Source organism: Kineosporia rhizophila (assembly GCF_021277265.1).
GTDB classification, from domain to species: domain Bacteria; phylum Actinomycetota; class Actinomycetes; order Actinomycetales; family Kineosporiaceae; genus Kineosporia; species Kineosporia rhizophila.
This window is the reverse complement of the sequence record NZ_JAJSOH010000005.1, coordinates 113,367-171,037: the sequence shown is the minus strand read 5'-3', so window position 1 is coordinate 171,037 and position 57,671 is coordinate 113,367. Positions and strand designations below refer to the sequence as shown.

The following is a 57,671-nucleotide window of genomic DNA, read 5'->3' as shown; positions in this document are numbered from 1 at the left end:
GATCCTGGAAGAGCCTTTCCGGCTGCGAGGACTCGGTGTGGGCGGCAGTGGGGGTGATGGACGGCGACCGGTTCTCGCTGGCCCTGCTCCCGGTGTCGGACCTGAAGATCGAGCACACTTGGGACGTCGCGGGTATGCGGGGTACGGGCAGCCACACCGCGGTGGCCGAAGGGGTTGTGGTGCCGGACGAATGGGTCTTCCCGGTTTCCCTGCCCGGCCCCCAGGCCGACTTCACGTTCTACGGGCTCACCGCCCTCGCACCGGTCGTGGGGGCCACCCGTGGGGCTCTCGACCTGATCGACGGAATGTTCGCCTCGGACCGCAAGCCCTACATGTCGACGTATACCCGGATGGCCGAGTCACCCGGCGCCCGTCACTGGCTGGGGGAGGCCACCCGGACGACCCTGCGCGCCGAGCGTGCTCTGCTCGCCCTGGCCGCCGAGGTCGACTCGGGTGATCTGACGCCGGCGGACGGACCCCGGATCAGCGCCGAGATGTCGGCTGCCGGCCGGGACTGCCGCCAGGCCCTGGAACTGATGCTCGACCTGCACGGGACCAGCGGCTTCGCCACCAGCAACGCCCTTCAGCGGTTCTGGCGCGACGTGGCCGTGGGCAGCCGTCACCCGCACCTCAACCCCTACCTGGCGGCCGAGCGCTTCGGGGAGGATCGGGCGGCTTCGTAGACTTATGGCATGGATCAGGTCAGCGCGGCAATGGCCGGGGCCCGGGTGGGTGAGGCCGGCGCCCGCTGGTTCGGCGGCTCCGGGGCCGGCTGGGGCGCCCGGTTCGATAGCTTCGAGGGCCTCGGCTTCCATGCCGTGGTCTCCGGCTCCGCGTGGCTGCTGACGGCGAACGGCGGCTGCGTGCTCCTGGAACGCGGCGACGTCGTGCTGGTCCCGAGCGGCGTCGAGCACGCGGTCAGCCGGGAACGCCGCCCCCTGCGCGAGGTGCCCCTGCTCGAGATGGGCCCGCAGGCCCCGCCCGGAGGCCGCTTCGACGTCGAATTCGTCTGCGGCGCCTATCGTCTGGGGCGAGGGCAGGTGCACCACTTCCTGCGCGACCTGCCCGACGTGATCGTCGCCGCGTCGTCCCGGGCCCCGGAACTGTCCGCCCTGATCTCGGTTCTGCTGCAGGACCTTTCCGATGAGCAGGCCGGCACCAGCGTGACCCGCACCGCCCTGATCGACCTGATCGCGGTGCACACCCTGCGGGCCTGGCGTTCACAGAGCGCCGAACCGGCCGACTTCGAGGTGGCCGACGCTCAGGTGGGCCAGGTGCTGAGGGCCATCCACGAGAATCCCCAGTCCCCGTGGACGGTGCAGCAACTCAGCGACCGGGCCGGCCTGTCCCGCACCGCCTTCAGCCGCCGCTTCGCCGCCGAGACCGGCCGCTCGCCTATGGCCTACCTGACCGCGCAGCGCCTGACCAGGGGCGCCCGGCTGCTCTGCGACACCCCGGCGCCCCTGGCCACAATCGCATCACAGGTGGGTTACTCGTCGGAGTTCGCCTTCGCCAATGCTTTCCGGCGGGAGTTCGGGGTGTCGCCGGGGCGGTATCGGCAGGAGCATCAGCGGGTGCTGGGGTTGCCTGCGGTGGCGGCCCCGGACGCGATTTGAACGCGTAACCACCCGCAAGCAGCTAGGAGCTCTACCTGATTGAGCTACCGGGGCCGAAGGGATCGTAAGGGATCTTCCGCTGTGGACACGACGACGCCCTCATCCGGTGGTGCTGGATGAGGGCGCTGTGGTGTGTTCTGGACCGGAGCCACCTGTCGGACTCGAACCGACGACCTGCTCATTACGAAACCACGCCTGATAATGCGTCTGACCTGTGAGGATGCCCAGGAATTGGTAGATGGGGGCAAACCTGGGGCAAAGGGTGCTTGGCATACCGGACCCGGTAGGTGCATTGATCCATCAAGCTTAGGACCGGGCAGCCATCCCCCAGTGCCGAGCTGACGCCAGGAAGACTCTGACAGGCTCAGGGTATCGGTCCGACGGTTTTGCCATGATTAACGTCCTTTGGAACGTGCAAGTAATAGAGGACGGTGCAAGAGCCACGGGTCGGTCCGTGATATTTCCCAAGGTAATTCGTATCCTTCGGATGTTGATCGACCAGGCATCAGGGGAGGGGCGGGCGGGCTATGTCCATCGCGTTCGTCTTATTCTTTGTATATGGCATACCTGTCCTGACCGTGCTTCCCGCCATCGTAGCTAACACCACCGAAGTGGGGAAGAATCGCCTAATTTATTCTTTTGAACGGGTACGAAGACGAATCGATCTAACAAGGACGTGGCTATGGTTGCCGTTGGCCGCCTACTTGGTAGGTGTCATCGGAAATATAGGTGTCTCATTATTGGTCGAAGATATCAGGAAAAAAGACTATTTGGGGCCGGGGGCAAACGTGCTGCTGGCGGGGATCTTGGCGCTCCAAGTGACCGCACTCATCGCTGTTTTCGCCCTTGATTCCATTGATTCCAGGGGTAGGGCAAATACGGTTGCTGGCCTATATGCGGAGTTGCGTCATTTAAGCGATTCAGGCCAAGAGGATCGAATCCGAAGCAACCGCCAGGCCTATGAGTCTGCCTTGGATTCACTGTGCCGGAAACCCAGCAGGTCGGCGCGACGTGAGAAGGCAGCGTTAAAGCGAGTTTCGAAGACAGATGACTGGGACTGGACAGTCCCCCCAGTGTTTGGATTTCTTTCGTGGAATCCGCCTGGACTGGGTCGACCAGTATCTACTCGCCAGGTCGCCTTATCAGCGGTCAGGCGACTCCTCAATTGGCTCGTGATTGCTTATGCATCGATGATCTTGTTTACTTGTCTGGTCGCAGCATCTGACGTTGATGATGTTCGCAAGAAAGCAGTTCTATCAGTGATTGGCGTTTCTCTATTCGTTTGGTCCGTGGCCTGCATCTGGGTCAGCGGACGGGCATGGCTGATTTGCGAGGCAAGGCTTGCGCGGGAAAGACAGTGGGTAGAGTCAGAGGTCCGATCGCTCCTTCTTATACCTGAGAGGAAGGATGTGGGTGGCCGTCCACTGCAAAGCAGCCTGGAGTTTCATTTCCGTGGAAAGCGGGTTTTGCTCTCATGGGGCCCTTAGTGATCCATATCTTCAGACTCAATCACCCGCCGCATGTGATGGCGACGGGTTTGGACTGAACCATATTTGAATGCAGCACGGTCGGCTACTCCTTTGATCGAACCCACCTAGGGCGGCTACGCCGTCGGGTACTGACTTCGATCTTATGGACCCTTGCGGATGGTTTGCGAGTCAAGTGATCAAACTTAGTGGGCACAGGGACTCCCCCGGGATGCGGATTTCCTAGTGTCGGAACTCGTCCGCTTCTTTCTATGTACCAATCATCCGACCATCTCCTATAGTCGTCATCTTTGGCATGCACGGTGAGGTGCCCCCCGCGAGTCCATTTATCAAAGTTCTTGCGGATCCGTTCTACTTCTTTAAACATGTGGTGTACGGACTTCTCGTTGAATCGCTCAAGCCCGAAAAACATCTCCATGTCGAGGTCGTAAACGTCCTCTTCGGGCCGCCCTTTAAGACCCTCAAATGAGACGGTAACCTTGTATCGGAGCGGTAACTTCTCCTCGCGTCGAGATATGGCTGAGTCGAGTAGAAACTCAACGATCATGCCCGGTGGCATTGTGCTAAGACCATGCTTGAATATGTACTTATCGTCAATGTTGCGGAATTGTTTTGAGCGCTCTAGCGGCGGATCGAAGCTGATGCGGACGTTTTTGGCAATGGTGCTACCATAGTTTTGTATTCTTATGTTGAAAAAATGGTGGATTACCGGGCTTGGTTCGATGCTTACGGCGACGAAGGGTCGAGCTTGATCTTCCCGTAGGTCTCGGGCGTGTATTACTTGTCTATAGGCAATTATTGCGGCGACGACTGCAATCACCATCGTGCTCATCGTGCCAAAAGCTTCCCACTGGTCGGGTGACCAGTGTCCGTTTATATCGCCAATAATGCCCAATGTGCTTCCTTTGTCGCTGCCCTGATGTTTGGGCGCAGCCTATCCATTAATCGTCTGAATCGCCGCCCTTCGCGTATGTGCGGCTTTAGTCGAGGAACTAACATAAAGCTCCGGCCGCGCCCGGCGCTGGTAAGCCATCAGCGCTGTGGACGCGGCCGGAGCCTTTTGCCGTGACGCGACTCGACGGAGGGAGGTCGGCGCGTCACGATGGTTGCCCCCACGGTGCCGGGACCCCGTGTTCACCGGCACGGTGGGGGCGGTTGGTCGGGCAGTCCGGTTGGTTGCGAGCCGGTGCGGGCTGCCCTGCTTGCTGGCCGCCGTCCGGAGCCAGGTAGGCGCCTGGTTCCGGACGACGGCGTTTCCCCTGCGCGCCTCGCCGGCCTACCCCCGTTGGAGGACGGCGACCAGGGGAGTCTGTGGGTTATTCGAGCGGGGAGACGTACGCGTAGGCCGGGGTGCTCTGGCCGTCTCCGAAGGTGTGTTCGACCTCGGCGATGCGTTCCCATCCGAGTTTTTCGTAGGTGCGGATCGCGGCTTTGTCCTTGGCCATGACGTCTAGGACGGCGCGCCGTCCGAGCTTGCGGGCGATCTCGGTAGCCGAGTCGGTGAGCCGCGCGCCGAGGGCTTCGCCGCGTGCCTCGGGCGAGATGAAGAGGCGGCCGAGGACGGCGATCGCGTCCATCGGCTGATCCTCGCGGCGTGACCACTCGGTGGCTGCGGCGTCGGCCTCGGTGGGGTAGCTGAGCATGACGTGCCCGACGACCTGGCCGTCCTTCTCGGCGGTCAGCGCGGCCAGTTCGTTGTCGGACTTGAGCCAGGCGATCGGGTCGGCGACGCCTTCGACGGGGTAGCCGTCCAGCTCGTGGACGCGGACTAGGAGGTCGCCGAGGCCGGGAAGGTCGTCGGCGGTGCGGGGGCGGATGCGGGAGGTGGTCTGGGTGTCTGCCATGTCGCGTGATCAGTCCTCTACAGCCATCGAGTAGTCGAGCCCGGTCAGGTCGGATCGCATGATGAAGTTAGTTACCTCGAAAGGCTTTCCGTCCTGGTCGATGCCGGTGTGAACGACATCCAGGACGGGAACGCCGGGGGGAGTGCGCAGGATCGCGGCTTCGTCGGGTCTGGGCATCCGGGCAGAGATTTCCTCGCGGACGCGGGTGATCTGGTGGCCGAGCTCGGCGAAGCGGGCGTAGATGCTTCCGGTACCGGTCTTGGCGTCGGTGGCCAGGACTGAGCCTTCGGCGATCGACCAGGGGATGTAGGTGATCCCGATCTGAACGGGCACGTCATCGGCGTAGTAGTGGTTGACCCGCTGCACCACGGACTCGGTGTGCGGATCGACGGCCAGGCGCTCGGCCACGATGGCCGGCGGAACGGTGCGGCTGATGTCGGGCACGTCCACCCGGACGGTCTTGCCCTGCTTGAGTGCCTCGGCCCGGAACGGTGAGAGCCCCGTCTCCCGACGCGTCCGTTCGCTGTACCGCTCTGCGCCGAGCCGGATCATCCGGACCTGCTTGCGCACGTAGGCGCCCGAGCCGTGCCGAACGTCGACCAGGCCCTCGGTGGCCAGGATGTTGATCGCCTCGCGGGCGGTGTTGCGGGCCGCGCCGTAGGTGGAGGCCAGCACACGTTCGGAGGGCAGCTTGGCGCCCTCTTCGTAGGTGCCATCCGCGATGGCCCGGCGCAGAGTCTCGGCGATGCGACGACTCGGGGGCTGTTCGCGCTGCGTGCTCATGGGTCTCTGACCTCTCCGTTCGGTCCCGTGATCGGGAGTCTAGGCGATCTGGCTCAAGCCACTTGTTGACGTGCGGGCGCACGTGTCGCTATAACTGGCTCAAGCCAGTTAGTGGCTTAAGCCAGTTGCAACGGAAGGGGAACGTGATGCATTCCTGGCGATCACTGAACGGGCCGAGCCGGGCCGAGCTGCGCCAGATCGAGGCCGAGTGGCCTCTGATCGCAGCGGAAATCGCCGTGGTCGATGCCGAAATCGCGTTGGCCATGACCGATGACGCCGACTCGGAGCTGGGTCGCCGTCGTCTGGACCAGGCCGTAACTGGTGCAACCGAGCTGCGGCACCTGATGGCGGGTGAGCCGGGGGAGTGGCTCAACGGTGGACCACTTGGCGGTGCGGCGTGAGTTCAGTCAGTGCGCATATCCGCAGTTCAACGCCCCGACACGCCTCACCGGTCCTACGCCGGATTGGCGCTGGTCTTCTCGCGGCGGTGATCACGGCCATCCCGACCACGCTCACGCTGCGGGCCGTGACCGGCGACCAGCCGGAGCGGACGGATCGGCCGGTCTACCGGGTGGTCGAGTCGCGGTGCTTCAACGGGGCGGTTCATCAGGGCATCGACACCGGCCGGCCGGATGGGCTGCTTCTGGCCAAGAACACGGGGGTGAGCTGCTGATGGGCACCCGCAAGAAGCGTCCGGATGAGTACGCCTATCAGGCCGCCGAGGCGATCTGGAGCCTGAATCACTCGACGCGTGAGGCCAACGGATACCGCGAGGCGTACGAGGTGGACGCCGTGATCGGCCACCTCTCGACGGCGGTTGACGGCATGACGCAGTCGCTTTCGCAGATTCAGCGATGGCTATACGCACAGGAGAAGGCGGGACGCCTCGGCCACGACGAGGACGGCGACACGGCCGCCGCAGTCGAGGCCCTGTCCGGAGCGATCCTGCGGGCTGCCGCCCGGATCGAGGCACTGGACAACGGACTGAGCGACATGCGCCGGGTGTCGGCGCACCTCAAGACCATCACGCCGGACCAGGGAACGGAGCCCCGAGCATGAGCATCACCACTGAGGTTCAGGAGGACAAGTCGCGCCGGGCCTGGCCGGTTCTGTTGCTGGCGCTTCCGGCGTTCGTGGCGATCTGGTCCGGGTGGGTCGAGCTGGGACGGCTGACCGGGTTCGGTCCGGTGTCCCCGCTGCCGGGCATCTGGGATGAGGCCACGATCGATACGGCGATCACGCTCCCCATCGGCGTTGAGACCTACGCCGCGTATGCCATGTACGTCTGGCTCGCGCTCGACGTGACCGAGCGGGCGCGTCGGTTCGCGTGCGTCTCGTCCATCGGTTCCCTGGTCCTCGGCGCCGCTGGTCAGGTGGCTTACCACCTGATGGCTGCCGCAGGGATCGAACGGGCGCCTTGGCCGATCACTGCCCTGGTCGCCTGCCTGCCTGTTGCCGTGCTCGGGATGGGCGCGGCCCTGGCACACCTGGTCGCCGAGGTTCCTGTGACTGCCTTTGCCGACCAGGCCGCGGACCAGGTCGAGGACGGAGAGCACTACCAGGACGACGCCGAGGCCAGGACTGAGCGGGCCGTGGTGGTCAACGCGCTACGGGAGCGCCATCCCGACTGGTCCGCCGAGGTGATCGCCGGGACCGCCGAGGCGATGGCATCGGCCGAGGCACTGCCGGCCCCTGCACCGCGTATCGCTCTGGTCGAGACCGCCCAAGGTGAGCCGACCAGCGTTGCCGAGGCGAGCGTCCCCAATCGGCCGGCTAAGCGGAACCGACCCCGCACCGGTGCGCGAACCAACGCCGAGAAGGCGATCGCACTGCGGGAGCGGCACCCGGACTGGACTGTCGCCCGGATCGCCCAGCGCGTCGGCGTCACCGAGCGGACCGCGCGCCGCTACTTCACCGCTCCCGCTGCAGAGGAACAGACCGACCTGGCCGCCTGAGCCAAACGCACTGCGGCCCGCCCTGCCCTGAATCGGGCGGACCGCCACCCCGGGAACCGCTGAACACCCTCGGAAGGGGAATCCACGGATGAGCGCCACCCCCGAGTACGGCACACCTCCCAACAACGACCGTGACAATCACAACGACCGAGGCCAGGAGGCCGAGGTCGTGGACCTGGCCGCCGCCCGAGCGCGCAACGCCGCACCGGACACCCGACCGGACAACCAGGCGGACACGCGACCGGACAACAGCCCGGACACCGAGGCGGACATCGACCCGGACACCGATGAGGCAATCGAGGGGACGATCGTCCCGGCCGGAACTGGTCCTGGCACTGAGTTGGTGGACAGTCCCGAGGCGCAGAAACGTCCCGGGTGGTCGCTGGCTGGAATGAGGGACGCGGAGCGTCGCCCGATCGTCCCCTCTTGGGTTCGGTCGCGGGCTGAGTTCGGATCGAACGCGGCTTGGGCTGCTGGTCTGGCCGGTCACACGGTCGCCTATCACGGTGTCCGGGTACCGAAGTACGGCGCGCGGATTGCGGTGCGGGCACCGCGCGGGGCGGCCCGCCTGGTCGGCGTCTACTCGCGTTGGTGGTTCGACATGGAGGGCGAACCCGTCCGTCAGTCCATCGTCCGGGCCGCCGTCTCTCGACCAGACGAAGCACGCACCTACGAACGCCTGTCCGCCCAACGCGACCGGCGCGTTCGTTGGCGCTCGATGGTCTCGGCGATGGTGGCCGGCCTCTGCCTGGCCGTCCTGATCGCGGCCCTCATCCTCCCGGCCTGGATCGTCTGGACCACCCTGGCCCTGGCCGTGCTGGCTCTCGGGATCTACGGCGCACCGGCTGACCGGCCGCTGCTGGACACCGCCGTTGTCCGGACCACGGTGACGCCGTTGACCTCGGATCAGGTGGTCGAGGCCCTGGGCCGCCTGCGGATCGTCGGGATCGACAAGGCGCTCCGGGAAGGGGACACCGGGCGGGGTTGGTTCGCTGCGCCGATCGTGCGGGAGAACGGCACCGGATGGCGGGCCGACATAACGCTCCCGCCCGGTGTCCTGGCGTCCGAGGTCGTGGCCAAGCGGGAAGAGTTGGCCGCTGCCTTGGCCCGTCCGCTCGGGTGCGTCTGGCCCGAGGTCAACGCCGACATCCACCCCGGACGGCTGGTGCTGTTCGTCGCCGACCGGGACATGTCCAAGTCTCGGCAGGCTGCCTGGCCGCTGCTCAAGTCCGGGCGCGTGGACCTGTTCAAGCCCGTGGTCATCGGGACCGACCCGCGCGGCCAGGTCGTGAGCCTGACCCTGATGTTCGCCTCAATGATCATCGGTTCGATTCCTCGGATGGGTAAGACGTTCACGCTGCGCCTGGTCCTGCTGGCTGCGTGCCTGGACCCCCGGGCAAAGGTGCTGGCGTTCGATCTCAAGGGCACGGGCGACCTGTCCACCACCGAGCCGGTGGCCCACCGCTACCGGGCGGGAGATGAGGACGAAGACATCGCCTACGGCTTGGCCGCCATGCGCGAGCTGCGAACCGAGCTGCGGCGCCGGACCAAAGTGATCCGGGACCTTCCCCGGGACATCTGCCCCGAGAACAAGGTGACGCCCGACCTGGCCGACCGGAAGTCGCTCGGGCTGGAACCGATCGTCTGCGGTGTAGATGAGTGCCAGGTCTGGTTTGAACACGCCCAGTACGGGGCGGAGTTCGAGGAAATCTGCACCGACCTGGTGAAGCGGGGACCAGCGGCCGGCATCACCCTGATCCTGGCCACGCAGCGGCCCGATGCCAAGAGCATCCCGACCGGTATCTCGGCGAACGCCGTGCTGCGGTTCTGTCTCAAGGTCATGGGATGGCGCGAAAACGACATGGTGCTCGGTGATTCCATGCACGCCGCCGGTATCGCCGCGACGATGTTCTCTCGCCGGGACCGGGGCATCGGTTACCTGGCCGGTGAGGGCGACGACCCGACCATTACCCGTACCCACTACATCGACGGCCCGGCCGCCGAGCAGATCATCACCAGAGCCCGGGCCATGCGAGAAAAGGCCGGCACTCTCACCGGCTACGCCCTGGGCCAGAACCTCAACACGGAGGCAATCCGCCGAGACACCTTGCTTGACGACATCGCCGCCGTACTGCCCGAGTCCGCCCCGAACGCCTGGTCCGAGGTTGTGGCCGAGCGCCTGGTCGAACTGCGGCCCGACGTTTACCCCCAACTCACCAAGGAACAGCTCACCGCAGCGCTCAAGCCCTACGGCGTCGTCACCCGCCAGGTCTGGGGCACCGATACCGAGACCGGAGAGGGGGCGAACCGTCGCGGTCTGAAGCGCCCCGACATCCTTAGGGCGATCACCAAGCGTGACGCCAGCAAGTAGTAACCCGGCCCTGAAACGGGCTGCGGAAGGCCGCTAGGTCTAGCACTACCGCCCGCTAGACCTAGCGGCACCGCTAGCACCTCATCCCACACCTGATCTGCGCCCTAGTTCCTAGCGGCGCCTACCCCGTCACGCCCAAAACCAGCTTGTGGAGGCCGAAAGTGCACAGCCCCATCGCGCTAGCCATCCTCGCCGCCCTCGGTTACGGAACGTACTACCTGTTGGCCTGCTCGGCGTTCCCGTTCGCCAGTTGCCGCCGCTGCCACGGCTCGGGCAAGCACCGCAACCCGTTCGGGGCCGGCCACCGACTCTGCCGCCATTGCGCCGGAACCGGACGCCGAGTGCGGCTCGGCCGGCGCGTGTACGAGTACCTGGCCCGGGAGCACCGGCGATCCCTGCCCGGCGACCCGAGGCCGCGCCGATGAGCCGCCGCATCCGCCCCGGCATGAGCCCGAGCGAACTCGTGGTGCTCGGCGTCGCCCTGGCCCACCCGCGCCGAGCCGGAACCGCACTCGACGACCTGGAGCCCGCCGACTTCTACAGCCCGCAGCACGGCGCAGTGCTGACCGCCATTCACACCCTGGTCGCTCACGGCCAGGTCCCGGAACCCGCTCTGGTGATCGCGACCCTGGAACGTCAGCACGGCACCCGACCCCTGGCCGCCGAGCCTTGGGGAATCGTCGTCCACAACTGCCTGAGCGCCATGGCCACGATGCCCGAGGGATGCCGACCTCACCGAATCGCGGTGCTGGAAACCCGCCTGCGCCGCGAAACCTACGACCAGGCTCGGTTACTGGCTCACCTGGCTACTGGTCCTCTCGGTGAGCTTCACGACGCGCTCAACGCCGTCGTCGCCGAGCTCGGCCGCACTCTCGCCCGTATCGCCGAGCAAACCCACCCTGCCGAATCCCGAAAGATCCGCGCCATCAACCGCAACCAGGAGGCTGCGTGAACGCCCGACCGAACGCCAACCCCGGCGCCGAGCTGCTGGACCGCCTGCGGGCGATCCTGGCCCGCTATGTCGTCCTCCCGTCCGACCAGGCCGCCGATGCCGTCGTCCTTTGGATCGCTGCCACTCACGCCCAACCGAGCTGGGCACATGCTGCTCGGCTGGTGATCCGCGCACCGGAGAAGCGCTGCGGGAAGTCGCGGCTACTGGACATCGTGGAAGCCACCTGTTGGAACCCGCTGATCACCGTGAACGCCTCACCCCCAGCGGTTTACCGTTCGATCGGCTCGGACGAACCGCCGACGATCCTGCTGGACGAGGCGGACACAATCTTCGGCCCGGCCGCCCAAGGCGCGAACGAGGACCTGCGCGGCCTGCTGAACGCTGGACATCAGCGCAACCGCCCTACGATCCGGTACGACGCCGCAAAGGGCCAGGTCGAGAAGATCCCTACCTTCGCAATGGCTGCGTTGGCCGGCATCGGAGCCATGCCCGACACGATCGAGGACCGGGCTGCCGTGATCCGTATGCGTCGGCGCGCACCGGGGGAGACGGTCGCCCCGTACCGGGAGCGTCGGGACGGCCCGAACCTGCGCCGGATCGCCGGTGAGCTGCACACCTGGATCCGTTCCCACGCGGCCGAGTTGGAGGCGGCCGAGCCCGACATGCCAGTAGAGGACCGGGCCGCTGACACCTGGGAACCCCTGGTGGCGATCGCCGACCTGGCCGGTGGGCACTGGCCCGAGCGTGCCCGAGCCGCTTGCGTGATGCTCACCGGCGAACGGGACGCCGTGAGTGAGGAACCGCTGTCTGTCCGGCTACTGCGCGACTGCCAGGCCGCGTTCGGCAACGCTCCGGCCCTGCCGACCGGCGTCCTGATCCAACGCCTGTGCGCCGACCCCGAGGCCCCTTGGGCAACCCTCGGCCCGCGCGGCGACGGGGTGACCGCGATGAAGCTCGGCAAGCTCCTTGCCGAGTACGACATCCGGCCCGGCACGTACCGCTTCACCGAAGGCCAGGCCAAGGGTTACCGCCGCGATGACTTCACCGATGCCTGGTCGCGGTACTGCCCGCCTACCCCGGAAACGACCTCGGATGAGGGGCACCCAGAGAAGCCGTCCCAGCCGTCCCAGCCTCAAAACCCCAGTTCAGAGCGGGTACGCCTGCACTCGGTGGTACGGCTTCACCCCGATCACGGGCAGTCGCCCGGTACGGCTCAAGCCGTACCGCCCCAAGAAGCCGTACCCGGTCTGACCAGCCAAAACGACGTTGGGACGGCTGGTACGGCTTCCCCTCCCAAAACTGGTCCGACCTGCATCCGATGCCGCCAACCCCTGAGCTACGACGACGGATCGCACACGCACCCGAGCTGCGCCTGAGCCCACGGATGGGAGAGCCAATGACGCCGAAGCCAACCGACCTCTTGACCGTCCCCGAAGTCCTGGCCGAGCTGCGTGTCCCGCGTCGCACCTGGCAACGCTGGCGCGAACTCGGCACCGGCCCGCAATGCGTCCGACTGCCCAACCGAGAGCTGCGTGTCCGCCGCTCCGTCCTGGCTACCTGGCTCAAAACGCTTGAGGAGGCTGCGTGATCACCTACCGCGTAGACATCTATCCCTTGGATATCCGAAAGGACCGGGGCAAGCCGTACTCGGTGCGCTGGCGATTGGCCGGCCGATTCAAGCGGCGGTCGTTCAAGACTCGCGGCCTGGCCGAGAGTTTCCGGTCCGACCTGATCCAAGCCACCCGCAGGGGAGAGGGATTCGACGTCGAATCCGGGCTACCCGCTTCGATGATGGAGACGCGGGAGACGGTCAGCGTTTACGACCTGGCGCTCGCCTATACCACGCTCAAGTGGCCCACCGCTGCGGCCAAGACTCGGCGGGGCACCGCTCAAGCCCTGGCGACTGTGCTCCCCGTCCTGGTGAAGCCCGGCGCGTCCAACCCTCCCGATACGGACCTACTCCGGAAGGCTCTGATTAACGCTGCTTTTAACCCGCCCAAGCGCGACCAGGACCAGCCCGAAGACATTGCTGAGGCTCTGGCCTGGATGGAGCGAAACGCGCTGCCGATCGACGTGCTCGACGACGTGAGTCAGCGGCCGGCACTCGTCCGGGCTGCGCTTGACGCCTGCGCGTCAAAGACCGACGGGAGTCCGGCCGCAGCCGCGACGATGCGTCGGAAGCGGGCTGTGCTGCATAACTTCTTCGGCCACGCGGTCGAGCTGGGGCACCTCTCAGTGAACCCGGTAGGCACGGTGCAATGGAAGGTTGCAAAGGTCGCGGACGAGGTAGACCGACGCGTTGTCCTGTCTCCTGCGCAGTTCGCCGAATGCCTTGCGGCGGTCTCCTATGTTGGCCGTGAGCGTGGCCCAAGGCTGGTCGCCTTCTTCGGCCTGCTGTACTACGCGGCTACCCGACCGGGTGAGGCTCTTGCTGTCATCCAGAATGACTTCACATTGCCCGATAAGGGATGGGGTTTGGTGACGCTGGCCCGTTCCGAACCCGAGGCCGGGACCGCTTGGACAGATGACGGCGCTCCGAATGAGGTACGGGGATTGAAGTGGCGCGCGCGTAAGGACGTGCGTGCCGTACCTATTCCACCGGTTCTCGTGCGGCTCGTTAGTCTTCACATCAAGCGCTACGGTCTCGGTCCGGATGGGAGGCTGTTCCGTACTGCAACCGGTGGACGTTACACCCAGACCGCATACAACAAGGTCTGGGCTGAAGCGCGGAGGTATGCGCTGCCTCCAACATCGAGTGCCAGCAGTTTAGGGCGGCGACCGTACGACTTAAGGCACGGGGGAGTCACGCTTTGGTTGAACGCGGGCGTCCCGATCCCGGAAGTGGCCCGTCGTGCGGGGCATAGCGCGGACGTCCTACTGAGGATCTACGCGGGTTGCATGGATAGCCAAACTGATGCTGCAAACGGAAAGATCCTGGCGTCCCTGGGCGACTAACGGATGGGCAGGTGTCGGCGGTGCATGCCGTCGGCACTTGCCAAGTGCCGAAGCTGGGTAATTGGTGCATTGAGCGCAAATGGCGAAATGCAAGTTTCGCGGCCGCCAGCCTGGTAGTTTCAACCGCCTCATTCATCTTGGTCAGGGGGGATAGTGTCCGGGGCTGTTGATTTCTCCGAGCAGACGCCAATACGTCTTTTTGTCAGCTATGCGCATGAGGATGACAGGCAACTGCACTTCATTGATCCGTTTGTTGGTAAGCTGAAGTACTTTGTGAAAGCAAAGTCGGGTCGATATCTTGATGTTTTCTTGGATCGTGAGGGAATTGGCTGGGGGGTCGACTGGAGAGATGAGATCGCATCGTCGATCGAAAGCGCCCTGGTGTTCATTCCAATGGTCTCGGCAGCATACCTGGAGAGTCCGGCGTGTCGCGAGGAATTCCTGGCTTTCGAGGCGAGTGCGGCTGCTCGAAAGGTGGAGGAGCTCCTACTGCCTGTACTTCCGCTCAATACGCCACTGGTGACGTCATCTAGCCCGGACCCAATTGCCAAAACTGTCGAGCGGCTGCAATACCGGTCTCTCGAGGCGGGCATACTGGAAGGAGGGTTTGACTCGCCGAAGTGGGCAGCTCTGCTTTCAGGAATCTCTGACGACCTCTTGGCGGTTCTGGGTAGAGCAGAGTCTCGTCTCTTCAGTCAGGAAGTAGCCTCGTCGGGTAGCTCACGTTCGGTTCCTGGCCCTCAGGTCCCTTCGGGTGGGGTTGGAATCTTTCGGCCGGATCACCAAAACAGTGAGGGGAATGCGGATGGCGAAGATTCGGATGAGCTAGGGATTCTTGACCAAGTGGTAAGTCTTGAGCAGGACCTATCGGGACTGACTAACTCCGTAGAAGCGATGAAGCCTGCAATCGAAGCGCTCGGTGCAGCGGTGCAGTTGGCGCCAGGAATGGAGACTCTTCACACGGCGAAAGACTGGCAGGTATGGAGTCTGAACTTGGCTCGAAAGCTTGCGGAGCCCGCCGTCGAGATACAGACTCAGGGGCTCAAGCTTCTTGATCATGCGAAGCGACTAGACAAATCATTCAGTAGTTTGCGGAGTCTTTCGAATGGCCAGTCCGACGTCGCGTCGGTAGCGGAGCTAGGTCCGGTCCTCGATTCGCTATTGAGCGAGTTTGCTGGCATAGACGATATGTCAGGTGATATGCGCGGGTTGCTAGACAGTTTCAAGGAGGCAGAGGTGCTTTCCGCTGCGCTGCGGAAATCGCTTCGGCCGGCCCGTGCTGGCCTGAGGGCGGTTCAAGATGCCTTACGCATCATCAACGGGTGGAACCCGCCAGCCGGGCGTGAGCCGATTGGCGAAACCTGACCTTGTGAAGATCTCGCTTCATGCTCGCAAGCTGGGGCAAGCATGGGGCAAGACCCTTGGCATCCACCCGCCCAAAGCAGCAATCGGTGGCACACGACTCGTGTGCCACCGATCAACCTTCCTGCTGGTCAGGCCCAGTTTCGGGCTTCCGACCTCGGAGCCACCTGTCGGACTCGAACCGACGACCTGCTCATTACGAATGAGCTGCTCTACCAACTGAGCTAAGGTGGCGCGCCGCAGGCCCAGCAAGGTTCTGCCGGAGCGACGATGCACGAGTATACGGGCTCCGGGGAGTGCTGCCGAACGCAGGCTGCCCGTGCGCGTGGCGGGGGCTACTTGCAGGTGGTTCCTTCGGCCGGCAGGGCGCCGGTGAGCAGGTAGTCCTCGACCTTCTCGTCCACGCAGGTGCTGCCCTGGCGGTAGGCCGTGTGAACGGTGCCCTCCCAGGTGAGCAGGCGGCCGGAGTCGAGCTGGGAGGCCAGGGCCTCGGACCACTCGTACGGGGTGGCGGGGTCGTCGATCGTGCCCAGCACCAGGATGGGGGCGGCGCCGGTGGCGTGGAGCTCCTTGCGCTCCATCACGGCCTTGTAGGGCCACTGCGAGCAGCCGAGGCCGCCCCAGCCGATGGAGCCGCCGAGCGGGGGGAACTGCTTGTTGAGCGCGGCGGCGCCCTCGGCGATCTGCTCCGGGGTACGGGTCTCCGGGACGTCCAGGCAGAAGATCGCGGGGTTGGCGGCGAGGGTCTGGCCGTAGTGGCCGTCCTCGGTGCGCTCGAGGTAGGCGTCGGCGAGGGTGAGCAGGCCCGTGCCGTCGCCCGAGGTGGCCTGGGAGATGCCGGTGGTGAGCATCGGCCACAGCTGCTGGGCGTAAAGGCCCTGGGCGATGCCGGTGAACATCAACGACTGGGTCAGAGGACGCTCGGGGTCACCGGTGTCGAGCGGGTTCTCATCGGTGCGGTCCACCAGGGTGGCGAGCTGGGCCACACCTTCTTCCACCGAGCCGCGCAGGGGGCAGTCGCCGGTTTCCTGGCAGTCGGTGACGAAGGCGCGCAGGGCGCGGGAGAAGCCTTCGGCCTGGCCGGCGGTGTACTCCTCGGCGGTGGTGGAGGGGTCGATGGCGCCGTCGAGGGTCATCCGGCCGACCCGCCAGGGGAACGCCTCGGCGTACCAGGCGCCGAGGTAGGTGCCGTAGGAAGCGCCGTGGTACGAGAGGACGTCGTCGCCGAGAAGGGCGCGCAGCACGTCCATGTCCTTGATCGTGCTGAGCGTGTCGACGTTCTCCAGCAGTGCGGTGTCGGTGTTCTGCTGGCAGGCCTGGGCGAAGTCCTTGGAGTCGGCCACCGCCTCGGCGATCTCGGCCTGGTCGTCCGGCGTTCCCTCGGCCGAGGTGGACTCGTCGTACTGCTCGTCGCTGTAGCACTCGATCGGTGCCGACTCGCCGACCCCGCGGGGGTCGAAGCCGACCACGCTGTAGGCGTTCAGGATGCTCTGGCCGAAGGCCTGCTGGGCGACCGCGGCGTAGTCCAGACCGGAGACGCCGGGCCCGCCGGGGTTGACCACCAGCGAACCGATCGGGTCGTCACCGGCGGCCGGGAGCTTGTTGACCGAGATCTCGATGGTCGCGCCCGCGGGCTCGTCCCAGTCGACCGGCACCTGGTACTTCGTGCACTGCAGGCCTTCGCCGCAGTCGGTCCACTTCACCTGCTGGCCGTAGAACTTCTGGTAGGCCGCATCCTCGGCCGGGTCGGTGACCCCGGAGGGCACGCTCCCGGCCGAGGGCAGCGCGGTCGGGTCGGCGTTCGAGCCGCCGTCGGACCCGGAGTCGGGGAACGAGCAGGAGCTCACCCCGAGGGCTACTGCAGCAAGGAGGGTCAGGGACCGGACGGCGGGTCGGTGCTCCCGCCGGTCGCTGCGGAACATCGTTCTCCTCGGCGTATCTGGTGAGCGGGGCGCGGCCGTTCGAGAACGCTATACGAACCGGCCGTGCTCACGCGGCCGGGCGCAGCTGCACCATCAGCGATTCGAGGGCCAGCAGCGGGGAGACGTTGGCCTCGATCCGCTCGCGGGCCTGGCCGATCGCCTCCATCCGGCGCAGTGTGGAGGTCGCGGTGGTGTTGCGGGCCTCGGCCTCGATGAGATCGGCCATCTCGGCATTGACCAGCTCCACCTCGCCCGCGCGGCCCTCGCCGAGCTGCAGCACGAGCACGTCGCGGTAGAGCGAGAGCAGGTCGATCAGGGAACGATCGAGGACGTCGCGGGTGGCCCGGGTGGCCCGGCGCTTCTGGTTCTCCTCGAGTTGCTTGACCTGACTGCGCACGGCCGGGGGCAACGTGGACAGGCCTTCGGCGCCGAGGGAACGCAGCAGTGCGGCCTTCTCGGTGGCGTCGCGCTCGGTGGTACTGGCCTTGGACTCCTCGTTGCAGACCTCGATCAGCTCGCCCGCGGCCAGCACGGCGGCGCCGACACTGCGCAGTTTCAGCGGCAGCTTGAGCACGTCACGCCGGCGGATCCGGGCGTCCTCGTCGAGGGCGAGGCGGCGGGCCAGACCGATGTGGCTCTGGGCCGAGCGCGCGGCGAAGGCGGCGATCGCCGGGTCGGCCCCGTCGCGCCGCACCAGCAACTCGGCGACGGCGGCGACCGGCGGAGTACGCAGACCGACCCGGCGGCAGCGGGAGCGGATGGTGGTGAGCACGTCGTCCGAGCTGGGTGCGCACAGCAACCAGACGGTGCGGGGCGGCGGCTCCTCGATGGCCTTCAGCAGCATGTTGCCGGAGGAGTCGTTGAGGCGGTCGGCATCCTCGATCACGATCACCCGCCAGCGCCCCTCGGCCGGGCTGCGCTGAGCGAGTTCGATCAGGGGTTTGACGTCGAGCACGCGCAGGATGACGTGCTCGGTGGCGACCAGCCGGACGTCACCGTGGGCACCGGACAGAGCGGTCTGGCAGGCGTGGCAGACACCGCAGCCGCCCTGAGGGCACTGCAGCGCGGCAGCGAACGCCCGGGCGGCGGTGGAGCGGCCCGAACCGGGCGGGCCGGTGATCAGCCAGGCGTGGGTCATGCCGCCGGAGATGGCGGCCGCCTCGCCGGAGTCCGGTGCCGCATCCACTCCCAGCCCCACGCCGGCCGCCACCATCTCGCCGGCGGCCTTGACGGCCTGCTTCAGGATCGCGATCGCGGCTTCCTGCCCGACCACGTCGTCCCAGACGCTCACGCCTGCCGCCGTCCTCGCCGCCGGACGGGGTTGCCGCCGGTGTCGGTGGTGGTCTCGCCGTCGGACAGGTTGATCGTGCGGTCCTGGTCGAACTCGAGTGCGGTCACGTCGGCGACCTCAGGCATCTGGGCGGTGGGCGGGGGAGTGGCTCGCGCCGGGGTAGGGGCCGGGGTGGGCGGTAGCTCCTGCTCCCGACGCTCGGTCTCGGGCAGTTGCGGGCGCAAGGGCCGATTGGGGACGGGTGTGGTGGCGCCCTCGTAGGGCGGTTCGGCTGGGTGCGGGGCCGGGTATGCGGTGGGCTGGTGCGCAGGTGGAACCTGGGCGGCCGGGGGAACGGGCGGCACCGGCCGGGTGGGCTCGGCCGCCTCTGGAGCTGCCCATGGGTCGTGCTCGGCCTGCTCTGGGGCGGCCCATTCAGCCGAGCGAGACCGCTGCGGGGCGGTCAACTCGTCGGGCTGCTCGAACTGCTGGGACGGCTGCTGGCTCCGAGCCGGCGGGGGAGCGGCCGACTGCTGCCCCTGGCCGGCCTGCCGGAACTGGCCGGGGTGGGGCTGGCCATGCTGCGGAACCTGACCAGGTTGAACATGGCCGGGCTGAGGGGCCCCACCAGGCTGCCGGAAGTCATTGGGCCGGGCCTGGTCGGGCCCGGCCTGACCAGGCTGCTGGAACTGGCCCGGTTGACCCGGGCTCGCCTGCTGGGAGGGGCCGGGCTGCTGGAACGGGCCGGACTCCGGCTGAACGACGGGCTGCGCGTCGGCACCCTGCTCCACCTGGCCGGGCTCGCCGCTGTGGGCCGTGCGCCGACTGGGCATCTGCACCGGCTCGGTGACCGGGCCGAGTGCCGCTGCGGCCGCCGCCGCAGCGGCACGGCGGTCGACCTCTTCGCGGTTGCGCTGCATCTCCTGGGCCCGCAGCTCCCGCTCGGCCTCCTGCTGCAGCTGCCGCTCGGCCTCGTCACGGGCCCGGCGACGCGACTCCTCGCGTTCCCGGGCCTCCTCGACCCGGCGGCGGCGCAGGTCCGCGTCCATCCGCAGCACCTCGGCCTCGGCCCGGGCCCGGCGCTCGCGGGTCTGGTCCTCCTCGGCCAGCCGCTCGTCCAGCTCGGCCCGGCGCCGGGCCGAGACCGGGAGCACCTGGCGCACCCCTTCGCGGATCAGCTGCTGCACTTCTTCTGCACTCAGCCCGGCGTCGATCACCAGGTAACGGTGCGGGGCGCTGCGCGCCTGGGCGAGGAACTGGGCGCGGACCCGCTCGTGGAAGGTGTCCGACTCGGACTCCAGACGGTCTTCGCCACCCCGGGTCAGATCGTGCGCGCGGCGGGCCTTGCTGACCATCGGATCCACGTCGAGCAGCACGGTCAGGGCCGGCTCCAGACCCTCGGTGGCCCACTCGGAGATCCGCCGCACCTCGTCGCCGTCCAGGTCCCGGCCGGCGCCCTGGTAGGCCACGGAGGAGTCGATGTAGCGATCGGTGACCACCACGGCCCCCCGCGCCAGGGCGGGCCGGACCACCGCCTCGACGTGGTGCGCCCGGTCGGCGGCGAACAACAGCGCCTCGGGGCGGCTGCCCAGCTGGGCGCCGGTGCCGAGCAGCACCTCGCGCAGCCGGACCCCGAGCGGAGTGGCGCCCGGCTCGCGGGTGAGCACCACGTCGTGGCCCTGGTCGGAGCGCAGCCATTCGGCCAGCAGCCGGGCCTGGGTGGACTTGCCCGAACCGTCGCCCCCCTCGAGCGCCACGAACACACCCGGGTATCCGGCGTGCGGACGGCTGACAGCAGCCGGACGGCGGCCGGCCCAGCGGGCGCGCAGTTCGTGCCGCAGGCTGGTGCCGGCCTGGTCGTCGAGCTGCCGGTAGGTGGTGATGCCCAGTGCCAGCGTGAGCAGGGCGGCGATCAGGAAGACGAACGCGGCGCCGTTGTAGCTGAGCGCGCGGGTGTCGGTGAAGTTGACGGTGTGCCGGCCGATCATCGCGGCCAGCGCGGGCCCGGCGGCCAGGACCACCAGCAGGACGATCTGGGTGGCCGAGGTGAGGTAGGCGGAGGTGCGTCGGCGCGTACCGCCGTCGGCGGCCAGGTCGAGCAGCGCCTGCCCGCCCGCCCACGCCGTACCCCCGCAGACGCCCAGGACTCCGGCCAGCAGAACGGCCATCACCATGTTCGGGATCAGGGCGAGCGCGGCCAGGGAGATCCCGGCCGCGATCAGGCTGAGGCCGAACAGCCGGAAGCGGGAAAGGCCGTCGAGCAGTTGCGGCCCGATCCGCAGCCCCAGGGCCAGGCCGATGAACACCGCGGCGAACAGCACACCGAAGCCCGGCTGACCAGCGCCCAGATCGCGGGCGTAGGTCTGGGCCAGGCCGAGCACGGCACCGGCCGCGGCGAAGGCCCCGAGCATGCCGGTGACCAGACCCCGCAGCGCCGGGGTGGAGGTGACGGACCCCCGGCCGGCGGCGATCGCCCCGATCACCGAGGTACGGGCCGGGAGGTCGCCGGTCTCGGGACGGGGGATCGCGACCCGGGCGGCCGCCAGGGCGGAGAAGACGAAGGTGAGTGCGGTGACGTAGAGCATCAGGTCGATCGGCCGGTCACCGAACCGGTCGGCCGCAGTGGCGAGCACACCGTTGATCAGGCTCAGCAGTGCGAATGCGAGCGCCGCGACCGGGGCCGCGCCGTAGATGACGCCCCGCCCGGCCCGAAGGGCCTCTTGGGTGCGGTGCCCGGGCACCAGCGCGGGGATCGACGTCTGCTTCGCCCGCGCTGAGGCGAGCGCCAGCCCCTCGATCAGCAGGGCCGCGACGTAGAGCCAGGTCAGCTTGCCGATGACGGGGATGCTGACGAAGAGCAGGGCGCGCAGCAGGTCGGCCGAGACCAGCACCAGCCGGCCGTTCAGCCGGTCGGTCACCGCGGCGACGGCCGGGCCGAGCAGCACGGCCGGGACCAGCCGCAGGGCCAGCACACCGGCGACGGCCAGATTGATCTGGGTGTACGACCCGTCGGTGAGGGTGGCGGCCAGGGCGACGAGGGCCAGCAGACCGAGCCACTCACCCAGCGACGACCCAACCAGGGCCGGCCGGAAGCGGCGCAGCGCGGGTACCTGGAAGACCGGTGCGACGTCGTCCGGCCCGTTCGGGTGCTCTCCACTGGCTGTCACTCGGTCAGGGTAACCGCCGCCACGGACACTCTCCGGAATCAGCGGGCGGGTCCCGAGGGGCCGGGACGACCGTTCCCGGCGCGCCCCGTTCGGCAACGGTCGTTCCGTGTCCCCAGAAGAGGTTTCCGTTCAAGGACGTCCGTGGGCACCGCCTGTGGGCCGGTTTCAGGGCGATTCGGGACCGGTTCGGGCCGAGTCCGCCCGAACCGGGCGTACGGGCGTCCGTACTACCGCCGGTTCGTCCGGCGGTAGTACGGAGCCGGTTACTCGGCGGCCGCCGTCTTCTTGGTGGTGGCCTTTTTTGCAGGGGCCTTCTTGGCGGCGGTCGTCTTCTTGGCCGTGGTCTTCTTCGCGGCCGTCTTCTTGGCCGCCGTCGACGTGGTCTTCTTCGCCGTCGTCTTGGTGGTCTTCTTGGCCGTCTTCTTCGTGGTCTTGCGCGGCGCCGCCGCCCGCTTCTCGGCGAGCAGTTCGGCAGCCCGCTCCAGCGTGACCGACTCGACCTCGTCCCCCTTGCGCAGGGTGGCGTTGGTCGTGCCGTCGGTGACGTAGGCGCCGAACCGGCCGTCCTTGATCACGATCGGGGCCTCGGTCACCGGGTCCGGCCCGAGCTCGCGCAGCGGCGGCGCCGCGGCCCGGCGGCCACGCTGCTTGGGCTGGGCGTAGATGGCCTGGGCCTGCTCCATCGTGACCGTGAAGATCTGGTCCTCGGTCTCCAGCGACCGGGAGTCGGTGCCCCGCTTCAGGTACGGGCCGTAGCGGCCGTTCTGGGCGGTGACCTCCTCGTTCGTCTCCGGGTCGACCCCGACCAGGCGAGGCAGGGACAGCAGTCGCAACGCCTCGTCCAAAGTCACCGACTGCACGTCCATGCTCTTGAACAGGCTGCCGGTGCGCGGCTTGGCCGACTTCGGCGCGTCGTCCGGGAGGATCTCGGTGACGTAGGGGCCGAACCGGCCGTTGCGGGCCACGATCTGACGTCCGGTGTCCGGGTCGGTGCCCAGCTCACGGTCGCCGTCGGCCTGGGTCTCGAGCAGTTCGCGGGCCTTCTCCACGGTCAGCTCGTCCGGCGCCACGTCGTCCGGCACGCTGGCCCGCCGGGCCTCGCCGTCCTCGCCGGGCACCTCGAGGTAGGGGCCGTAGCGGCCGACCCGCAACACGATGCCCTCGCCCAGCGGCACCGAGTTGATGTCCCGGGCGTCGATGTCGCCCAGGTCGTCGACCAGCGGCTTGAGCCCGTGCATGGCGTCCGGTCCGGCCGGGCGCGGCTGCTGGCTGCTGCCGTCGCCTTCGGGTGCCGAGCCGTCACCGAAGTAGAACCGGGCCAGCCACTGCCGGCGGTCCTGCTCACCGGCGGCGATCTGGTCGAGGTCGGCCTCCATCGAGGCGGTGAACTCGTAGTCGACCAGCCCGCCGAAGTGTTCCTCCAGCAGCCGGGTGACCGCGAACGCCAGCCAGGTCGGCACCAGCGCGTTGCCCTTGTGCCCGACGTAGCCCCGGTTGACGATCACGTCGATCGTGGCGGCGTAGGTGGAGGGCCGGCCGATCCCCCGCTCCTCCAGCGCCTTGACCAGGCTGGCCTGGGTGTAGCGCGGCGGCGGGGAGGTGGTGTGACCGTCGGCGGTCAGGTCCCGGGTGTCGAGCGCGTCACCGACCGCCAGTTCCGGCAGCCGTCGTTCGTCGTCGTCGCCACCGTGACGCTCCTCGTCCCGGCCCTCCTCGTAGGCGGCCAGGAAGCCACGGAAGGTGATCACCGTGCCGGAAGCGCCGAAGACCGCGTCGCGGCCGTCGGAGGTGCGCGCCCCGAGCCGGATCGTCGCGGTGGAGCCGCGGGCGTCCTCCATCTGCGAGGCCACCGTGCGCTTCCAGATCAGCTCGTAGAGCCGGAACTCGTCGCCGCTGAGCTCGCTCGAGACCTGGGCCGGGGTCCGGAAGTGGTCTCCGGCCGGGCGGATCGCCTCGTGCGCCTCCTGGGCGTTCTTCGACTTGCTGGCGTAGACCCGGGGCTGCGCCGGGACGTACTCGGCGCCGTACAGGTCCGCGGCCTGCTGCCGGGCGGCGTTGACCGCCTGGTCCGACAGCGTCGTGGAGTCGGTACGCATGTAGGTGATGTAGCCGTTCTCGTACAACGACTGGGCGGTGCGCATCGCCTGCTTGGCCGACAGCCGCAGCTTGCGCCCGGCCTCCTGCTGCAGGGTCGAGGTGGTGAACGGGGCGGCCGGCCGCCGCCGGTAGGGCTTCTCCTCGACACTACGGACGCTCGTGCTCGCCCCTTCGAGGGCTCGCACCAGGGCGTTCGCGGCGGCTTCGTCCAGGTGGACGACGTCCGGCGAGGTCAGCCGGCCGGTGTCGTCGAAGTCGCGGCCGGTGGCCACACGGCGCTCGTCCAGGGCGACCAGGCGGGCACCGAACCAGCGGCCCGCCTGGGCGTGCGGCTCGGACGCGGCGAAGTCACCGGTCAGGTCCCAGTACGAGGCGGCCCGGAAGGCCATCCGCTCGCGTTCGCGCTCGACCACCAGACGGGTGGCGACGGACTGCACCCGTCCGGCCGAGAGGCCGGCCCGCACCTTGCGCCACAGCACCGGGGAGACCTCGTAGCCGTACAGCCGGTCCAGGATCCGGCGCGTCTCCTGGGCGTCGACCAGGCGCTCGTCCAGGTCGCGGGTCTGCTGGAGGGCGCGGCTGATCGCCTCCCGGGTGATCTCGTGGAACACCATCCGGTGCACCGGGATCTTCGGCTGCAGTACTTCCAGCAGGTGCCACGCGATGGCCTCGCCCTCGCGGTCCTCGTCGGTGGCGAGGTAGAGCTCGTCCGCGTCCTTCAGCGCCCGCTTGAGCTCGCCGACCTTCTTCTTCTTGTCGGCGTCGACCACGTAGTAGGCCTCGAAGCCGTTGTCCACGTCGACGGCGAACTTCCCGAAGGGGCCCTTCTTCATCTCCGGCGGGAGCTCGCTGGGCTGGGGCAGGTCACGGATGTGGCCGACACTCGCCTCGACGTCGAACTCCGGGCCGAGGTACTCGGCGATCTTCCGGGCCTTGGTAGGCGACTCGACGATCACGAGCCGCCTGCCGTTCGTGGTCTTGCTGGCGGCCACAGGCTCACCTTTCCTGACGCTGTCCACTGACGCTCACTCCCCCCGCGACGCTGTCCGTTCTTCTCCGGACGGGCAGACGGGGGCGTTCTTCGCCTCCGTCACGCGGCTGGGGCGGGACGCTACACAACGCGCACCGGTGAAGCACCGTAACCCGAGAGCCGCCGGGCGTGGGTGCTCGCGGCCTTCGTCGGCGTCACGTCTCCGCAGCGAGAGTGACACGCAAAGTGACGAGGAGCCACCCCCGGCTCAAGTGCGGCAAGTCCATCCGGGTGTGTTCAGCGTCACAACGAATCCCACTGAACGGAGGTTGCCCAGGCCGTAGCCGGTGGGCATGGGCCACGATTGCCGTCGGGTTGCCCCGAGGCGCTAGGGTGATTTGGACACGAGTGCGGAGAATAAGGCCCTCAAGTTGGCCGTGCGCGGTGAGGCCAGGTTCGTCGAGTGCCTGCATCGGGACGTAGCCTCTGACGAGACCTTCTGCCACGATCAGCACACGCTGGACAACGAGGTGGGCCGAGATGCCGGGGATGGACCGCGTCAACGAAGACGCGGAAAGATCACTGAGCGGACGGCCAGATTACCGGATGCCACTTGAGAGTGGCCGCAGGGAGGATCGCGTGCCGCGACACGGTTCGGCCGAACCGGGGGCCGACGTCGAGAGCGTCCCGGACGCGCCCCGTCGCTCGTCTATTGCCGGATGGTCCATCCGCCGCAAGCTGACGCTTCTGGTCACCATTCCGCTCGTCGTGCTGCTCATCGGTGGCGGTTTCCTGGTCTGGTCGCTGACCACCACCTACCAGAAGGCACACACCGCCCGGCTCGACGCCGAGCTGATGGAGCCGTCGCTGCGGCTCAGCCGCGTGCTGTTCAACGAGTTCGGCATGCCGGGGGCCAACACCGACGCCGAGAAGCTGGCCGGCCTGCGCGCCCAGACCGACTCCGAGGTCGCTGCCATCCGGCCGAAGCTCGAGGACCTGGCCGACCGCGGCTCGTCCGACTCGGCCCTGCCCGGCACCGCCACCACCATGCTCGCCCAGCTCGACCGGATCCCCTCGATCCGGTCGACGGTCGACAGCATGATCGACAACGGCGCGCTGAGCGGCAGCACCGGCGTCAACCAGGTGCGCTCGATCACCGAGCTGCTCTTCGACGTCACCCGTGACCTCCCCGAGAACCTGGCCACCGACCTCGGCGTCACCACCAACGACATCGACACGGTGGCCGGCGGTCAGCTGTTCTCCGCGGTGTCCCGCACCGGTTTCTCCGCGGCCGAGGAGATCACCGTTTTCAGCGGGGTGTTCACCGGTCAGACCAAGGTCAACATCACCACCGTGCGTAACCTCGAGTCCCTGGTCGCGCAGCAGGCCCTCGGGGTCACCCAGGCCGAGGCGGTGGCCGACGACGCACAGACCAGGCGCCTGCTCGAGCTCAGCAACCTCAACGCCAACATGAACCGCTGGCGCAACTCCCTCGAGAACTCGCTGGTCGAGCCCGGCGACAGCCTCGGTTCGCCCAACGACTTCACCAAGCTCGCGGTCAGCCGGCTGGCCGACATCGAGACGGTCGCCACCGAGGCGGGTCGCACCACACTGAAGACGGCGCAGGACGCCGAGACCGGAGCGCTCTTCCGGGTCGCCGTGGTGGCCGGGGCCGTGCTCGTCACCATCCTCGTGGTGAGCGCTCTGCTGACCACGATCGCCCGTACCGTCACCGCCCCGCTGCGCCGGCTGCGCGCCGGTGCCGTCGAGGTCGCCAGCGTGCAGCTGCCGGCCGCGGTGGCCCGGATCGAGCAGGACGGTGTGGGGGCCGACATCTCGCTGCCCCCGGTGCTCCCGGCCGACTTCAACCCCGGTCCGGAGACCCTCGAGGTGGCCCACGCGGTCGACGACCTCGGTGCCGAGGCCGTGCGTCTGGCCACCGCCCAGGTCCGCCTGCGCCGCGCGCTCGACGAGGCCTTCGTCAGCATGTCCCGCCGTAGCCAGTCGATGGTGGAGAAGCAGCTCGCCATCATCGACAGCCTGGAGAGCCAGGAGCAGGACCCCGACCAGCTGCGCAACCTGTTCCGGCTGGACCACCTGGCCGCCCGGATGCGCCGCTACAACGACAACCTGCTGGTGCTCGCCGGTTCCGCGGTGCGCACCCGGGCCACGGCCCCGGTCAAGATCGCCGAGCTGTTCCGCGCCGCCACCTCCGAGATGGAGCAGTACGAGCGGGTCCGGCTGCAGCCGGTCAGCGGCGCCTCGATCGCCGGTACGGTCGCTGGCGAGCTCGTCCACCTGCTGGCCGAGCTGCTCGACAACGCGGCCATGTACTCGCCGCCCTCCAGCGCGATCGTGCTCTCCGCGGCCTTCACCGCCGACGGCGGCCTGCAGATCGAGGTGCTCGACGCCGGTGTCGGGATCAGCCCCGGTGAGCTCGACCGCCTGAACGCCCGCCTCACCCAGCCCGAGTCGATCGACACCCAGGTCCCGTCCCGCATGGGTCTGTTCGTGGTCGCCCGCCTGGCCCGCCGCGGCACCTTCGGGGTGCAGTTGCAGGCCCGGCCCGACGCCTCGGGCACCATCGCCCTCGTCCGGGTGCCCGCCTCGCTGGTCATCGGCGCCCCGGGCAGCACCGGCGAGAACCCCACCGGCACCAACCCGCAGGTCCGGCCGCTCACCCCGTCGGCGGGCATGCCCCGTCCGCAGCTGTCGCAGCCGCAGGGCCAGGCGCAGAACGGGTACGGCACCTTCGGGCAGATGGGTCAGCCGGCGCTGCGCGAGCAGCAGATCCCCGCTCCCTCACCCGCCGCCACCGCGGCCGGGGCGGCCGCCCAGGCCGCCGCGGGCGTCCGTTCGGTCGCCGACGAGGACGACTCCGAACTGCCCCGCCGTCGCCGCGGGCCGGCCACCGGCACGAACGCCGGCCTGCCGCCCGAGGCCTCGAACGTCGCCGACACCGGTTCCAGCGGGCTGTTCACCCCGAACATCCCCACCGCGCCGGGCGAGGCTCCCGAACGCAACGCCGGAACATTCGCCGCCCGTCCGGGCGCGGCCCCGCAGCAGCAGCCCGCGGCCTTCAGCTTCAGCCAGGACGACCAGCAGCAGGGCTTCGCCCGTCCGGAGAGCCAGCCCGCCCGCACCCCGCAGTTCACCCTGCCGCCGCCGGAGACCACCCCGGGCGGTATCCCCAGCCTGCCCACCCGCACCCCGGGGGCGCGTACCCCGCAGCCGCTGGGCGGGCTCAGCCAGGGCTTCGGGCAGAACGAGCAGGGTTTCGGCCCGGAGGACGAGCAGCCCGAGCAGGGCTTCAACACCCGCGCCGGGCTCGGCTTCGGCCAGCAGAACCCGCCGAACTTCACCGCGCAGCAGGTGCGGGGGCTCGGTCAGCCCGACCCGACGTTCGGCCAGCCCCTGCCGGGCTTCGGCCAGGCGGCCTTCGAGAACAACCAGCGGCAGCCTCCGGCCCGCCCGGCCGGCTACGGCGCCGACGACAACACTCCGGCCGCGGGCATCTCCGGTCTGCCGGGGCTGAGCCGTCGCCCGATCGAGAGCGGCCCGGCGACCGGCGGCCTACCGGTCAACGACCCGCTGTCCGCCTCGACCGGCTCGTTCCGGGCCGCGCCGAACCGGGGCCTGCCCTCCGGCCAGGAGAACTCCGACTGGCAGGACCCGGATCTGCCGACCGAGCTGGCCGCCCGGGCCTCGGCCTCGGCCGCCTACCGGCCGGCTGAGCCGCCGTCCCCGATGATCGGCGAGAACGTCCGCCCGGACTTCAACGACCCGACGCCGATCTTCGACCAGATCTCGGTCTGGTTCAGCTCGGAGCCGGCGCCGGCCGCCCCCTCGATCTCGGTCGAGAACGGCGACCAGCGCGTCATCGACCTGCGCGACCACGAGCGGGAGAACACCAAGCAGTCGAGCCGCTGGGCGGCCCTGGGCGACCAGCGCTGGCTGGCGACCAACGCCCGCGCCGCCTCGGCCCCCGAGACCGACGGGCGTTCGGACGCGGGTCTGCCGACCCGCCGGCCCGGCGCCAACCTGCTGCCCTCGACGGCCGGTGCGGTCACGGACGCAGCTGCGGCCCGTCCCCGCGCCACCCCGGCCCGCGGCCAGGCCGCAGACGCTACCGTCGTCCGTGGCCGGCTGGGCAGCTACCAGCGTGGTCTGGCCAATGCCCGCAAGGCACGGCAGAAGTCAGACCCGGCTCCGGCCTTCAACCCGGTCGGGGCAAGCCTTTTCACCACCAACAGCGACGGCGGTGCCGACAGTGGCTCCTCCGCAGAGCAAGGAGGGGACCAGTGAGCACGGGCACCGGCACCGACGTCACCTGGCTGGTCGACGGGTTCGCACAGCGGGTACCAGGAGTGGCGCACGCAGCCGTGGTCTCGGCCGACGGTCTTCTTGTGGCGAGTTCCGCAGGACTTCCGCGTGACCGCGCCGACCAGCTGTCCGCAGTCGCGTCCGGACTGGGCAGCCTCACCAACGGCGCCGCAATGTGCTTCGCCGCGGGAGCGGTGGTCCAGACGGTCGTCGAGATGCAGGGCGGTTTCCTGCTTCTGATGGCCATCTCGGACGGATCCTGGCTGGCGGTCCTGGCCGCCCCGACCTCCGACATCGGCCTGGTCGGCTACGAGATGACGCTGCTGGTCGACCGGGTCGGACAGCACCTGTCTCCGGAGATCAGGCACAACGGCCACGGTGGCTCGCTGCCACCGATGTGAGCAGATTGCCGAGATGACCGACTACTCAGCTCATGAGGGCGGGGACCCGCCACCGTCGATGGTGCGTCCCTACGCCCGAACCGGTGGACGTACCCGTCCGGTGCACGACCTCGACCTCGAGGCCCTGGTGGTGACCACGGTCGCCGGCCAGGACCCGGGAATGAACGACTTGCTCTCGCCGGAACACAGCACGGTGATCGAGTTGTGTGAGGGAACGATCTCCGTCGCCGAGATCGCCGCCCGGCTGCACACCCCGCTCGGCGTGGCCCGCGTGATTATCGCGGACATGGTCGAGCTGGGTCTGGTCGAGGTGCTGAGCACGGCGAACGCTTCTGGTGACGAACGTGATCCAGCTTTCTTGAGGAGGGTGCTCAGTGGCCTTCAGCGGCTCTGAGACCAGGGCCACCCGATCGACGAAAATCGTCATCTCGGGTGGATTCGGTGCGGGCAAGACCACGTTCGTGGGTGCGGTCTCCGAGATCATGCCGCTGCGGACCGAGGCCGTGATGACCTCGGCCAGCGTCGGCGTGGACGATCTCTCGGCCACACCGAACAAGACGACCACCACGGTCGCCATGGACTTCGGCCGGATCAGCATCGACCAGGAACTGGTGCTCTACCTGTTCGGGTCGCCTGGTCAGAACCGGTTCTGGTTCATGTGGGACGACCTGGTGCGCGGGGCGATCGGGGCGGTCGTCCTGGTCGACACCCGGCGACTGGAAGACTGTTTCGGCCCGATCGACTTCTTCGAGGCCCGCAATCTTCCCTTCGTGGTCGCCATCAACGCCTTCGACGGGCTGCTGCGGCACCGCCCCGAGGACGTGCGCGAGGCGCTACAGCTCAGCCAGGACGTTCCGGTCCTGGTGTGCGACGCCCGGGAGCGGGAGTCTGCCAAGCAGACCCTGATCTCCGTGGTCGAGCACGCCCTGGCGACCTGGAGCCGGGCCTAAGGTCCGGTGCTGAGGGCGGATCGTGCGAACCGGCACGATCCGCCCTCCGGCATGCCTCTACTCGGCCGGCTCCAGCAGCCCGTCGCGCACCAGATTGCGCACGTCGCTGAGCAGTTCGGTCTGCAGCGCGGCCACGTCCACCTCCAGCAGGGAGGCGAGTGCGCCGATCAGCCGGCCCACCGGGATGTCGCCGGAACTGGCTCCGACGAACCCGGTCAGCGCGGTGCCCGCCTGCACCACGCGACCCGCGCCGCCACCCTGCCGGAGCAGGATCACGCTCGGGTCCTCGGCGCCGGGCCGGTGGTGACGTTCCTCGGTGACGTCCGGGGCGACCCGCACCGTCGCGGCCAGGAGCGCCTCGTCGTCGTGGGCCGCCAGCCAGTCGTGCCGTTCCAGAGTGGCCAGCACCTCGTCGCCCCAGGGCAGGCCCGGTCCGGTGCGACGCTCCTCGACGACCCGTAGGGGAGCGCCGCTCTCCCGCTCGGGACGGCGCAGCGTGATCAGCCCGAAGCCGACGCCCTCCACCCCGCGCGAGGCGAAGTCGGCCAGCCAGGCCGCGTACAGGTCGTCCGCGTCCTTCCCCAGGTGCTGCCCCGAGTCGCGGATCCAGGTCTCCGCGTACTCGGCCGGATCCTGCCACTCCCGCTGCACCACCCAGCCGTCCAGGCCGGAGGCCGTCAGCCAGGAAGACACGCGATCGGTCCACCCCTCGTCCGCACGCCCTTCCCAGTTGCCCAGGAACTGGGCGATCCCCCCGGGCGCGAGCACCGATCCGACCGACTCGACCAGGTGCCGCACCAGGTCGTCGCCGACCATCCCGCCGTCCCGGTACTCGAAGGCCGCCGCCGGGGCCGAACGCGGGGTGATCACGAACGGCGGGTTGCTGACCACCTGGTCGAACTCCTGGCCGGTGACCGGTTCGAGCAGGCTGCCCAGTCGTCCTTCGATCGTGGTGGTGCCGATGGTGGGTGCGTTGAGCGCCCAGTTCAGTCCGGCCAATTGCAGTGCGCGAGCAGAGACGTCGGTGGCCACAACGTGTTTCGAGTGCCGCGCGGCGTGCAGGGCCTGAATGCCGCAGCCGGTGCCGAGATCCAGCACACGGCCGGTCGGCCGGCGTACGGTGCACCGGGCCAGGGTCAGCGAGGCGCCGCCCACTCCGAGCACGTGATCCTCCGAGAGTGGGCGGCCGGTGGCCACCTCGGACAGGTCGGAGGCCAGCCACCAGTCGGCCGGGCCGAGCGCGTCCACCGTGGCGTAGGGGCGCAGGTCGACCAGGGCCCGCACCGGATCGGCCGGGTCCGGGCCCGCGGCGGCGAGCAGCCCGAGTTCGCTCAGCCCGGCCACCCCGGTCCGGGGCACGGCCCGGGCCAGGCGCCCGGTCGGGACCTCCAGCCCGAGCACGAACACGGCGACCAGTGCGGCCAGCGGCTCTTGGGACGGCGAGGCCAGATGCTGGGCCACAGCCAGACGGGCGGGCAGCGACTGCTCACGCCCCAGGGCGGCCTGAGCCACCGGCCCGAGCAGGTCGTTGACCGCGTCCACGGTGAACCCGGTCAGGTCGGCGCGGAGTTTCCCGACCAGTTCGTCGTTCCGGGACTTGGCGTCTGCACTCATGCCCTCGTTCTACCGTGTCGGCGGGCGCAAACGTGAAACCGGCCGCGCGGACCAGGTCCACGCGGCCGGTTCGGCCTGTCGGAGCGGGTGTTACGGGGTGGTCCGGGCCGAGGTGGTGCCCTCGTCCACGTCCACCGTCGTGGCCACCGGTGCCGTCGGCTGGGTCGGTGACCCGGCCACGGCGGCGGCCGGCTGACCCGAGGTGACCGGGGCCGACGTCCCCACATCGGAGTCGCCGTAGTCGACGGTGCGCCGCTTGGTCACCACCAGGGCAGCCACGATGATCGCCACCGCGATCGCGGTGATCGTGTAACGCAGTGCGGCGGAGGCGTCTTCACCCACGCTGAGCTGCACCACCGCAGGAGCGATGAGCACGGCGACCAGGTTCATCACCTTGATCAGCGGGTTGATCGACGGGCCGGCCGTGTCCTTGAACGGGTCGCCGACGGTGTCACCGATCACCGCCGCAGCATGGGCCGGGGAGCCCTTGCCGCCGTGGTGGCCGTCTTCCACGATCTTCTTCGCGTTGTCCCAGGCGCCACCGGAGTTGGCCAGGAACACGGCCATCAGGGCGCCGGCGCCGATCGCACCGGCCAGGTAGCCGGCCAGCGGGCCGATGCCCAGACCGAAACCGACTGCGACCGGGGCCAGAGCGGCCAGCAGGCCGGGGGTGGCCAGCTCGCGCAGCGAGTCGCGGGTGCAGATGTCGACCACCCGCCCGTAGTCCGGCTTGACCGAATAGTCCATGATCCCGGGGTTGTCGCGGAACTGACGCCTGACCTCCACCACGATCGCCCCGGCCGCCCGGGTGACGGCGTTGATCGCCAGCCCGGAGAACAGGAACACGACCGCTGCCCCGAGCATGAGCCCGACCAGGGTGTTGGGCTGGACGATCTCCACCCCGAAGCTGCGGGGCAGGTCACCCAGGGCCGCACCCGAGTCGGCCAGGGCCTTCTGCACGGCGTCGGTGTACGAACCGAACAGCGCGGTTGCCGCGAGCACGGCCGTGGCGATCGCGATGCCCTTGGTGATGGCCTTGGTGGTGTTGCCCACCGCGTCCAGTTCGGTCAGGATCTGCGCGCCCTCACCGTCCACGTCACCGGACATCTCGGCGATGCCCTGGGCGTTGTCGCTGACCGGGCCGAAGGTGTCCATCGCGACGATGACGCCGACCGTGGTGAGCAGGCCGCAGCCGGCCAGCGCGATCAGGAACAGCGACAGCCAGATCGAGACCCCGCCCAGGGTGAAGGCGAGGAACACGGCCCCGGCGATGATGCCGGTGGTGTAGACCGCCGACTCCAGACCCAGGCCGATGCCGGAGAGCACCACGGTAGCCGCCCCGGTGGTGGTGGTGTCGGCCACATCCTTGGTCGGGCGCTTGTCGGTGCCGGTGTAGTAGCCGGTGAGCCAGAGGATCACCCCGGCCAGCACGATGCCGATCATGACGGCGGCGAAGGAGATCAGCCGCGGGTCGCCGTCGAGCCTGGCCACCACGGAGTCGGCCCCGGTGAAGTCGGCGAAGGACGAGGGCAGGTAGGTGAACGAGGCGATCGCGCAGAGCACGGCCGAGACCACGGCGGAGATGCCGAAACCGCGGTTGATCGCGGCCAGGCCGCTCTCACCCGGCCGGGTGCGGGTGATCAGGACGCCGAGCACGGCGGTCAGGGCCCCCAGGGCAGGCACGATCAGCGGGAACACCAGGCCTTCGACGCCGAAGGCGGCCTTGCCCAGGATCAGGGCGGCGACCAGGGTCACGGCGTAGGACTCGAACAGGTCGGCGGCCATGCCTGCGCAGTCACCCACGTTGTCGCCGACATTGTCGGCGATGGTGGCGGCGTTGCGCGGGTCGTCCTCGGGGATCCCCTGCTCGACCTTGCCGACCAGGTCGGCGCCGACGTCGGCGGCCTTGGTGAAGATGCCGCCACCGACGCGCATGAACATGGCCAGCAGGGCGGCGCCGAAACCGAAACCTTCCAGGACGGAAGGGGCGTCGCCCTCGTACAGGAGCACCACGGCCGAGGCGCCCAGCAGGCCGAGACCGACCGTGCACATGCCGACGAAGCCACCGGTGCGGAAGGCCAGGCGCATGCCCTCGTCGCGGTCGCCCTTGCGGGCCGCTTCGGCGACCCGGACGTTGGCCCGGACCGCCAGGGACATGCCCAGGTAGCCGATCGCGGCCGAGAACAGGGCCCCGACCACGAAGAAGATGCCCCGGCCGATACGGACGTCCGCATCACCGGGCAGGAGGAAGAGGACTGCCAGGACGAGGACGACGAAGGCGGCCAGCGTCCGGAACTGACGGCGTAGGTAGGCCGCCGCCCCTTCCTGTACCGCGGTGCCGATCTCGACCATGCTTCGTGAGCCGTCCGGCGCGGCGAGGACGGCCTGGCGGAATGCCGCGGCCACCCCCAGCGCCACGAGGGCGATCACGAAGACCACGACCACCAGTGTCAGATTTCGGCCTTCGAGATTTACATCTGCCGTGGTGGTGGCAGCCAGAGTGCCGTAGTGCATCCGTCCTCCTCGACGTGCGCGGGCGCGACCCCCTCACCCGTCGCGGGCGGAAGGGTCGAACAGGTGCAGGCGACAGGGCGAATCGGGGCCTTGGCGTGCGTGGGACGCCGGATGACCGGCGAGAGTTCCCACGCGGGGGAGTCTATGTACTGTGACGCGCGCCACCAAACCTCCGGCGCGTGGCTCTTTTCACTTTGGGTGGTTTAGTCCGTTTTGCTATCACTCAAGTGCGCGGCCGCAACGGCCGAACAATGGACGGTCTCAGCTCGCCGGATCTCGGGGAGCGGGTGCCGTGGCGCCGTGGGGCGGGATCGACGGCCACCACTCCAGACGCACCTGGGCGCCGGAAATGCCCTGGTGCGGGCGCACCTCGAGGTGATCGGCGAGTCCCTCGAGCAGTGACAGCACCACCGGCTCGGGCCCGGCCGAGGTCTTGGCCGCGTCGGTCACCTGCACCACCAGGCCGGGGCCGGTGTCGTCGACCAGCATCGTCACGGGCTCGTCGCAGTCGGCCTCGGCGCAGCGCCGTACGGCCCGGGCGCAGGCCTCCCCGACCGCCAGGCGCAGTTCTTCCAGTTGCTCGGTCAGCCCGGCGCGCCGGGCCACCGCCACGGCGACCAGGCGAGCCGTGCGGACGTATTCGGCGGCCGGTGGAAACCGCAGCTCGACACCGGTCGCCGACGGTTGGGGCCCGGTCCTGGTTATGGCGTGCCTCTGAAGGACTCCCCCTCGGAGGTGCCGTCGAGCGTCTTCTCCGAGGAGCCGTCCAGGTGGATCGTCACCGGCGGGTCCTGGTCCGCGCCGGTGAGCGCCCCCGCGAGCGAGGCGTGGATCGGGAAGACCTTGGTCAGGCCGGTGATCCGGAAGACCTTGAGGATCTTCTCCTGGTCGCAGACCAGCTGCAGCGAGCCCTCGTGCGAGCGGGCCCGCTTGAGCCCGCCGACCAGGACGCCGAGCCCGGTCGAGTCGAGGAAGTCCACCCCGGCCATGTCCACGACCAGGTGGTACTCGCCCTCGGCGACCAGTTCGTTCAGACGCTCCCGCAGGGTGGGGGCGGTGTACACGTCGATCTCGCCGGCCACGCTGATGACCGTCTGGACACCTTCGCGCCGTGTCGCCACTGTGAGCTCCACATCGCCTCCCCGGGAAGTCCTGTGTCCGTATCGAGCTGCTCGAACCTTGTGCGGTGCCCTAGCCATGGGCATGCCTCCGGCATTCAATCATCTGACGGTCACTCCAATGGCCCACACCGCCCACTGCGTGTCACCAATTTGGCGGACAGGCGCGATTCCCTCACCCCGGCGCGCCCGCCCCGCCTTACGTTCTTCTTCCCGGCAAAGCCCCGGCGCCCGGTATCTGCGCAGGTCCGGGGCCTGCTCGGGCTTCGCTGAAGACATCTACGGCGAGTCCGGGCACCTCGACCAGGACGGACTCGGCCACCGAACCGTCGGCCGCGAATTCACAGCTCGCCAGCCGGGCACCGTTGATCGCGGCGATCTGGGCAGCGCCGGAGCAGTGCCGGCCCGAGTCGATCGCGGCCAGGGCGGCCAGGTCGGCGGCGGCCGCAGCCCGGTGACGAGCGGCCAGGGCAGCACCCACGCCCAGAGTCGTGACCGCGAGCACCACGGCCACCCCCACCAGCCCCAGCATCAAGACGGTCCCCGAGCCCCGGTCACGCACCGGGCAGGCCCCCCGGCGTGGCCCAACACCCGGGTGCCCAGCCCACTGCAGCGGCGTTGGCAAAGTCGACATCCGCATGACCGGCACCGTCATGGAGCCCTCACCCCGGACAGGCGCAGGAGGCACAGACGTACCAAACACGATCCGACGGCTTGTCGCCCACCTTGTGCTGTTCTCATCTGGCCGTTTCCCCAGACGGGCTGGGCTCGGTCTGGGCGGTGCTCTCGGCGCGTACTGCAATGCGGGGTTGCCAGGGGAGGGGCAGAGTCAGCTGGGCCAAGACCTGAACCTTCACAAGGTCGTCGGCGCTACTCACCCGAACCTCGGCCCCCGCTGGGGCCTCGGCGGCGGCCGGGGCGTGAGGATCGTCGTGACGGGCGGCGGCGCGGGCGCCGGCCCGGGCCGCGTCGATGCACTGGAGCTGGGCCAGACCGGCCGTGGCCGCAGCCAGCAGGGTGGCCAGGAGGAGCACCACAATCGGTACGGCCAAGGCGGTTTCGGCGGTGACCACACCTCGTTCGCGGTGCAGAGGCGAAGGTGGACAGCGTGAGCCGGTTCGGCCCTCCGGGCCGGCTCGGCGGAGGCCCGGCCGGACCGGGGCAGGCTCCACGGAACTGCCCCGGCCGTCCAGGCTGGTCATGCGAGACTCAGCGCCTTCTTGATGATGCCGACCAGCAGGCTCTTGACCGGACTGCTGCGCACGATGCTCAGCAGCACCCCGGCGAAGCCGCAGGCGACCAGCATGGTCATCGCGTACTCGGCCGTGCTGGCGCCGGCCTCGCCGGCCTGCCGGACCCGGCGCGCCACCTCGTGCAGCCGCTGCCGGACGGCCGGGACCGCCCTCGTGTAAAGCCTCTTCGTCATGATCGTCCCCTCCTGTGACCGGTACGCCCCGTCGGCGTCCTGGTTCCAGACTGCTGGAAGGGGGATCGGGGTTGCCTGTGAAAAGCGTTGCCTGTGGACAGAAGCCAGGTCCTGCCGACTGTGGAAAGTCCGGCCTCATCCGGAGAACAGCCGGATCACCAGGGGAACGATCCCCAGCAGCACGAACGCCGGGAGCAGGCAGACCGCTCCGGGGATGACCAGGAGCACCTCGAGGCGGTGGATCGCCACGGCTCGGGCTGCGGCCTGGCGGCGGCGTTCCTCGGCGGCTGCTCGCCGGATCAGGGCCGAGGGTGGCAGGCCGGAACGTGCGGCCAGGGTCAGGGCCTCGGTGAGAGCGGCTGTGGTGTGGTCGGTCTCAGGACTGTCCGGATCGATCAGCGGCGCGTGCACCAGGTCGCCGAGACGCAGAAGAGTCTCGCCGCGGGGGTCGTCCAGGTCGGCCAGAACGGATCCCGCGTCGCGCAGCGCCACGGCCGGAGGTGCCCCGCTCTCGATCAGCGAAGCGATCAGATCCAGCACCAATGGGCCGGGCATGGCCGAGGCCGGCCGCCGGCCTTCGGGCCGGACCTGTCGGCGGTGCGGGCGCGTGGCCTGGGTGACCCGCCGGTTCACGATGTGCTCGCGGCAACGTTACGCACGAGGCGCGCCGTCCACCAGTGACCGGCCCACCAAAAGGCCGACCCGGCGAGCAAACACACCACCCCAATCCCGGTTCCCAGGAGAACTTCCAGGGGATTCACGCCCAGCACGGCGCCCAGCAGCAGGCCGATGAGCGGCAGTGCCGCCAGTACCCGTGCGGTGGTGCGAGGGCCGGCCAGGGCCACCTCCTGCTCGTCCGACTCGGCGATCTGGGCCAGGAGACCGGCCCCGATGCCGTCGAAGATGGATGCGGCCGGTGCGCCCGATCGGCGGACCACCTCGGCGGTGGCCGCCAGCCACTCGAGCGCTTCCACCCCTGGCCCCTCGCAGTCGGCAGCGGCGAGTCTCAGCCCTTCGGCGGTGGTTCCGCCCATCTCAAGCATTCCGGCAACGGTTTCCGCCACCCGCGCACCAGGTCCACGCCCGGTCGCGAGCACTTCCCAGGTGCGGGCCGGCGGCACGCCGGCCCGGGACAAGGCCGAAACTCGCCCGCACAACTGCGCGGCATCGTCCCGTCCCAGTGTCAGCTCGCCTCGTACGGAGGCGGGAGGGAGCGCACCACAAGGGGTTTCGAGTCGCCTGAGTGGGCCCTGGGTGAAGGACGGCCTGGGGCGGGTCATGTCGCCTCCAGCCGATCCGCGAGCTCCGCCCAGCCCGCTCCCGTCACGCCGTTCGATCCCGGATCCCGAGGATGGGCCGTCAGGGCAGGCAGCATGGTGAGCTCACCTCGTTCTCCACGTCGGGCGATCGCGATCTGCATGACCCGGCGTCGGCCTGCACGTCGTTCGACGTGCACCACTGCGTCGAGCGCGGCCGCTGCCTGCGCCCGCACCGCGTCGGCAGAAAGCCCGGCCAGGGCGCCGAGAGCCTCCAGACGGGCCGGGACGTCGGCGGGGGCGTTCGCGTGCACGGTGCCGCACCCACCCGCATGTCCGGTGTTCAGCGCGGACAGCAGCTCCCGGACCTCTGCGCCCCGGCACTCGCCGACCACCACCCGGTCGGGGCGCATGCGAAGCGCCTGGCGCACCAGCACTTCCAGCCCGACTGCGCCGGCGCCCTCCACGTTGGCGTGCCGGGCTTCCAGCCGGACCAGGTGCGGATGGGCCGGGCGCAGCTCGCCGACGTCCTCCACCAGGACGATCCGTTCGGAGGCCGGTACCAGCGAGAGCAACGAAGCCAGGAGGGTGGTTTTGCCCGCGCCGGTGCCCCCGCTGACCAGGAAGGCGGCGCGAGCGGTCACCATCGCGTGCAGCACCGCGGCCCAGCCGGGCGGTACCGACCCGGTACTGACCAGAGTCTCGAGCGGGAGCGGTACCTGGCGGAGAACCCGGAGCGAGATCAGCGTGCCGGTGGGGGCCACCGGAGGGATGACCGCGTGCAGCCGGATGCCTCCTTCGAGACGGGCGTCGGCATAGGGAGCGGCATCGTCCAGGCGCCGACCGCCGGCCGAAGCGAGACGGGTGGCCAGTGCGCGCACCGACACCTCGTCCCGGAGGCCGGCCGGGCAGGGCAGGCGCTTCAGCCCCTCGCCCTGGTCCACCCAGATCTCGCCGGGGCCGTTCACCAGAACATCGGTGACCCCGGGCAGTTCCAGCAACGGCTGGAGCGGCCCCAGACCCCACAGCTCGGCCGAGATCCGCTCGGTCGCGGCCAGCACGTCCTCGTGGCCCAGCACCTGCCCGAGCCCGGCCGACGTGGCCGCCACCATCGCCGCCAGCTCCTCTCGGCCCGGGCGCCGGTGTCCGGCCAGACCCCCGCGCAGCCGGGAGACAACGGCTGCCAGCACCACCTCCGGATCGCTCATCCGCGGACACCGGCCAGCTCCCGCTCCAGCAGGTCGCGGCAGAACCGGGCGAGCGGGCCCCGGGCCCGCAGACCGGGCGGCTCACCGCGGTCGAGACCGGCCTTCAGCCCGGGCTCGACCCTCAGCAGACCGGCCGATGGCAGACCGAGGGCAGCGCAGATGCCGGAAGGGCCGAGCCCGGCCGCAGTGGGCCCGCACACCACGGCTCGCAGATCGCCGACCAGAGGGCGCAGACCGGCGGTCAGACGCTGCGCTGCGGCCACCGCCCGCACCGCCGCCGGTACCAGCACCAGGCAGCACCCCAGGGCCCGCACAGCGGCGCTGGTGGCCTCGTCGAGGTGCCGGGGAAGGTCGAGCACCACCGTGCCGAACTCGGCCCGGGCGGCCTCCAGAACGGCGCCGACGGCCGGGGCCGACAGTTCGGTGACCGGGCCGGACCGGACCGCGGCGAGCACGTGCAGCCCGTCGATGAGCGGCAGCGATCCGGAGAGGCTGCCGGGCAGCAGCCGGCCGCGGGCCGAGCCCAGATCGGGCCAGCGCAGCCCCGGCTCGTCCTCCGCCCCGAGCAACAGGTCGGCCCCGCCGCCGGTCTGGTCCATCTCGATCAGCAGGGCCGGGCCCGTGACGGCCGCCGTTCGGGCCAGGGCAGCCGCCAGGACGCTGGCCCCGGCCCCACCGCAGCCGCCGATCACCCCGACCGTCCGTGCCCCTCGCCGGGCTTCACCGAGCCTGGCCAGCCGCTCCTGAAGTCGGTGCTCGCCCTCCGGGAGCAGCACCACCTGCTCGGCCCGCAGGTCGCGGGCAGCACGCCAGAGCCGCTCATCCGGATCACCGGTGGCCAGCAGCAGACGGGGAACGCCGGAGGCGAGAGCGGGCAGGCCCTGGCTCACGTCGTGATCGGCCCCGACCAGGACGAGCGCGGGCGGACCGGGCACCGACCCCGGGACCGAGGGGACGACGCGCACCCCCTGCGCCCCGGCCAGCCGTTCCACCACCGAAGTCAGCAGCGGCTCAGCGGTCAGCAGCAGCACCCAGATCAGGACCATGGGAGCCAGGCTCGGCCCTCAGGGCACGACTCAGAGCGGGCTGGACCCCGCCTGTGGACAAACCCCGCTTCGTGCCGACCTGTGGAGAACCAGCAGAAGCCGGGCGGCAAAAGGCGACGGCCCCCGCTGGGGGGGAGCGGGGGCCGTCTGGCCGGTCCGGCTCGGGGGGGAGGAGTCGGACCGGGCGGGCACGGCAATTAAGCCGGCTACGTCAGTCTGTACCCCCCGTGGCGTCTGGTGCAACACCTACGCCACCGGACGGCGGCAACTGCACAGGAATTGGACAGGGGGAAGAGGGTTCCGTTGACCTCTAAGTACTTTGCGTCACAGCCCAAGAGAAAACTGCGAGCGATCAATCACACAAGGTCACCGACCGGGTTCGCCTCCATTATGACCGGTAGGCGCCCCCGATCGTCCTCAATTTCTCGCCCTGAGCTTCCGGCCGGGCACTGCGAGTGATCTTGAGCTGCGCCTATCCTGGCGCCATGGGTGGGGAGCCTGCGGGCCGGGATCGTGAGGCGGCGTTCTTCGACCTGGACAAGACCGTCATCGCCAGGTCCAGCACGATGGCCTTCTCCCGGCCCTTCCACACCAACGGCCTGCTCAGTCGCTCGGCGATGCTGCGCAGTGCCTACGTGCACTTCCTCTACCACGCCAGTGGCGCTGATCACACCCAGATGGAACGGATGCGCCAGCAGGTCTCCCGCATGGTCATCGGCTGGGAGGTGCAGCAGGTCAGTGACATCGTCGCCACCACGCTGTCCGAGCTGATCGTGCCGATCGTCTACGAGGAGGCGACCGCGCTGATCGCCGAGCACCACGAAGCCGGCCGCGACGTGGTCATCGTCTCCGCCTCGGGGGTGGAGCTGGTCGAGCCGATCGGGGCGATGCTCGGGGCCGACCACGTCATCGCCACCCGGATGGGGATCGACGAGGGTCGCTACACCGGCACCATCGAGTACTACGCCTACGGTGAGAACAAGGCCGCGGCGATGCGCCGGATGGCCGTCGAGCGGGGCTACCGGCTCGAGCGGTGCTATGCCTACAGCGACTCGGTCACCGATCTGCCGATGCTCCAGGCCGTCGGTCATCCCGTGGCGGTGAATCCGGACAAGGCGCTGCGGCGTGAGGCGCAGACGCGGGGCTGGCTGGTGCAGGACTTCAGCCGGCCGGTCAGCCTGCGCCCGAAGTTCCCGGCCCAGGCGGCTGCTCGTACGGCTGCGCTCGGTGCCGGGGCGAGCGCGGCAGCCGGTCTGGTCTGGTACGCCAGCCGCCGTAACCATGCGGGCCGACAGTCCTCCGGCCGGGAGTTCGCCCGGTCTCGCCGAGCGGCCTCCCGGCCGGAGTAGGTGAACCCGTCTCCCCAGTGACAACTTTCGCTGACTCACCTCGATTCGCAAGACGGCGCAACCGGTTTCGGGGATTCAGGATGGAGTTGTGATGGGTGGCGGCGCCCCGCAGCCGGGCGCCGCCACCCGATGCACGGTTCGCGGCTATCAAGCGCGCAGATACCATTTCGCTGGAGCGGTGCAAGCCCGTCCGAGCGGGTCCTCACGTGGACTGATCGCGTGTGGGTACCGGCGGACCGTGCGGTCCGGAAGGCTTCTCGGCCGGTGGTTCCCGGCCTCTGAAACCGTGAACCCATGTCTACTCCGGAAAAGTCTTCCCGTCATGGGGCTACCAGAAGGTAGCGGCCATTCGTGCGACGAACGGCACTCCGAAGGGTCCTCCGATTAGGCCGTTCGGGCGGGGGTTTTCGATCCAGATCAAAACAACGGACGGGGTAACTCGGCGAAAATCGGCCGCTAGACCAACAAATCAGCCGGTGACCCGTCCCATCGTCACCGCGTCGCAGACCGCCCGGCCCTCGCCGGCCCCCTCCACCACCGCCTCCGCGCAGTGGATCAGCCAGTCCGCCACCGCATCGGCCCGGCCCGAGGTGTAGGCCTGCAACCGCCGGTGGTAGCCGGGACCAGCGTCGAGGTGAGCCGCCTCCCACACCACCACGCCCATCGGATCCAGCCCCCGCCCGACGATCACGGCGTGCGCAGCGGCGCGGGCGACCAGGCCGTTGCCCGCCACGAACGGCCGGGCGGTGAGGATCTCGGCGTGCACGAGGGCGGCCACCACCAGAGCCGGGGCCGCGGGTGGGGCCGACAGCAGATCGGTGATGCCGTTCAGCCGGGCTCCCAGGGCCGCGCCCACGGGGGCGCTCTCCGGTTCGCCGATCCCGTCGCCCGGCAGTTCCGCGCCCTGACGGGGCCGCCCCACCTGATCGGCGGGGATCAGCCCGCCCGCGGCGGCCAGGTGCAACCGGGCCAGTGCCTGGGCCGGCGCCGAGGAGAGCGACTTCTCCACCTGAGCAGCCTCCGAGTAGACCCGGACAGCGGCCTGAGCAAGGTGACCAGAAGCGTCTTCAGGTAGCCCTGAGGCCCCACGGGCGGCGTCGCGGATCAGGTCGACCGGATAGCGCGCCCCCTCCAGGGCGGCAGAGTTACGGGCCGAGCGCACGGTGGCCTCGGCCCGGGCCTCGGCGGAACGGCGGCGCAGGGCGTTGTGCCAGCGGATCTCGGTGCACGCCGTGCGGGCCGACTGTACGGCCGCAGCGACTCCGGGGAGGTTCTCCAGCGCGGCCAGGCTCTGCGCCAACATAGTCACGGCGCGAGCCTAGGTCCTGCCCTGGGGCAGAGCCCTCAGCCGCAGTCGGAGCAGGATGAACCGCAGCACCGTCGCGACCGCGTTGGCCACCGTCAGCACCACCACCTCCACCCAGTGCGCCTCCACCCCGGCCCAGTGCACGACGGCCAGCGAGCCGTTGGTCAGCAACAGCCCCACGCCGAAGGCCAGCAGCCCGACCGCGTGGTCCCCGGCCAGGCCGGCGTTGCCCCGCACCCCGAAGGTGAGCCGGCGGTTGGCCGCGGTGTTGGCCACCGCGGTGATCAGCAGGGCCAGGGTGTTGGCGGCGAAAGATCCCAGGAAGCTGCGCAGGATCAGGTAGAGCGCCGAGTAGGCGAGCGTGCTGAGCACCCCCACCCCGGCGAAGCGGATCAGCTGGACCACCGTGCCAGGCCTCTGACCTGCACCTATCCGCGGGCGGCGGGAAAGTTCGGGCAGGTCCGTGCTGGTCGGAGCGCTCATGTCCCGAGAGTGCGCTCCGAAACTCAAAGGGCTCTGTGCGTGACTTGTGGGAATTCATAGGTTCACAGGCGCACTGTGCGTCCCTACTCTGGGACGTATGGCAACGGCGCCTGGAAATGTGACGGTTATCGGTCGAGCGCGAACGAGTCCGCGATGGACTCATGCGCCCGACCCGGCTCCGCTTCGGGCCCTGATCGTGGATCCCGACGGAGCGGCTCTCGCCCGGATGACGCAGTTCTTCCGGGCCGACCCGCGGATCAGTGCGGTCCGCACCACGCGCAATCGCGCGGGTGCGCTGCAGATCCTGCGCGACGACCCGGTCGACCTCCTGGTGTGCGACGTGTCCACGCCCGGGCTGGACGGGCCGCACCTGGCCCGCGCCCTGGCGCGGATCGACCGGCACCCGCACCTGGTGTTCACCGTGCCCGCCCGGCAGCATCCGCCGCGCTCGTTCGAGCTGGACTCGGTCGAGTACGTGGACAAGCCGGTCACCGCCGAGCGGCTGGCCGAGGCGGTGCGGCGCACGGTCGCGGCCTGCACCGACGAGACCATCGCGGTGGAACTGGCGGGGGTGACCCGGTTCATCCGGCGTTCGCAGATCCTGTTCGTGCAGGCCCAGGGCGACTACGCGCGCCTGCACACGGCCACCGGCAGTCATCTCATCCGGGTTCCGCTGAGCACCCTCGAGGAACGCTGGGAGCCCTACGGCTTCCTGCGGATCCACCGCAGCACGATGGTCGCGCTGCCGCACGTGGACGAGGTACGCACGGTGGGCGGGCGGATGCGGGTACGGCTGCGTGGGCGCACGCTGCAGGTCAGCCGGCGCCAGGGCCGGCACGTGCGGGAGGTGCTGCTGGCCGGTACGGCCGGTGAGCCGCCCCGGCGCAGTGCCGAGCCCGTCACCCGCAGCCGGATCGCCGACGTGGGCTGAGCAGACGAGGAAGAGGCCAACGGCCCCGCCGATCCACCAACGGTGCTCCCGGCGGGCCGAGCGGTAGTGCCGTCCGGCCGAACGGCGAACTGGACAAGGTGTGCGACGGGACAGGTCAGGCCCTCAGCCAGGGCGACCTGTCCCGTGGCATGTCGCCACCGGCCGCTGACTATTAATGTCAGGGTGATCACGACCACACGAGCCTCATGCGAAGAGGGGATCCGATGACGGACGAGACCCTGTCGAACCTGCTGCACGAGGAACGGCGGTTCCCGCCGGAGAAGGCGTTCGCCGACGCGGCGCTGGCGCAGCCCGAGTTGTACGAAGCGGCGAAGCAGGACCGGCTGGCGTTCTGGGAGGAGCAGGCCCGCGCGCTCACCTGGGCCACCCCGTGGACGCAGACCCTGGACTGGTCGGACGCGCCGTTCGCCAAGTGGTTCGTCGGCGGCACCCTGAACGTGGCCTACAACTGCGTGGACCGGCACGTCGAGGCGGGCAACGGCGAGCGGGTGGCGCTGTACTTCGAGGGCGAGCCGGGCGACACCCGCGAGATCACCTACGCCGAGCTGCAGCGCGAGGTCTCCAAGGCGGCCAACGCGCTCACCGGGCTCGGGGTCGAAGCGGGCGACCGGGTGGCGATCTACCTGCCGATGATTCCCGAGGCGGTGATCTCGATGCTGGCCTGCGCCCGGATCGGGGCCGCGCACTCGGTGGTCTTCGGTGGCTTCTCGGCCGAGGCCCTGCGCAGCCGGATCGACGACGCGGACGCCAAGGTCGTCATCACCGCGGACGGCGGCTACCGCCGGGGCAACCCCTCGGCGCTCAAGCCCGCCGTGGACGCCGCGGTGGTGAACACCCCGTCGGTGCAGAAGGTGCTGGTGGTCCAGCGCACCAAGCAGGACGTGGAGTGGAACGACGAGAAGGACGTCTGGTGGCACGACGTCGTGGACAGCGCCTCCGACGTGCACGAGCCGCAGGCCTTCGACGCCGAGCACCCGCTGTTCATCCTCTACACCAGCGGCACGACCGGTAAGCCGAAGGGGATCCTGCACACCTCCGGCGGCTACCTGACCCAGACCGCGTACACCCACCGCAACGTGTTCGACCTGCGGCCGGAGAAGGACATCTACTGGTGCACGGCCGACATCGGCTGGGTCACCGGGCACAGCTACATCGTCTACGGCCCGCTGGCCAACGGCGCCTCCCAGGTGATCTACGAGGGCACCCCGGACACCCCGCACAAGGGCCGGTTCTGGGAGATCGTGCAGAAGTACCGGATCACCCAGCTCTACACCGCGCCCACCGCGATCCGGACGTTCATGAAGTGGGGCGACGACATCCCCGCCTCGTTCGACCTGTCCAGCCTGCGCGTGCTGGGCTCGGTCGGTGAGCCGATCAACCCCGAGGCCTGGGTCTGGTACCGCAAGCACATCGGCGGCGACCGCACCCCGATCGTGGACACCTGGTGGCAGACCGAGACCGGCGCCATCATGATCAGCCCGCTGCCCGGGGTCACCACCGCCAAGCCCGGTTCGGCCCAGGTCCCGCTGCCCGGCATCTCGGTGGACGTGGTCGACAACGACGCCAACCCGGTGCCCAACGGCTCCGGCGGCTACCTGGTGCTCACCGAGCCGTGGCCGTCCATGCTGCGCGGTATCTGGGGCGACCCGGAGCGCTACAAGGACACCTACTGGTCGCGCTTCGACGGCCTCTACTTCGCCGGCGACGGCGCGAAGAAGGACGAGGACGGCGACGTCTGGCTGCTCGGCCGGGTGGACGACGTGATGAACGTGTCCGGGCACCGGCTCTCGACCACCGAGATCGAGTCCGCCCTGGTCTCGCACCCCAAGGTGGCCGAGGCCGCGGTGGTCGGGGCGGCCGACGAGACCACCGGCCAGGCGGTGTGTGCGTTCGTGATCCTGCGCGGTGACGCGGGTTACGACGAGTCCCAGGCCGAGGCCGTGATCACCGAGTTGCGCAATCACGTGGCCAAGGAGATCGGGCCGATCGCCAAGCCCCGGCAGGTGATGGTGGTGGCCGAACTGCCGAAGACCCGCTCGGGCAAGATCATGCGCCGGCTATTGCAGGACGTCGCCGAGAACCGCGCGGTGGGCGACGTGACCACGCTGGCCGACTCCACCGTGATGGACCTGATCAAGAAGGGTCTGGGTAGTTCCTCCGACTGAACCGCAGATCTGAGGACGCCGGTGGGCACCTGGGTGCCCACCGGCGTCCTCAATTTCGGGCAGAGTAGGGGGATGGCAAACCGGGGATCTCTGCACCACGTCGAGCTGTGGGTCGCCGATCTGACTTCGGCCCGGCACGAATGGGGCTGGCTGCTGGGGGAACTGGGCCACGAGCAGTTCCAGGACTGGCCGGCCGGCTGCAGCTGGAAGCTCGAGGGCACCTACCTGGTGGTGGAGCAGAGCAAGGCCCTCACCGCCGAACAGCACGAGCGGCTCCGGCCGGGCCTGAACCATCTGGCTTTTCGGGCCGGCCCCCGGGAGCAGCTCGACCGGCTGATGGCTCAGGCGCCGGAACGAGGCTGGAGGCCGCTCTTCGAAGAGAAGTACCCCTTCGCCGGCGGCCCCCAGCACTACGCGGGCTATCTGGAGAACGGCGCCGGGTTCGAGGTCGAACTCGTCGCGGACTGAACCCGGCTCAGCCGGAGGCCCCCTCCAGCGCGAAGACAGTGGCCTCGTCGCGGGAGTCGGTCCAGGTGATCTCCCGCCCGTCGGCCATCAGGTACCGCGACTCCTCCTGGTACTCGAAGGTGTAACCGCCCTTGGCCTCCACGACGGCGAAAGCCTGCTTCTCGTCGCCGTCGTCGCAGGCCTCGAGGGCGAAACCGGCCTGCAGGACGGTGACGCAGAAGGCGTCGGCCTCCTCGCTGTCGCGCACGCTCATGATCTGATACTGGTTCCAGCCCACCGGAAGCAGAGCGAGCTCTCCGCGGAAGTTCAGCCAGTCGTCCTTGTCCGCCGCCTTGTTCGACCGGGACAGGCTGAGCGTGCCGTCGGTCTCGACGGTCAGCATGCGCTTGCCCTCGGCCGTCGGCGGGGCCCAGATCCAGTACTGGGCGCCTTCAGTGTCGTTCAGCTTGTCGGACTTCTGGTTGGGCAGTTCCTCCTTGCCCGTGGTCGGCGCGGCAGTGGCCGACTCGCTGGGGGCGGGTTCGGTGGACGTGGTGGGGGCAGGTGAAGTGGTACTGATGCCCGCGGGGGCGGCGGTGTCCTGAGTCTCCGGCCGGGTCAGCCAGGCGGTGGCTCCACCGGCCATCAGAGCAACCAGTACGAAGGTGGTGACCGCGATGGCCACCCGCCTACGGTTCTCGCGGCGGTGCAGGTCGTCGGTTCTCTGCGTCACTGGCGTCCCGGCCTCGTAGGTGGTGTCCGAATCGTGCATCAGTACCCGAACCCTTTCATGACCTGGCCGGTGGCGGTCTGGCTCAGGCGGCGGATCCGGGACAGCGGCACGGTGTAGCTCACCTGGAAGAGGTCGCCGCGCTCGCGAGCCTGCAGCAGGTAGTCGTCGCTGGTGCTCAGCTCGTCGACCAGGTTCAGCCCGAGAGCGTCGCTGCCGTACCAGTACTCGCCGGTAGCCACCCGTTCGAGGTCGACCTGCGGGCGCTGCCGGTGGACGAAATCCTTGAACAGCTCGTGGATCTCGGCGACCTGTTCACCGGCCTTGGCCCGGTCGGCGTCGGTGTTGCGGCCGAACATGGTCACCGTGCGCTTGAACTCGCCGCCGGTGAACTGCTCGTAGTCCACGCCCAGCCGGTCGAGAAGGCGGTTGAAGTTGGGCAGGGCGGAGATCACGCCGATCGAGCCGACGATCGCGAACGGGGCGGCCACGATCCGGTTGGCCACGCAGGCCATCATGTAGCCGCCCGAGGCCGCGACGGTGTCGACGCAGACCGTGAGCGGGATGTCGCGTTGCCGCACGCGCTGCAGCTGCGAGGCGGCCAGGCCCTGGTCGTTGACGGTGCCGCCGGGGTTGGTCAGCCGCACGACGACCTCGTCGGACGGGGTGGCCAGACCGAGGACCGCGGTGATCTCCTCGCGCAGGTTGCCGACCCGGGACGCTCTCAGGTCGCCGGTGAAGTCGAGGACGAACACCCGGGGCCGGCCCGGGATCCGGCGCACCGCCTTGGCGGCCTGGCGCCGGGCCTTCAGCTCGCTCTTGGTCAGGACCGCCTCGGCCAGCTTGTCGCGCAGCCGGTCGTAGTGGTCGTTCACGTTCTTCACCCGCAGCCGGGAGGCAGGCCTGCGGGGCGTGGCGAACCGGGTCACGGCCAGGATCAGGGCGACCAGGAGGACGACCACGGTCACGCCCTGCGCCAGGAACAGCAGATAGTCGGCGAGAGCATCGGGCATGGGCCGATTTTAGACCGGGGATCGGCACACACCGGTAAATTCCGGCGTGATCGTGGCGGTACCGGCGCGGCCGCGCCGGCACCGCCACCCCCCGTATCGGGCGCCTCGCCGCTGCGAACACCCGGAGCCGTGATGGGGACGAGTCGAAGGAGCCGGAAACGCCTGGTGATCCGGATCACATCATAGGTCGGCCTGGACGATTGTCAAGAATCTCTCTGGACACTTGTCCAGAAATTCCGGACTCATTCCTCGCCCGGTTGCTTTCACCTCTCGGTGAGCAGCTTTCGCCGATATCCGGCTCGGTGGCCGCACCGTGAATGCCGGGAATTCAGCGATCACCGGGGCCGGAAGTATGGGTGAAAGCCTCCCAAGTCGCGGTCCGCTGCTGGTGGAAACGGCTTACCGGACGGCGAGACGCATTGTCGCTACGCCGTTAGGGTGCGGGAAGACGGGTGGATGTCGGGTGGATGGAATCGCGACGAGATCCCACGGGGGAAACTGTGGCTGAGCCTACGGAACGGCCCGGAGCGGCCGGCGTGGCGGTGCCGAAACGCCAGGAAGGCCGCGGCCGGGGGGCGAAATTCGAGCAGCGCCGGTCCGAACTCGCCGATGCCGCCCTGAAGACGCTGTCGGAACTCGGATATGCGCGCACCAGTCTGCGCGAGATCGCCCAGAATTCCGAGTTCTCCCACGGTGTCCTGCATTACTACTTCGCCGACAAGGTCGATCTGATCACCCAGTGCGTGCGGCAGTACAAGACCCGCTGCATGCGCCGCTACGACTCGATCATCGCCACGGCCAGCACCGCCGCCCAGTTGCGTCACGAATTCTCCCTGGCGATGGCCGAGTCGATGGTGCAGGACGCCGATCTGCACCGGCTCTGGTACGACCTGCGCTCGCAGTCGATGTTCGACCCGGCGTTCCGGGCCGACGTGGCCGCGATCGACGCCGGGCTGTGCGACATGACCTGGCGGGTGGCCCGGCGGATCGGTGAGTTGGCCGACGTCTCGCCGCCGTTCGGTCCGGAGGTCACCTACGGGATCATGGACGGGCTGTTCCAGCAGGCACTGCTGCGCCACTGCGCCGGCGATGCAACCGCGGCCGACTACCTGGTCGGGGCGATGGACGAGGTCATGGCCAGGTTCATGCCCCTGGCGCCGGTATGACCCGGAGGGCCTATCGTTCAGCATCATGGAAAAGCGAACCCTGGGCCGGACCGGCCGCAGCGTGGGAGTCGTCGGCCTGGGTGCGTGGCAGCTGGGGGCCGACTGGGGTTCGGTGAGCACGCAGGACGCGCTGGCCACCCTGCACGCCGCCGTCGAGGCCGGCGTGACGTTCATCGACACCGCAGACGTCTACGGCGACGGCCGCAGCGAGAAGGTGATCGGCAAGCTCCTGAAGGAGCTGCCCGACGCCGGGCTCACCGTGGCCACGAAGCTGGGCCGCCGGGCCGAGCCGTTCGAGCCCGCCACCTTCACCAAGGACAACATGAAGGCCTGGGTGGACCGCAGCCGGTCCAACCTCGGCGTGGACACGCTCGACCTGGTGCAGCTGCACTGCCCGCCGACCCCGGTCTACTCCAACGACAAGGTGTACGACGCGCTCGACTCGATGGTCGCCAAGGGCCGGATCGCGGCCTACGGGGTCAGCGTCGAGACCTGCGCCGAGGCGATGACCGCGATCGCCCGCCCGAACGTGGCCACCGTCCAGATCATCCTGAACCCGCTGCGGCAGAAGCCGCTGGAGCAGGTGCTGCCCGCGGCCGAGGCGGCCGGCGTCGGCATCATCGCCCGGGTGCCGCTGGCCAGTGGCCTGCTGTCCGGCCGCTACACCGAGGAGACGGTGTTCGCCGACGACGACCACCGCACCTACAACCGCTCCGGTGAGGCCTTCGACGTCGGCGAGACCTTCGCCGGGGTGCCGTTCCGGGCCGGGGTGCGGGCGGTCCGCCGCCTGCAGCAGGCGCTGCCGGACGACGAGGGCTCGCTCGCCCAGACGTCGCTGCGCTGGATCATCGACCAGCCCGGGGTCAGCGTGGTCATCCCCGGCGCCCGCTCACCCGAGCAGGCCCGGGCCAACGCCGCCGCCGCGCAGCTGCCCGAGCTGAGCGACGACGTGCGTGGCGTGATCCGGCTGATCTACGACGAGGACATCCGTCCCCTGGTGCACAGCCGCTGGTAGGCCCCGGGCCTCAGGCCGAGGCCGCGGTGAGTTCGTCCACCTCGGCCTCGGTCAGCTCCAGCTCGGCCGCCGCCAGCAGCGCCGGAAGCTGTTCCCCGGTGCGGGCGCTGGCGATCGGTGCGACCACGTCCGGCCGGGTCAGCAGCCAGGCCAGGGCGATGGTGGTGGGATCGACGGCGTGTGCGGCCGAGACCTTGTCGAGCGCGTCGAGCACCCGCAGCCCGCGCTCGTTCAGGTAGGTGCCGGCCCGGTCTCCGCGCTCGCGGCCCTCCACGTCGTTCGCCGTGCGGTACTTGCCGGTGAGGAAGCCGCTGGCCAGCGAGTAGTACGGGAACACGGCCAGGCCTTCGCGGGCCACCAGGGCGGCCAGCTCGCCCTCGACGCTCTCGCGCTCCATCAGGTTGTAGTGCGGCTGCACGGCCACGTAGCGGGGCACCCCCAGCTCGTCGGCGATGCGCAGCGAACTGGCCAGCCGGTCGGCGGAGAAGTTGGACGCGGCCAGGTGCCGCACCTTGCCCTCTGCCACCAGCTCCCCGAAGGCCGCCGCGGTCTCCTCCTGCGGCGCGTCCGGGTCGTCGTAGTGGGCGTAGTGCAGATCGATGTAGTCGGTCTGCAGCCGCCGCAGAGAACCCTCCACGCTCTTGCGGATGCTCTCCCGCGACAGGCCCTTCAGCTTGGTCGCGATCACCACGTCGTCCCGGCGGCCCCGGCGGGCCAGCCAGTTGCCGATGATGGTCTCGGACTCACCGCCCACGTTGCCCGGCGCCCAGTGCGAGTAGCCCTCGGCGGTGTCGACGAAGTTGCCCCCGCCGGCGACGTAGGCGTCGAGCACCGCGAACGACTGCTGCTCGTCGGCCGTCCAGCCGAACACGTTTCCGCCCAGGCAGAGCGGATACACGTCGAGGTCGGTGCGGGGGATCAGGGTCACGGGCTTCCTCCAGGTCGGGCCGACGCTACGCAAGGCGACAACACCTCACCCGGAAATCTATGCCCCGTCGGTGCGGAACTCCTGAGCAGCGTCGATCAGCCAGTCGGCGAAGTAGGTGGCGAACGACGGCCGGAACATCAGCCGGTAGGCCGGGTCGAGCCCGACCTGCCAGAGGATGACGTGGCCCCGGGCGAACGTGGTCTGGGCGCAGTGGCCCGGGCCGAACGCGCGCGGGTGCAGATCCAGCGTGATCGCCTTCTCCAGCAGGTCGCGGGCGTGGGGGCCGGAGACCAGCAGGCCGGCGTAGTTGGCGCTCACGTCGACCAGCCGGAGCCCGTCTTCCAGCAACTCCGCCGCGGCCCTCCCGGTGCGCCCGACCAACAGCCATTCGTCGGGCCCGAGCCAGAGCCCCTGCCAGCCCGGCCGGGACAGCGTGGTGGCCCTCCCCGGGCCCGGCAGGCCCAGTTCTCGGGCCTCCCGCGAGTCGGGCGCCGCCCGCAGGTTGAGGATCGGCTCGAAGGCCTGCTCCCTTAGCGTCGGCCGGCTCACGGCCGCCAGATCGGCCGCCCGGTGCTGCAGCGGCGACCGGCGGGCCTCAGCGGGGCCGGGCGTAGAGAGCAGGAACGTCTCAGCCGTCACGGCGAGCCCCCTCCTTGTCGTAGAACACCGGTTCGGTGATGGTGGCGGCCACGACCCGCCCGCCCAGCGGGGCCAGCACCCGCTCGCCGATCCGGTCCCGGCCGCCCTTGATCAGAGCCAGCGCGAAAGTCCGCTCCAGAGCTGCACTGTGGTAGCTCGAGGTGACGTGGCCCAGCATCGGCACGGGAGTGCCCTGCCCGACCCGGCTCAGGTCGGTGTCCTCGGCCACGAGCTGGGCCCCCTCCGGCAGCAGTTCGGCCGGGTCGGCCGGGAGCAGCCCGACCAGGTGCTTGCGGTCGGCCCGGACCAGGTCGGGGCGGTTCAGCGAGCGCCGGCCGACGAAGTCCTTCTTCTTCGACACGATCCAGCTCATGCCCAGGTCGTGCGGGGTCACCGTGCCGTCGGTGTCCTGCCCGACGATCGGGAACCCCTTCTCGGCCCGCAGCACGTGCATGGTCTCGGTGCCGTACGGCGTGATGTCGTGCTCGGCCCCGGCGGCGATCACCGCCTCCCAGACCGCGAGCGCGTACCAGCCCGCCACGTTCACCTCGAAGGCCAGCTCACCGGAGAACGAGATCCGGGCGATCCGGGCCGGCACGCCGTTGGCCAGGAGGGTCTCGCGGAAGGTCATGAACGGGAAGGCCTCGTTCGAGACGTCGCAGCCGGGGGCCAGGCCCGCGATCACCGCGCGGGCGGCCGGGCCGACCACGGCGATCGTCGAGAACTGCTCGGTGACCGAGGTCAGGGTCAGGTCCAGGTCCGGCCACTCGGTCTGGTGCCACTCCTCCAGCCAGTCCAGCACCCGGGCCGCGCCGCCGGTGGTGGTGCTCATCAGGAAGCGGTCGGGAGCCAGGCGCATGGTCACGCCGTCGTCCAGCACCATGCCGTCGGCCGAGCACATCAGGCCGTAGCGGGCCGAGCCGACCGCCAGTTTCGCGAAGGCGTTGGTGTAGACCCGGTTCAGGAACTCCGGCGCGTCCTTCCCGACGATCTCGATCTTGCCCAGCGTGCTCGCGTCCATCACCGCCACCCCGGTGCGGGCCGCCCGGCACTCCCGCAGCACGGCGGCGTGCATGTCCTCGCCGGGGCGGGGATAGAACCATGGACGCTTCCACTGGCCAACGTCTTCGAACTCGGCTCCGGCGGCGACGTGCCATGGGTGGATCGGGGTGGTGCGGGCCGGGTCGTGCAGGTGACCGAGGTCGCGGCCGGCCAGTGCGGCGAACGAGACCGGGAGGGCCGGGGCGCGGAAGGTCGTGGTTCCCAGGTCTCCCGGTGATCCAGGGCCGGGCCGTTCCGGCCAGCCCGGGCCGGCTCCCAGGGCCTGGGCCACCACTCCGGCCACGTTCACCCCGGCGGTGGCGCCCTGGTCGTATCCGGTCCCGGCGGTGGTGTAGCGCTTGACGTGCTCCAGCGAGCGCATGCCGGACCCGACCGAGCGCCACACGTCGGCCACCGAGACGTCACGGTGCAGATCGACGAAATGGTTGTGCCACCCGGCCGGTTCGCCGGAGACGGCCGGGGGCAGCCAGACCGGACAAGGGGACGTGGCGGTGTCGGTGGCGTCTTGGGTGAACTCGGTCAGTGGCTGGGGAGCGCTCGGGTGACCGACGGCCTCGGCCGCGCGGTACCCGGCGTCGGCGCCGTCGGCGATGGCCGGCCAGGTACCGAGCTTCCCGTTGGCCGAACCGGCCACGACGACGGCCTGGACCGCCCTTCCGGGCCGGAACGCGGCCAGGCCCTCGTCCCAGACCAGTTCACCGCGGGACTGGCTGAACAGGTGCAGGTCCGGGTTCCAGCCGCCGCTGACCGCGAGCAGGTCACCGAGGATCTCCCGGCCGCCCCCGTCGCCCGCCAGGGAACGCACATGCACCGAGGTGAGCCGCTCCTGACCCGAGGTGCCGACCACCACCGAGCCGGGGACGACGTCCACCCCGGCCTCCCGGACGGCGGCCGCCAGGGCACCTGGAGGCTGCGCCCGGCTGTCCACCACCGCAGCCACCGTCACCCCGGCCGCCAGCAGGTCGAGAACCACCTCGTAGGCACTGTCCTCGACCGTGGCCACGACCGCCCGGGACGCGCTGACCGCGCCGTAGCGGTCGAGGTACCGGCGTACGGCGGAGGCCAGCATGATTCCCGGCCGGTCGTTGTTCTCGAACACCAGCGGGCGTTGCCGGGCGCCGGTGGCCAGCACCACCTGCCGGGCGCGCACGTGCCACACCCGCCCTCCGTGCGGCAGTCTCTCCAGCACCAGCAGATAGTTCTGGTCGTAGTAACCGAAAACCGAGGACCTCGAAAGAACCGTCAGTTCGCGACGTTCGGCGAACTTCTCGGTGACATCGGTGATCCAGTCGTCCCCGGCGCCGAGGTCACCGCCTGGGGCGGGCTGATCGTCGACCAGCAGCACCCGCGCCCCGCCCGCCGACGCGGTCATTGCAGCAGCGAGTCCGGCCGGGCCTGCGCCCACCACGAGAACGTCGGTGTGTACGAATTTCTTGTCGTGGAAGGCCGTTGCCGGTTCCGGCTCCAGGCGCCCGATGCCGCTCAGGGTGCGGACTTTCATTCCTTCGGTGACCTCGACCACGGTGGCCGGGAGAACTTCGCCGCCGTCGGCCTGGATCAGGGCGTTGGGTTCGGTGAGATCCGCAGTGAGCAGCCCACGCGGTCGCCCGCGGTAGATGGACGGGCCCACCGTCAGGGCATCGGCGGCCACCAGGGCGGAGGCCACCGTGTCGCCCTCCTGGGCGGGGAGTTCCACGCCGTTCACACTGAACGTCAGCGGACGGCCGATCGAGCGGATCCGGGTCATGCCGTGCCTCCCGGCTTCTCGATGCTCAGGAACTCGTTGCTCACCGTGTCGCGGACGGCGTTGAACCAGCGCCGGCACCCGGCCGAGTGCACCCAGCGCTCGGCGAACGGGCCCTTGGGGTTGTCCCGGAAGAACAGGTACTGGGCCCATTCCTCGTCCGAGAGCTCGTCGGGCCGGGCGGGGTGGGCGACGTGGGCCTGACCGCCGTAGCCGAACTCGGTCTCCTCGCGGTCCCCGCACCAGGGGCAGGTGATCAGCAGCAAGTTGCCCTCCTCAGTGGGCCACAGCAGCGGCGCCGTGCTCGTCGATCAGCGCGCCGGTGGTGAACCGTTCCAGCCCGAAAGGCCGGTTCAGCTCGTGTGGTTCGTCATTGGCCACAGTGTGCGCCAGGGCCCAGCCGACGGCCGGTGTGGCCTTGAAACCGCCGGTGCCCCAGCCGCAGTTCACGTAGAGGTTCTCGTAGGGGGTGAGGCCGATGACCGGTGAGGCGTCGGGGGTGACATCCACGATCCCGCCCCAGGTGCGCAGCACGTGCGCCCGCGCGAAGATCGGGAAGAGCTCGACCGCGGCCGCCATCTGCTGCTCGATCACGTGTACCGAACCGCGCTGACCGTAGGAGTTGTACGAGTCGACGCCGGCGCCCATCACCAGCTCGCCCTTGTGCGCCTGGCTGACGTAGACGTGCACGTGGTTGGACATCACCACGGTCGGGTGCACCGGCTCCAGCAGTTCCGAGACCAGGGCCTGCAGCGGATGGCTCTGGATCGGCAGCCGGATGCCGAGCGTGCCGGCCACCACCGCGGAGTGCCCGGCGGCGGTGAGCGCAACCTTCCCGGCCCGGATGTCTCCCCGGCTGGTGCGCACTCCGGTGACCTTGCCCCCGTCCGTAAGAAAGCCGGTCACCTCGCAGTGCTGGATCAGATCGATGCCGTACTCGTCGCACTTGCGGGCGAAGGCCCAGGCCACGTGGTCGTGCTTGGCAATGCCCGCGCGCGGCTGATAGGTGGCTCCCAGCACCGGATAACGGGTGTCGGGGGAGACGTTGAGAATGGGGCAGACCTTGGCCACCTCGTCGGGGGTGAGCCACTCCCCGTCCACGCCGTTGAGCTGGTTGGCGAACACCCGGCGCCGGCTGTCCCGCACGTCCTGCTGGGTGTGGGCCAGATTGAGCACGCCGCGCTGACTGAACAGGAAGTCGTAGTCCAGCTCGTCGGGCAGCCCTTCCCAGAGCTTGAGGGCGTGCTCGTAGATGGCCGCGCTCTCGTCCCACAGGTAGTTGGACCGGATGATCGTGGTGTTGCGGGCCATGTTGCCGCCGGCCAGCCAGCCCTTCTCGAGGACGGCCACGTTCGTGATGCCGTGGTTCTTGGCCAGGTAGAACGCCGTGGCCAGGCCGTGCCCGCCGGCCCCGACCACCACCACGTCGTAGGAGGACTTCGGCTCCGCGTGCCGCCACAGGTGCTCGGCGTGCTGCTGACCGGTCTGTGCTGACCCGGCCGTCGCCCCACCAGGACGCATGACACCTCCCACGATCGTGACCGACGACTGATATATCAGTCATGGGTTACCGTAGGTCGCATGCTTACCGGAGTCAACGCCCCGGCTTCGTCACCCCGCCAGGCCGACGTGGCCTACGCCGGCCTGCGCGACCTGATCGTCACCCTGGCCCTGCCTCCCGGCGCCGCCCTGGCCGAAGACGAGCTGATGCGCCGCCTGGAAGTGGGCCGAACCCCGCTGCGGGAGGCGGTGAAGCGCCTCGAGGTGGAGAACCTGGTCGTCGTCTTCCCCCGCCGCGGCACCTTCGTCAGCGAGGTCCACCTCACCGACCACAGCCTGATCAGCGACGTGCGCCGCCAGCTGGAGAGCCATGCCGCCCGCCGCGCCGCCGCCCGCGCCACCGAGGCCGACCGGGCCCGGCTCCGCGAGCTGGCGGCCGAAATCAAAGCCCACCCGGGCGGCCGCGCCGCGAGCATGCGCCTGGACACGGCGATCCACCGCGAGATCTACCGCTGCGCCCACAACCACTACCTGGAAAGGGATCTCAGCCACTACTACAACCTGT

Annotated in this window: 48 protein-coding genes, 2 tRNA genes and 2 pseudogenes (2 of these 52 cut by a window edge); 23 read left to right on the top strand and 29 right to left on the bottom strand. The window is 69.4% G+C overall.

The genetic code is table 11. From position 1 onward, the window contains the following. Positions 1-683, top strand: partial view of an acyl-CoA dehydrogenase family protein gene (locus LWF15_RS37460; RefSeq protein WP_232810314.1) — the 3' portion only. The gene continues 355 nt to the left of window position 1, outside the view; the window shows 683 of its 1,038 coding nt (coding positions 356-1,038); its start codon lies beyond the left edge, outside the window; its stop codon occupies positions 681-683. 9 nt (positions 684-692) lie between these two features. Continuing rightward, positions 693-1,616 (top strand): AraC family transcriptional regulator, encoded by a 924-nt coding sequence (locus LWF15_RS10860; RefSeq protein WP_232810313.1) that lies wholly within the window; start codon positions 693-695, stop codon positions 1,614-1,616. Here the strand turns inward: LWF15_RS10860 and LWF15_RS10855 are convergent. The 4 genes from LWF15_RS10855 to LWF15_RS10840 form a co-directional block, all read right to left on the bottom strand. Continuing rightward, a tRNA-Lys gene (locus LWF15_RS10855) sits at positions 1,598-1,670 on the bottom strand. The two genes, LWF15_RS10860 and LWF15_RS10855, sit on opposite strands and share 19 nt — an antisense overlap. Before the next feature lie 1,518 nt (positions 1,671-3,188). Beyond that, the gene (locus tag LWF15_RS10850; protein WP_232810312.1) at positions 3,189-3,935 is read right to left on the bottom strand and encodes a hypothetical protein; all 747 of its coding nucleotides are present in this window, start codon (positions 3,933-3,935) and stop codon (positions 3,189-3,191) included. Positions 3,936-4,419: 484 nt separating this feature from the next. After that, the gene (locus LWF15_RS10845) at positions 4,420-4,947 is read right to left on the bottom strand and encodes a GNAT family N-acetyltransferase (RefSeq protein WP_232810311.1); all 528 of its coding nucleotides are present in this window, start codon (positions 4,945-4,947) and stop codon (positions 4,420-4,422) included. Between the two features lie 9 nt (positions 4,948-4,956). Further along, complete coding sequence (locus tag LWF15_RS10840; RefSeq protein ID WP_232810310.1) at positions 4,957-5,730, bottom strand: GntR family transcriptional regulator; 774 nt, start codon at positions 5,728-5,730, stop codon at positions 4,957-4,959. A gap of 146 nt (positions 5,731-5,876) precedes the next feature. On the opposite strand from LWF15_RS10840, the gene LWF15_RS10835 reads away from it, so the two are divergent. The 10 genes and pseudogenes from LWF15_RS10835 to LWF15_RS10795 all read left to right on the top strand — a co-directional run bounded on the left by LWF15_RS10835 (position 5,877) and on the right by LWF15_RS10795 (position 15,328). Further along, positions 5,877-6,131, top strand: coding sequence for a DUF6284 family protein (locus tag LWF15_RS10835; protein WP_232810309.1), 255 nt, complete (start codon positions 5,877-5,879; stop codon positions 6,129-6,131). Positions 6,132-6,217: 86 nt separating this feature from the next. Further along, positions 6,218-6,403, top strand: a complete 186-nt coding sequence (locus tag LWF15_RS10830; RefSeq protein WP_232810308.1) for a hypothetical protein — start codon at positions 6,218-6,220, stop codon at positions 6,401-6,403. Then, on the top strand, positions 6,403-6,789 hold the full coding sequence (locus LWF15_RS10825; protein ID WP_232810307.1) for a hypothetical protein: 387 nt from the start codon (positions 6,403-6,405) through the stop codon (positions 6,787-6,789). The genes LWF15_RS10830 and LWF15_RS10825 overlap by 1 nt, the downstream gene beginning before the upstream one ends. Positions 6,790-6,815: 26 nt before the next feature. Then, a pseudogene (locus LWF15_RS38125) lies at positions 6,816-7,223 on the top strand (ABC transporter permease); the annotation flags it as partial. A gap of 550 nt (positions 7,224-7,773) precedes the next feature. Then, complete coding sequence (locus tag LWF15_RS10815) at positions 7,774-10,056, top strand: hypothetical protein (protein WP_232810305.1); 2,283 nt, start codon at positions 7,774-7,776, stop codon at positions 10,054-10,056. Between the two features lie 421 nt (positions 10,057-10,477). Then, positions 10,478-11,008, top strand: a complete 531-nt coding sequence (locus LWF15_RS10810) for a DnaB-like helicase N-terminal domain-containing protein (protein ID WP_232810304.1) — start codon at positions 10,478-10,480, stop codon at positions 11,006-11,008. Next, positions 11,005-12,384 carry a DUF3631 domain-containing protein gene (locus tag LWF15_RS37455; RefSeq protein WP_232810303.1) on the top strand — a complete coding sequence of 460 codons (1,380 nt, stop codon included), beginning with the start codon at positions 11,005-11,007 and terminating at the stop codon, positions 12,382-12,384. Before LWF15_RS10810 ends, LWF15_RS37455 begins: the two co-directional genes overlap by 4 nt. Further along, positions 12,327-12,596 (top strand): helix-turn-helix transcriptional regulator, encoded by a 270-nt coding sequence (locus tag LWF15_RS38120; RefSeq protein ID WP_408622997.1) that lies wholly within the window; start codon positions 12,327-12,329, stop codon positions 12,594-12,596. Before LWF15_RS37455 ends, LWF15_RS38120 begins: the two co-directional genes overlap by 58 nt. Next, entirely contained in the window at positions 12,593-13,963 is a 1,371-nt protein-coding gene (locus LWF15_RS10800) for a tyrosine-type recombinase/integrase (protein ID WP_232810302.1), read from the top strand. Before LWF15_RS38120 ends, LWF15_RS10800 begins: the two co-directional genes overlap by 4 nt. 153 nt (positions 13,964-14,116) lie before the next feature. Next, the gene (locus LWF15_RS10795; RefSeq protein WP_232810301.1) at positions 14,117-15,328 is read left to right on the top strand and encodes a toll/interleukin-1 receptor domain-containing protein; all 1,212 of its coding nucleotides are present in this window, start codon (positions 14,117-14,119) and stop codon (positions 15,326-15,328) included. Between the two features lie 158 nt (positions 15,329-15,486). Here the strand turns inward: LWF15_RS10795 and LWF15_RS10790 are convergent. The 5 genes from LWF15_RS10790 to topA form a co-directional block, all read right to left on the bottom strand. After that, a tRNA-Thr gene (locus LWF15_RS10790) sits at positions 15,487-15,559 on the bottom strand. A 101-nt stretch (positions 15,560-15,660) separates the two neighbouring features. Next, positions 15,661-17,247 (bottom strand): alpha/beta hydrolase, encoded by a 1,587-nt coding sequence (locus LWF15_RS10785; RefSeq protein WP_232810300.1) that lies wholly within the window; start codon positions 17,245-17,247, stop codon positions 15,661-15,663. 67 nt (positions 17,248-17,314) lie between these two features. Further along, a complete protein-coding gene (locus tag LWF15_RS10780) occupies positions 17,315-18,538 on the bottom strand; it encodes a DNA polymerase III subunit delta' (RefSeq protein ID WP_232810299.1) in 1,224 nt (407 codons plus the stop codon). Next, entirely contained in the window at positions 18,535-21,684 is a 3,150-nt protein-coding gene (tmk, locus tag LWF15_RS37450; RefSeq protein ID WP_232810298.1) for a dTMP kinase, read from the bottom strand. The genes LWF15_RS10780 and tmk overlap by 4 nt, the downstream gene beginning before the upstream one ends. Before the next feature lie 263 nt (positions 21,685-21,947). After that, positions 21,948-24,773: a type I DNA topoisomerase gene (topA, locus tag LWF15_RS10770; protein ID WP_232810297.1), complete on the bottom strand. Its 2,826-nt coding sequence runs from the start codon at positions 24,771-24,773 to the stop codon at positions 21,948-21,950. Between the two features lie 617 nt (positions 24,774-25,390). On the opposite strand from topA, the gene LWF15_RS37445 reads away from it, so the two are divergent. Genes LWF15_RS37445 through LWF15_RS10750 form a run of 4 tightly spaced genes read left to right on the top strand, consistent with a single transcriptional unit; the run spans position 25,391 to position 30,425 of the window. Then, entirely contained in the window at positions 25,391-29,056 is a 3,666-nt protein-coding gene (locus LWF15_RS37445) for a sensor histidine kinase (RefSeq protein ID WP_232810296.1), read from the top strand. Further along, positions 29,053-29,475: a roadblock/LC7 domain-containing protein gene (locus LWF15_RS10760; protein WP_285617011.1), complete on the top strand. Its 423-nt coding sequence runs from the start codon at positions 29,053-29,055 to the stop codon at positions 29,473-29,475. Before LWF15_RS37445 ends, LWF15_RS10760 begins: the two co-directional genes overlap by 4 nt. A 13-nt stretch (positions 29,476-29,488) precedes the next feature. Continuing rightward, positions 29,489-29,869 (top strand): DUF742 domain-containing protein, encoded by a 381-nt coding sequence (locus LWF15_RS10755; RefSeq protein WP_231443191.1) that lies wholly within the window; start codon positions 29,489-29,491, stop codon positions 29,867-29,869. Then, on the top strand, positions 29,850-30,425 hold the full coding sequence (locus LWF15_RS10750) for a GTP-binding protein (protein ID WP_052527280.1): 576 nt from the start codon (positions 29,850-29,852) through the stop codon (positions 30,423-30,425). Before LWF15_RS10755 ends, LWF15_RS10750 begins: the two co-directional genes overlap by 20 nt. A gap of 57 nt (positions 30,426-30,482) precedes the next feature. On the opposite strand, the gene LWF15_RS10745 is transcribed toward LWF15_RS10750, so the two are convergent. The 11 genes and pseudogenes from LWF15_RS10745 to ssd form a co-directional block, all read right to left on the bottom strand. Continuing rightward, positions 30,483-32,039, bottom strand: coding sequence for a DUF7059 domain-containing protein (locus tag LWF15_RS10745; protein WP_232810295.1), 1,557 nt, complete (start codon positions 32,037-32,039; stop codon positions 30,483-30,485). A gap of 90 nt (positions 32,040-32,129) precedes the next feature. Then, positions 32,130-34,553: a sodium-translocating pyrophosphatase gene (locus LWF15_RS10740; RefSeq protein ID WP_232810294.1), complete on the bottom strand. Its 2,424-nt coding sequence runs from the start codon at positions 34,551-34,553 to the stop codon at positions 32,130-32,132. A gap of 261 nt (positions 34,554-34,814) precedes the next feature. Continuing rightward, entirely contained in the window at positions 34,815-35,216 is a 402-nt protein-coding gene (locus LWF15_RS10735; RefSeq protein WP_269809984.1) for an ATP-binding protein, read from the bottom strand. A 131-nt stretch (positions 35,217-35,347) separates the two neighbouring features. Next, positions 35,348-35,686: pseudogene (locus LWF15_RS37440) on the bottom strand (STAS domain-containing protein); the annotation flags it as partial. Between the two features lie 184 nt (positions 35,687-35,870). Further along, positions 35,871-36,305 (bottom strand): Rv3654c family TadE-like protein, encoded by a 435-nt coding sequence (locus tag LWF15_RS10725; protein WP_269809950.1) that lies wholly within the window; start codon positions 36,303-36,305, stop codon positions 35,871-35,873. Between the two features lie 103 nt (positions 36,306-36,408). Continuing rightward, a complete protein-coding gene (locus tag LWF15_RS10720; protein ID WP_232810291.1) occupies positions 36,409-36,744 on the bottom strand; it encodes a TadE family type IV pilus minor pilin in 336 nt (111 codons plus the stop codon). A gap of 125 nt (positions 36,745-36,869) precedes the next feature. Beyond that, entirely contained in the window at positions 36,870-37,097 is a 228-nt protein-coding gene (locus LWF15_RS10715; protein WP_232810290.1) for a DUF4244 domain-containing protein, read from the bottom strand. Positions 37,098-37,232: 135 nt separating this feature from the next. After that, a complete protein-coding gene (locus LWF15_RS10710) occupies positions 37,233-37,730 on the bottom strand; it encodes a hypothetical protein (RefSeq protein ID WP_232810289.1) in 498 nt (165 codons plus the stop codon). After that, on the bottom strand, positions 37,727-38,140 hold the full coding sequence (locus tag LWF15_RS10705; RefSeq protein WP_232810288.1) for a type II secretion system F family protein: 414 nt from the start codon (positions 38,138-38,140) through the stop codon (positions 37,727-37,729). The genes LWF15_RS10710 and LWF15_RS10705 overlap by 4 nt, the downstream gene beginning before the upstream one ends. Positions 38,141-38,373: 233 nt before the next feature. Next, positions 38,374-39,561, bottom strand: coding sequence for a TadA family conjugal transfer-associated ATPase (locus tag LWF15_RS10700; protein ID WP_232810287.1), 1,188 nt, complete (start codon positions 39,559-39,561; stop codon positions 38,374-38,376). Beyond that, positions 39,558-40,607 (bottom strand): septum site-determining protein Ssd, encoded by a 1,050-nt coding sequence (gene ssd / locus LWF15_RS10695; RefSeq protein ID WP_232810286.1) that lies wholly within the window; start codon positions 40,605-40,607, stop codon positions 39,558-39,560. Before ssd ends, LWF15_RS10700 begins: the two co-directional genes overlap by 4 nt. A 485-nt stretch (positions 40,608-41,092) precedes the next feature. Here ssd and LWF15_RS10690 point away from each other — a divergent pair, with 485 nt between their 5' ends. Beyond that, positions 41,093-41,956 carry an HAD family hydrolase gene (locus tag LWF15_RS10690; RefSeq protein WP_232810285.1) on the top strand — a complete coding sequence of 288 codons (864 nt, stop codon included), beginning with the start codon at positions 41,093-41,095 and terminating at the stop codon, positions 41,954-41,956. Between the two features lie 469 nt (positions 41,957-42,425). Here the strand turns inward: LWF15_RS10690 and LWF15_RS10685 are convergent, their stop codons facing one another. Beyond that, positions 42,426-43,265 (bottom strand): Fic family protein, encoded by an 840-nt coding sequence (locus LWF15_RS10685; protein ID WP_332879887.1) that lies wholly within the window; start codon positions 43,263-43,265, stop codon positions 42,426-42,428. Between the two features lie 9 nt (positions 43,266-43,274). Beyond that, a complete protein-coding gene (locus tag LWF15_RS10680) occupies positions 43,275-43,745 on the bottom strand; it encodes a GtrA family protein (protein ID WP_232810284.1) in 471 nt (156 codons plus the stop codon). 97 nt (positions 43,746-43,842) lie between these two features. Here LWF15_RS10680 and LWF15_RS10675 point away from each other — a divergent pair, with 97 nt between their 5' ends. The 3 genes from LWF15_RS10675 (at position 43,843) to LWF15_RS10665 (ending at position 47,330) form a co-directional block, all read left to right on the top strand. Further along, positions 43,843-44,676 carry a LytR/AlgR family response regulator transcription factor gene (locus tag LWF15_RS10675; RefSeq protein WP_269809948.1) on the top strand — a complete coding sequence of 278 codons (834 nt, stop codon included), beginning with the start codon at positions 43,843-43,845 and terminating at the stop codon, positions 44,674-44,676. Positions 44,677-44,900: 224 nt separating this feature from the next. Beyond that, entirely contained in the window at positions 44,901-46,862 is a 1,962-nt protein-coding gene (acs, locus tag LWF15_RS10670; protein ID WP_232810282.1) for an acetate--CoA ligase, read from the top strand. Positions 46,863-46,934: 72 nt separating this feature from the next. Next, positions 46,935-47,330: a VOC family protein gene (locus tag LWF15_RS10665; protein WP_232810281.1), complete on the top strand. Its 396-nt coding sequence runs from the start codon at positions 46,935-46,937 to the stop codon at positions 47,328-47,330. A gap of 7 nt (positions 47,331-47,337) precedes the next feature. Here the strand turns inward: LWF15_RS10665 and LWF15_RS10660 are convergent, their stop codons facing one another. Both LWF15_RS10660 and sohB read right to left on the bottom strand, forming a co-directional pair. Continuing rightward, positions 47,338-48,081 (bottom strand): hypothetical protein, encoded by a 744-nt coding sequence (locus LWF15_RS10660; protein WP_232810280.1) that lies wholly within the window; start codon positions 48,079-48,081, stop codon positions 47,338-47,340. After that, positions 48,081-49,052, bottom strand: a complete 972-nt coding sequence (gene sohB / locus LWF15_RS10655; RefSeq protein WP_232810279.1) for a protease SohB — start codon at positions 49,050-49,052, stop codon at positions 48,081-48,083. Before sohB ends, LWF15_RS10660 begins: the two co-directional genes overlap by 1 nt. A gap of 500 nt (positions 49,053-49,552) precedes the next feature. On the opposite strand from sohB, the gene LWF15_RS10650 reads away from it, so the two are divergent. Further along, positions 49,553-50,218 carry a TetR/AcrR family transcriptional regulator gene (locus LWF15_RS10650; protein WP_232810278.1) on the top strand — a complete coding sequence of 222 codons (666 nt, stop codon included), beginning with the start codon at positions 49,553-49,555 and terminating at the stop codon, positions 50,216-50,218. A 25-nt stretch (positions 50,219-50,243) separates the two neighbouring features. Beyond that, positions 50,244-51,233: an aldo/keto reductase gene (locus LWF15_RS10645; RefSeq protein ID WP_232810277.1), complete on the top strand. Its 990-nt coding sequence runs from the start codon at positions 50,244-50,246 to the stop codon at positions 51,231-51,233. A gap of 10 nt (positions 51,234-51,243) precedes the next feature. Here the strand turns inward: LWF15_RS10645 and LWF15_RS10640 are convergent, their stop codons facing one another. From LWF15_RS10640 to LWF15_RS10620, 5 genes are read right to left on the bottom strand one after another with little or no spacing between them, the layout of a single operon-like run. Further along, positions 51,244-52,161 carry an aldo/keto reductase gene (locus LWF15_RS10640; protein WP_232810276.1) on the bottom strand — a complete coding sequence of 306 codons (918 nt, stop codon included), beginning with the start codon at positions 52,159-52,161 and terminating at the stop codon, positions 51,244-51,246. A 57-nt stretch (positions 52,162-52,218) separates the two neighbouring features. After that, complete coding sequence (locus LWF15_RS37435) at positions 52,219-52,800, bottom strand: sarcosine oxidase subunit gamma (RefSeq protein WP_232810275.1); 582 nt, start codon at positions 52,798-52,800, stop codon at positions 52,219-52,221. Beyond that, positions 52,790-55,609 (bottom strand): 2Fe-2S iron-sulfur cluster-binding protein, encoded by a 2,820-nt coding sequence (locus LWF15_RS10630; protein WP_232810274.1) that lies wholly within the window; start codon positions 55,607-55,609, stop codon positions 52,790-52,792. Before LWF15_RS10630 ends, LWF15_RS37435 begins: the two co-directional genes overlap by 11 nt. Further along, on the bottom strand, positions 55,606-55,872 hold the full coding sequence (locus tag LWF15_RS10625; RefSeq protein ID WP_232810273.1) for a sarcosine oxidase subunit delta: 267 nt from the start codon (positions 55,870-55,872) through the stop codon (positions 55,606-55,608). The genes LWF15_RS10630 and LWF15_RS10625 overlap by 4 nt, the downstream gene beginning before the upstream one ends. Positions 55,873-55,882: 10 nt before the next feature. Further along, entirely contained in the window at positions 55,883-57,127 is a 1,245-nt protein-coding gene (locus LWF15_RS10620; RefSeq protein ID WP_232810272.1) for a sarcosine oxidase subunit beta family protein, read from the bottom strand. A 60-nt stretch (positions 57,128-57,187) separates the two neighbouring features. On the opposite strand from LWF15_RS10620, the gene LWF15_RS10615 reads away from it, so the two are divergent. Further along, positions 57,188-57,671, top strand: partial view of a GntR family transcriptional regulator gene (locus LWF15_RS10615; RefSeq protein ID WP_232810271.1) — the 5' portion only. It continues 167 nt past the right edge of the window; only the first 484 of its 651 coding nucleotides appear in the window; it begins with the start codon at positions 57,188-57,190; its stop codon lies off the right edge, out of view.

Coding starts and splice junctions, on each gene's coding strand:
- LWF15_RS10825 (WP_232810307.1), top strand. CDS start 6,403: ATGGGCACCCGCAAGAAGCGTCCGGATGAGTACGCCTATCAGGCCGCC.
- LWF15_RS10860 (WP_232810313.1), top strand. CDS start 693: ATGGATCAGGTCAGCGCGGCAATGGCCGGGGCCCGGGTGGGTGAGGCC.
- LWF15_RS10850 (WP_232810312.1), bottom strand. CDS start 3,935: ATGAGCACGATGGTGATTGCAGTCGTCGCCGCAATAATTGCCTATAGA.
- LWF15_RS10810 (WP_232810304.1), top strand. CDS start 10,478: ATGAGCCGCCGCATCCGCCCCGGCATGAGCCCGAGCGAACTCGTGGTG.
- sohB (WP_232810279.1), bottom strand. CDS start 49,052: ATGCCCGATGCTCTCGCCGACTATCTGCTGTTCCTGGCGCAGGGCGTG.
- LWF15_RS10745 (WP_232810295.1), bottom strand. CDS start 32,039: ATGAGTGCAGACGCCAAGTCCCGGAACGACGAACTGGTCGGGAAACTC.
- LWF15_RS10705 (WP_232810288.1), bottom strand. CDS start 38,140: ATGCTTGAGATGGGCGGAACCACCGCCGAAGGGCTGAGACTCGCCGCT.
- LWF15_RS10700 (WP_232810287.1), bottom strand. CDS start 39,561: ATGAGCGATCCGGAGGTGGTGCTGGCAGCCGTTGTCTCCCGGCTGCGC.
- LWF15_RS10630 (WP_232810274.1), bottom strand. CDS start 55,609: ATGACCCGGATCCGCTCGATCGGCCGTCCGCTGACGTTCAGTGTGAAC.
- LWF15_RS10835 (WP_232810309.1), top strand. CDS start 5,877: ATGCATTCCTGGCGATCACTGAACGGGCCGAGCCGGGCCGAGCTGCGC.
- ssd (WP_232810286.1), bottom strand. CDS start 40,607: ATGGTCCTGATCTGGGTGCTGCTGCTGACCGCTGAGCCGCTGCTGACT.
- LWF15_RS10755 (WP_231443191.1), top strand. CDS start 29,489: ATGACCGACTACTCAGCTCATGAGGGCGGGGACCCGCCACCGTCGATG.
- LWF15_RS10675 (WP_269809948.1), top strand. CDS start 43,843: ATGGCAACGGCGCCTGGAAATGTGACGGTTATCGGTCGAGCGCGAACG.
- LWF15_RS10785 (WP_232810300.1), bottom strand. CDS start 17,247: ATGTTCCGCAGCGACCGGCGGGAGCACCGACCCGCCGTCCGGTCCCTG.
- LWF15_RS10845 (WP_232810311.1), bottom strand. CDS start 4,947: ATGGCAGACACCCAGACCACCTCCCGCATCCGCCCCCGCACCGCCGAC.
- LWF15_RS10645 (WP_232810277.1), top strand. CDS start 50,244: ATGGAAAAGCGAACCCTGGGCCGGACCGGCCGCAGCGTGGGAGTCGTC.
- LWF15_RS38120 (WP_408622997.1), top strand. CDS start 12,327: ATGCCGCCAACCCCTGAGCTACGACGACGGATCGCACACGCACCCGAG.
- LWF15_RS10725 (WP_269809950.1), bottom strand. CDS start 36,305: ATGTCGACTTTGCCAACGCCGCTGCAGTGGGCTGGGCACCCGGGTGTT.
- LWF15_RS10690 (WP_232810285.1), top strand. CDS start 41,093: ATGGGTGGGGAGCCTGCGGGCCGGGATCGTGAGGCGGCGTTCTTCGAC.
- LWF15_RS10660 (WP_232810280.1), bottom strand. CDS start 48,081: ATGCACGATTCGGACACCACCTACGAGGCCGGGACGCCAGTGACGCAG.
- LWF15_RS10840 (WP_232810310.1), bottom strand. CDS start 5,730: ATGAGCACGCAGCGCGAACAGCCCCCGAGTCGTCGCATCGCCGAGACT.
- LWF15_RS10620 (WP_232810272.1), bottom strand. CDS start 57,127: ATGCGTCCTGGTGGGGCGACGGCCGGGTCAGCACAGACCGGTCAGCAG.
- LWF15_RS10740 (WP_232810294.1), bottom strand. CDS start 34,553: ATGCACTACGGCACTCTGGCTGCCACCACCACGGCAGATGTAAATCTC.
- LWF15_RS10715 (WP_232810290.1), bottom strand. CDS start 37,097: ATGACGAAGAGGCTTTACACGAGGGCGGTCCCGGCCGTCCGGCAGCGG.
- LWF15_RS10815 (WP_232810305.1), top strand. CDS start 7,774: ATGAGCGCCACCCCCGAGTACGGCACACCTCCCAACAACGACCGTGAC.
- LWF15_RS10665 (WP_232810281.1), top strand. CDS start 46,935: ATGGCAAACCGGGGATCTCTGCACCACGTCGAGCTGTGGGTCGCCGAT.
- LWF15_RS10680 (WP_232810284.1), bottom strand. CDS start 43,745: ATGAGCGCTCCGACCAGCACGGACCTGCCCGAACTTTCCCGCCGCCCG.
- acs (WP_232810282.1), top strand. CDS start 44,901: ATGACGGACGAGACCCTGTCGAACCTGCTGCACGAGGAACGGCGGTTC.